Origin of the sequence: Nocardia amamiensis (assembly GCF_015477605.1) — a bacterium.
Lineage (GTDB): Bacteria > Actinomycetota > Actinomycetes > Mycobacteriales > Mycobacteriaceae > Nocardia > Nocardia amamiensis_A.
In genome coordinates, this window is the sequence record NZ_JADLQX010000032.1 from 1 (window position 1) to 55,747 (window position 55,747).

Below are 55,747 nucleotides of genomic sequence, written 5' to 3' on the forward strand. Positions count from 1 at the left end.
GAAGGCAAAGGCATCCCCTTCACCACCTGGGCCGGTTGGTACCGCCTCGACGCCCACGAACGCTCCCTCGGCGAACCCGAAGGCCGCGAGCGCGTCAAGGTCGTCGAACGCGAAGACATGCTGCGCGTGAGCCTGCACTGACGCGACTCCGGCCCGGCTACGAAAGTTGGTCTACCCATGACGAATACGTCCGCGACAATGGAACGGATCCGTACCGCACTCGCCCGAGTCGAAGACCCGGAGATCCACCGTCCGATCACCGAACTGAACATGGTCTCCGGCATCGCCATCGACGAGGCGCGGCAGGTGACCGTCGAGATACTGCTCACGGTGTCCACCTGCCCCATGCGGGACAGAATTCTGCAAGACGTCCGCGCGGCCGTGCTCGCCCTGCCGGACATCGCCTCGGTCACCGTGGAGTTCGGGGTCATGTCCGGCGAGCAGCGCGCGGCGTTGGGCAAGCAGATCCGCGGCGACGACGAGATCCCCTTCGCCGAACCCGGCTCGCGTACCAGGGTGCTCTGCGTCGCCTCCGGCAAGGGGGGAGTCGGGAAGTCCAGTGTGACAGTCAATCTGGCGGTCGCGATGGCCCAGCGCGGTCTGCGGATCGGCATTCTCGACGCGGACATCCACGGCCATTCGATCCCCGCCATGCTGGGCTGCACCTCCGGCCCGACGCAGGTGGACCGCATGATGATGCCGCCAACCGCGTTGGGCGTGCGGCTGATGTCGGTCGGCATGTTCCTGGCCGGGAACGAACCCGTCGTCTGGCGTGGACCGATGCTGCATCGGGCGTTGCGGCAGTTTCTCGCGGACGTCTACTGGGGCGAGCTCGACGTGCTACTGGTCGACCTGCCGCCCGGCACCGGTGACATCGCGATCTCCCTGGCCCAGTTGTTGCCGACCGCGGAACTGCTCGTCGTCACCACGCCGCAGCAGACCGCGGCGCGCATCGCCGAGCGGGCGGGCGCGGTCGCCGCCAAGACCGGACAGCGCGTGATCGGCGTTATCGAGAACATGTCCTGGTACCAGGCTCCCAGCGGGGCGCGCATCTCCCTGTTCGGCTCCGGCGGTGGGGCCATGGTCAGCCGTGGACTCACCGAGATCCTCGGAACCGACTGCCCAGTGCTCGGCAGAATCCCGTTCGACCCCGATGTGTGCGCTACGGGTGATCGCGGGACTCCGATGGTGCTGGCCGAGCCCGGCTCGGCAGCGGCGAAGGCCTTCTTCGCTCTCGCGGACCTGCTCACCGCGCCTCGCGAGAGCATCATCGGGAAGCGGCTGATGGTGTCTCCAGTCGAGGAACCAGCGTGAGCGCCGAACTCTGCGCGCCACCACCTACCCGGCGGCACAACATCCGAGACCGCACCGACGAGCTCGGGGCGATCGCCGGTGTGCACGGTGTCGGGAAGCGCCCAGAATGGGTGTCATGACGGCGTGGCACACGGACATCGCCGCACCCGCGGCAGCAGATGCGGCCGGGCACGCCGATCGGCGCGCCCGGTATCCGGATCTGGTCTGGTACGCCGCCTACGGCTCGAACATGAGCCTGATCAGGCTGCGCACCTATCTGCGCGGCGGCAGTCCCGATGGCGGAGCACTCACCCTGCCCGGCTGCCGCGACCACGCCGATCCGCTGCGCTCGATTCCCCTGCTGCTCCCCGGCCTGCTGTATTTCGCCACCGAATCGCTGACCTGGACCGGCGGCCGCGCTTTCTACGACCCGGGCTGCCCCGGCGAGATCGCCGTGCACGCCCACCTGCTGACCGCCACCCAGTTCTCCGACATCGTGGCTCAGGAGATGTACCGCGCTCCCGGCATGGACCTCGACTTCAGCGACGTGATCGCTCGGGGCACCACCACTCTCGGTCCCGGCCGGTACGAGACGCTGGTCTGCGCGGGCACCTACGACCGTCACCCCGTGCTGACTTTTACCGCCCCCTGGCGCTATCGCGATGTTCCCGGCAACCCGCCCGCAGCCGCCTACTTGCGGTACCTGGCGGCGGGCCTGCGCGCCTCCCACGGCTGGTCCATTCGGACAACCGCGGGTTACCTCGCGACCCGGCCAGGTGCCGATCGCCGCTGGACACCGGATTCCGTCCACGCACTGCTCCAGGCGGACCATCGGTAGAGAAACCGCGACGTAGGTCTACGACGAGACGCCCGCCTGTCCAGGGCGGGCACCGACGGCAGGCGGCTCGGCTTCGGAATCGCGATAGCTGCGCGCGACGAGCGCCGCGCGCAGATACCACACCCCGGAGGCTTGGGCGGGGTCGAAACCGGTGAGCTGGCCGATGCGTTTGAGCCGGTAGTCGACGGTGTTGGTGTGGATGTGCAACGACCGTGCGGTGCGCTGGCGGTTCAGGTTGGTGCCGATATGGCGCTTCAGCGTCTCGAGGAGTTCGGGGTGCTCGTCGAGCGGATCGAGAAGTGTCCGCAGCGTTTCCAGTCCGGGGCCGGGACGGGTGAGCTGGTACTCCAGCGCCAGATCGTCGAAGCGGAACAGCCCGCGCGTCCAGCGCAGCCGCTGCACCATGTCGAGCAGTTCGTGCGCGCGATCGGCGGCCGTGGGCACCTCGACCGGCGTCGCGGCGATCACCGTCGCGACAACCGGGACCTGCGCGGCACCGCCGAGGCACTCCACCAGCTCGTCGAGGGCTTTGTCCTCCGGTGACGCGGACGGCAGGAGGATCGTGCCGCCGTCGACGCTCAGCAGCGACAGCACCGTGTCGCCGCAGCGGGTGGCGAGCTCCGATTGCACGCGGCGCAGCTTCCGCCGCGCCACCACCGCGCCGTCGAGTCGCGGATTTCTCTCCTCGGGATGTGCCGGGATGGCAACGGCGAGAACGGCATACGAATCGGCGATCGGAATGCCGCATTCGCGTGCCATGGTGAAGGTTGGGTGCCCGCCGAGCAACGCGGAGGCGAGCGTATGAGCGGCAGTGTGGTGTTCGCCGACCACGGCACGCAGCTCGGTGACGTAGGCGCGCGAGACGGTCGAGGTGATGGTGTCCAGGATTTCCAGCAGGCGACGGCTGATGTCCTTGAGGCTGTCGAAATCCGCGGCGGTCGCGTTGGCGACGATCAGGTCGAAGCCGAGCTTGAATCCCTCGTGCACCGCGTGATGGATGGTGTCGATCGGGATGCCCTCGCGCGCCCAGCCGGCCGCAGCGGTCCGCAGCAGCAGCGTCTTCTCGGGGATGTCGCCGCCGTCGAGCATGCTGACCGCCAGTTCCAGGCACAGGCGGGTGATGTTGGTGATGTCGCCGTTGAGCGCCTCGCCGGGTAGCGTCCGGCAGTGCGCGACGGTCTCGATGAAGTGGCCGACCATTTTGCGCGACAGATTCCGCACATCCCGCAGCGAAGAACTGGCCGGGCGGCCCGAGAGCGTCAAATCCGGACCTGCCGAATCGGTGATGGACATTGTGACTCCTTCCCTCCCCGATCGCGGAAAGTACCCCACGGTAACTTGACCGGTTCGGCCTTCCGAGAGGCGCGCCCCGGGTTGGGGATACCGCCCGAAATCGAGCCGCCCGCGCTTGTGAAGGCTCACAACACACATTCGCGCGGTCGAAATCTCCCGATCCCCGCCGTAACGTCGGTGCCGGCAGGGTCGTCGCGCGGAGGGAGGGCCATGACCACCGGCCCGCACAGAGAAGATCGGCATACCGCCGGGGCGCCTGCGCGCTTCGATCGCGGTCCCGACGCGCTGATCAAGATGGGTTTGGAACTGGCCCTCGTCCTGGTCGACGCCGCCGAGGCCGCGGGCAGCCTCGCACTCGGCAGGTTCGAGCACGCCGCCAGCCGATGCGCTCAGGCCGGTATCCCGATCGAAGCGGTGCACGCCGTCCTGCGCGACGGTGTCGACGCGGGCCTCGCCGTGCCCGCGACCGAGTCGCCGGAACGGCGAGCCCGGCGTGACCGGCTGGAGCCCAGCATGATCAGCGAATTCCTGGAAGCGCTGAATTCGGTGGTGGCGCGCAGCTACGCCAACTGACTTTCTCTCGTCTCGACTCGGCCCGAGTCGGAACTGCTGAGCAACACCGATCACAGTGCGGCGACCAGAGCCGCGCTCTCCAGTGCGCAGCCGTATCCGATGGTGATGCCGGAGCCGCCGTGGCCGTAGTTGTGGACAACGGGTATGCCCGGCAGCGCGACGGTGTCGAGTTCGAGGCGGACTTCGGCGCGGCCAGGCCGAAGTCCGACCAGGGTTTCCAACACCTGGCTCTCGGCGAGCGCGGGGGCCAGGTCGCGGCAACGCCGCAGGATCGATCGGGTGAGCTCGGGGTCGGGCGCGGTCTCCCACTCCCCTGGTTCCAGCGAACCGCCGAGAACGCAGTCGGCCGCCCGGGGATGGACGTAGGCGCGTCCGAGTGGATGGGCCTCGTCCCGGATCGACACCGAAAGCCCCGGGTTCGTCACCCGCACGATCTGGCCGCGGATAGGGTACGCATCCGGGTCGCCGACGAGTTCGGCGGCGCGCAGACCCGCGCAGTTGACCACGACGTCAGGCGACAGGTCGGCGAGGTCGGCGAGCCGGTGGACGGTGCGCCGCACGCGTCGTGCGCCTGCCGCGTCCACCTGAGCGCTCAGAAACGGCAGGTAGGTCGGCATCTCCACCAAGGGGACCGCGAAACGGAAGCCGAAGCCGTATCCGGGTGGCAGTTCGCCCGGGCCGGCGGCCCGGAACGAGCGCACCGACCGCGACCAGGCCGGAACCGCGGGTTCGTCCCGATAGAGCGCCGTCGACTCGCACATCCGCACGCCGGGCGCGCCCGCGGCGGCCAGCGCGGCCAAGTGTTCGAAAGTGGTGTCGCTCCATGCCCGGACCCGGTCGGCCGGGCCAGCCGCGGTGGGAAACCACACCGCGGCGGCCAGAAAGGAAGTGGTCGCGGTGATCGGCGTGGCGCTGACGATGATCACCTCATGCCGGCCTCGGAGCAGTTCCGCCGCGGTGGAAAGACCCGAAATGCCCGAGCCGAGGACGACGATCCGCATGCGAACGAGACTATCGAGCCCCGCCGCGGCGAGAGGTTTCCGCAGCACCGGCCGTGGGAGGCGGGCGCGATACGCGGCCGGAGATGTCAGTCCTCGTCATCGAGCGAGGTGACTCCGGTGGTCAGCGCAACCATCGGCCACTGCGGTCCGACGCAGGCGGCGGTGACAGTACTGCCCGCCGCGAAACCGCCGCGGCTCTCCCCGTTGCGCGCGACATCGGCCCGCAAACCGGCCTGTTCGCCCGAGCCGACCAGCGCGCAGGTCCAGCTCTCCGACGCCGGTTGGCTGTTCACGGCGATGGTGCCTTCTTCCTGGGTGTCCGCCGACAGCGTTGGTCCCGCGGCGGCGAGCCCGGCACCGGTCCCGGCGACCGCCACGGCGGAGCCGGCCGTCACGACGAGACGTAGAGCGATCCGAAACATGCGATATCTCCCTGATATTGGTGCAGCCCCCTGCCATCGGCAGTTTCCGGCTGGACGCCGTTCAAACCGATGTCGAGCCGGTCGCGGCGAGCGATCGCGGGGCAACTTCGCGCCGATCCACCGACTAGGCGGCCTGACCCGGGGTATGCCATCTACATGGACGATGGCCGCGCGACCGTCGGTGTGGAAGAGGAGTTCTTGCTGGTCGATCCGCGTACCGGTGCGCCGCTGGCACGCAACGTCGAGGTGGCGCGCACGGCCGAGGACATCGGCATCGACCTGCAACTCGAGCTGACTCGTTGCCAGGTGGAGGCCAGCACCGCGGTCCACACCGATATCGCCGAGCTGCACCGGCAGCTCCGGGAGCTACGGCGCGGTATCTCCTCGTGCGCCGAGCAGAACGACGCGCGCTTGCTGGCGGTGGGCATTCCGCCGACCGTGCCGCACGAATTCCCGGTCACGCAGACACCGCGCTATCAGCGCATCGAGGAGAACTTCGGCCTGCTCGCGCACGAGCAGGGACTGTCGGGGTGCCACGTGCACATCGGCATCCCCGATTGCGAGACCGCGATCCAGGTGAGCAATTATCTGCGGCCGTGGTTGCCGCAACTGCTGGCGATGACGGCGAACTCGGCGATCTACCGCGGCACCGAGACCGGATTCGCCAGCTGGCGCAGCATCCTGTGGCGACGCTGGCCCAGCGCCGGACCGCCGCCGTACTTCGAGTCCGCGCGCGACTACGAGGCCATGGTCGCGATGATGCTCAACAGCGGCAGCATCCTGGACAAGCAGATGGTCTACTGGGATGTCCGCCCGTCGGTCTCCTTCCCCACCGTCGAGATCCGGGTGAGCGACATACCCGCCACCGTCGAGGAGTCCGCGCTGTTGGCCGCGCTGGTGCGCGCGATCGTCGTCATGGCGCGCAAGTCCCTGGCCGACGGTCATGCCGCGCCCGCGGTGCCCGCCGAGATGCTGCGAGCGGCGTACTGGAAGGCGGCGCGTTCGGGACTGGTCGGAGACGGTGTCGACCCGCACGACGGCGAGGTGGCACCCGTCCGCACGCTGCTGCGCCGCCTGATCGACTACGCGGCCCCCGCGCTCGAGGAGGCGGGCGACCGCGAGTTCGTCGACGAGGCATTCGCCCGCCTGCTCGTCCGCGGCAACGGTGCGCTCCGGCAACTGACAGCGTTGCGGGAGCGCGGTGACGTCGACGACGTCGTCGAAGAGGTGGCTCGCGCGACCCTCGAAGGGTGTTACCAGCCATGAGTGCGGGTCGTGCGCGGGAATGCGACCCGGTACGGATCGGTGTGCTGCTCAGCTGAGAGCGACCGCCGCGAGGTGCGGTGACGTGGGGCGCGGCGACCCGCTCGCGGGTTCGATCGTGACAATGCAGACGTCTGCCGGATCGAACCGGGCCGAGACCCCCACCTGCGGCACCGTGGTCAGCACACCCACCGAGCGCACCGCACCCGCGGACGACATCACCCACAGCTGATAGGCCCGTCCGGGAGGCGGCGCGGGCACCGCGTCGAATGTCACCGCGACGGCATGGAGCCGGTCCGACGTGCTCACCGTGAGGCTGCCCCCGACCGTGAGCCCGACCACGCGAGACCGCGAATCCGGTTGCCGCAGAACCTGTTCGGCCGTGACCGGCGCGGGACGATGTCCGGCCATCCGCTCGGCGACCACCACGGCTCCCGCACCGGCACCGATGATCACGGCGACGGCGACGGCCAGCCGAGCCGCCCGAGGCAGGCCGCTGGACACCGATCGGGCACCGTGCCGCCCGGATCGCGTGTTCCGGCGCGAATCGTCGATCGCTCGGAGGATCTTCGACTCCAGCGTCGGCGGCGGATTCACCGCGTCGGCGGCACTCAGTGCCGCCAATGTCTCGCGCACCCGGTGCACTGTGGCGGCGAATGCCGCAGCGGTCTCGGACTCGGTCTTCGCCACCCGGTTTTCGATATGCCGGCGCTCGATCTCGGCTACCGCGTCCATCGCGTACGGGTAGGCCAGGTCGAGCAGGTCAGTGTGAGACTGCGCGGTCTCGGTCATGACCAGCCACCTACGGACAGATCGACCCGGCGTTGTTCGACCGCGGACCGGATACGCGCCCGGGCGTGCGACGCGACGGCAACCGTACCGACGGCGCGAACCGGATGCCGGCCGAGCATCCGGCCCCGGAGAAGAACATCCGCGGCCGCCGGTCGAACCTGCGTCGGCCGCGAAGCCGATTCGGCGGTCCAATGACCGATGCTCCGCACGGACCGGGCGGGCGCACCGTAGTCCTTCGCGCCGACCGAACTTGCCGGTCGCACCTTTGCGGCTACCTCGCGAACCCGGTGCGCCGGTGACGACGAACCGCGGGCGCGGCGTCTCCCGCCATGGCGTCGGCTCTCCTGCTGTATGCCAACCCGCATGCCTTCACTTCGCGGCGCACCGCCTTGTGGATTGGATTCCTCCCGATATTCGCGCTATTTCAGGTAGGCTGCTGCGCCGATCATGCGTCACTGTCCGGCGTGCAGGTGAGCGTCGCGGGCTTCAGCGGCCCGTACGTCCGCTCCTACGCCGGCTCACGAAGATCCCTGCGACCCGGTCGCCGATGCAGAGGGGAACACTGATGTCCACGAGGCCGCGCGACGAGCGCGACACCCGGCTCGACCACGTCACCATGGCGCTCGGCTGGGACCCGGCCACGCCCTCGCGCTGGTTCAACCGACGGAAGGACATCGATCTCAACGCCGCCGCGCTGCTGTTCGCCGCGGACCGGCTCGTCGACGTCGTCTATCACGAGCGAATCAGCTCCACCGACGGCTCGGTACGGCTGCACGGCGACAGCATCACCGGTGAGGGCGACGGCGACGACGAGGTCATCACCGTCGACCTCACCCGGATTCCCTCCGAGATCACGACAGTGCTTTTCCTCGTCACCTGCTACACCGGACAGACCTTCGAGCAGATCGACAATGCCTACTGCCGGGTGATCGACAGCGTGGCCGGTACGCAGATCGCCCGCTACGACCTGACCGGCGGCGGCGACCACACCGGCTTGGTGCTGGGCAGAGTCCGGCGCACCGACGGTGTCTGGCACTTCGACACCGTCGGCAAGGGTGTGCGGGCGCGGCATCCGGTCGAGGCGGTGCCGCTGCTCGGCGATTACGTCGGCTAGCGCGAGCACGGCTGCGGCCCAACGCTTTCGCCGGGCGGTACTGCGTCATCGTGGACCCGCGGGTCGTCCGGCTCCGCATCTCGTGTCGCAGGGAAGCTTCGGGCCGCCACCGCCACAGCGTCGGAAACGCAGGCGCCGATACGTCCGATTGGAATACCTGCACCCGGGTAGTCGCCATGCAGGAGGTGTGACATGCCCAAAGAATGGACGGCGAAGGAAGAGCGACAGTACGAGCACGTCAAGGACTCGGCGAAGGGCCGGGGCGCGGGCACGAAGCGCGCGAAGGAGATCGCCGCACGCACGGTGAACAAGAACCGGGCGCAGGAAGGGAAGACCAAGACCGCGAGCCGGACTTCGACCCGCGACAAGTCCCCGCAGCAGCGCGGCGGTCAGCGTTCCGGGCGCAGCGGGCCCAAGGGCCCGACCAGGGACCAGCTGTACAACGAGGCGAAGAAACGCAATATCAAGGGCCGCTCCACGATGACCAAGGGTCAGCTGGAGAAGGCGCTCGGCCGCGATTGAGACCGCCCGTGCGGCAGAGGGGTCGCATGCGACGAACTCCGGCTCGCCCGAATGGAGATGCGACAGAAAGACAACCAGTTCAGCCGGGGGCGGGACCGCCGTCGGCTGGCTACTGCAGTGTTGCCGGTAGTTGCCGCTGCGGCGCTCGGGGCACTGGTGATCAGGGATAGGAGATGAGAGAGGATGAGCGGCAGCCGATCGCCCACCGGGGCGCACGGCGATGGCGCCGCGGCGCTGCGACATGCCCGCGACACCGCCCGGAAGGAACTCGACAAGGCGGTCGAAGAACTCGGTCACAAGCTCGACGACGCCCCGTGGAGCAAGGGAAAGGCGCGCGAGGCCGTCGAGTCGACACAGCACGCGGTGTCCGAAGCTGCGCACGCGGTCTCGGACAAAGCCGAGCAAGCCAAGACAAGCGCCGCGGATCTCGCCCACCGGATTGCGGCAGCGACGCCCGCACCGCGGCTCGCGCGCGGCAGGCACGCTGCCGGAAAGTTGCGCCCGCCGCCGGTATCAGCCGTCCTTATCGCGGCAGGCGTCGCGATACTCGTGTGGCGGATCCTGCGGTCGCGGCGATGAAGGCGGTCTACAGCCACTCGGCCTGCTGATCGTCGGACTCGTGGCGAACGAGAATCACTTGCCAATGCTCGGGCTTCCGCCGCGAATTCATGTGTAAAACGGCCCCCGCGCCCGTTCCCGGCCGCGGGAAGGGCGCGTGTGGTCGTTGTCGCCGTTTTCGGTCGACCATTACCGTGGACCGCGATGTAATCGGGGGAGCCGCCATTCGGTGGCGGCGCCGGTCACCGGTGCGGATGGATCGAGGAGAGTGCGATGGGATGGGCTGGCGCGTCGGCGATCGAGATAGCTTCCGCGGTCCGGATCGGCGGCGTGTCCCCGCTCGAGGTGGTCGACGCGCATCTGTCCCGGATCGCGGCAATCGACCACCGGATCAACGCTTTCCGTATCGTCCGGGTCGATGAGGTCCGCGCGGAAGCCCGCGCCTTGGCCACCCGCGACGACTTCCGGGATCTCCCATTGGCCGGGGTTCCGGTCGCGGTCAAGGATAATCTCGACCTCGCCGGATGCGTGACCGGCAACGGATCCCGCGCGACGCGCCAGACCCCGGCCGAAGCCGACAGTGAACTGGTTCGCCGGCTACGCGCGGCCGGGGCCCTCCTGATCGGCAAGACCAACGTGCCGGAACTGTGCCAGTGGCCGGTCACCGAAAGCGCCGCGCACGGCAGCACCCGCAACCCGTGGCAGCTCGAGCACACTCCAGGTGGGTCGACCGGCGGCGGCGCCGCAGCCGTCAGTAGCGGAATGGCCGCGCTCGCAATCGGTTCCGATGGCGGAGGGTCGATCCGGATACCGTCGTCCTGCTGTGGACTGATCGGCCTGAAACCCGGCGACGACGTAGTCCCACGTCCCCCGGAACTGGGCACGAACTGGCTTGGGATCTCCACCTTCGGACCACTCGCCACCACCGTCGCCGACGCCGCGCTGCTACTCGACGTACTCGCCGCCGTCGACGAATACCGGGACCCCGCACCACCAACGTATCCGCTGCGAATCGGCATGACCGTGCAGCCACCGGTCCTCGGAGCGTCCGTGGCGCCCCCGGTCCGCACCGTGCTGCACGCCGCGGCGGAAGCGCTGCGCGCAGCGGGCCACACCGTCACCGAAGCACCGCCGCCCTGGCGTCCGCAGGACACCCTCGGATTCCTCGCACGCTACTTCGCCGGTGTCGCCGAAGACACCACCGATCTGAGCTGGGAGCTACTCGAACCGCTCACCCGCAAGGTGGCGCGCACCGGACGGCTGATCACCCGACTGCGCCGTGTCCCCGACGCTCCTCCGCCCCGGCAGTCCGCACGATTCGCGGCCTGGTTCACCGAATACGATCTCCTGCTGACCCCCACCCTGGCGACTCCTCCGGTCCCGATCGGCGCCTTCGCCGGACAAGGGCTTGTGCAAACCGTGCTCCACGTGCCGCGATTCATTCCCTTCACACCGCCGTTCAATACCGTCCGCTATCCGGCGATGTCCATCCCCGCCGGCCACTCGGACGATGGACTACCCATCGGCATCCAGCTCGCCGCGGCACCGGGCGGCGAATCCACGCTTCTCGGCGTCGCCGCGCAACTGGAAGAGATACGTCCCTGGCCACGCCACGCCTCCCTCGACCATGCGGCACCCCAATAGCCGCGAACGCCGCACGGCCGTGAACAAGTGACCCCTATCCGGCTCGACGTCACCGAAGGGGTGTGAGCGTCGCCTGCAGGGTGTCCGCCAAAGGCACGGGCGGCCTGCCGAGCAAGCGCGCGAGAGTGGCGTCGGTCGACGCGAAATGACCAAGCCGGCTCGCGGCGAACAGGCCGAGGAAAAGGTCGGCCGCCGACTCCGGCAGGCCGCGGGCGAGCAGGCTCGCGCGATACTCGGCCTCGGTGACGACGACCCGGCGGATCGGACGCCCCGTGAGCCGCGCGCCGATCGCCGCGACGCCCGTCATGTCGATTGCCTCGGAGCCGGTGAGCGCGGGAGTCATGCCGTCGAGCTCGTCCTCGGTGAGCGCAAGCGCCGCCACTTCGGCGAGGTCCGCGTGCGCGGTCCACGCGACCGGCCCGTCCTCCGGCGCGATCAGCTCCCCGGTACGCACGGCCGCTTCCAGCAGCATGGCCGCCGACGCGGCGTAGAAGCCGTTGCGCAGCGCGGTGAAGGCAACGCCGCAGTCCCGCAACGCAGCCTCGGTGACGGCATGGTCCGGCATCGGCGGGAATGGAGAAGACCGATTCGCGCCCATGTGGCTGGTGTAGACGACGCGCTCGGCCCCGACGGCTACCGCTGCCTCGATGGCCGCGCGGTGATGGCGCACCGCTGCTGCGCCCGTGCTGTCGGTCGACACCACGAGGATTTTCGACGCGCCCTCGAAGGCGTGCGCGAGGCCGGTGGGGTCGGCGAAATCGCCACGGCGGACCCGCACACCCCGTTCTTCCAGATGGCGCGCCCTTTCCGGGTCGCGCACGCTGACGCCGATCTGCGCTGCGGGGACGCGCTCGAGCAGGTGCTCGGTGACTGCCCTGCCGAGCTTCCCGTTGGCTCCGGTGACGATGATCATGGCGACCTCCTGGCGTTTCCAGTGATAACAATTGGACAGTATCACTGCAAACAATCGTCGATAACAGTTTTCGTTATCATTGGAATCATGGACGGCAGTGAGGGTGCATCCGCCGAGGCACACCGCGAGCGCATCGTCGAGGCGGCGGCCCGGCTGCTGAGCGAAGGCGGACCGGACGCGGTCTCGACGCGCGCCGTGAGCGCTGCGGCGGGAGTCCAGCCGCCCACCATCTATCGGCTGTTCGGCGACAAACAGGGCCTGCTCGACGCCGTTGTCACCCACGGCTTCACCGCCTACTTGGCCAGCAAGTCCACCCTCGAACCCGCCGTGGATCCGGTGGATGATCTCCGCGCCGGATGGGATCTGCACGTCGGACTCGGCCTGGCCAACCCGGCGCTGTACGCGCTGATGTACAGCAGGCCCCGCCCGGAAGGAGCCGCACCGGCCGCGCGCGCCGCCTTCGAGGTGCTCGCCGAGCGCATCCGGCGCATCGCCGCCGCCGGCCGGCTACGTGTGCCCGAGGATCGCGCCGCTGCCTTGATCCACGCGGCCGGGTCCGGGACGACACTCACCTTGATCGCCACCCCCGAGGCCGCCCGTGATCCGGAACTGTCCCGAACCGCCCGCGAGGCGATCATCGCCGCGATCACCACGGACGCCCCCGCCGCCGCGACCCGCGGACCCGTCGCCGCCGCCGTCACGCTCCGCGCGGTGTTGCCGCAGACCGACGCCTTGACCGACCCCGAACGTGGCCTCATGCGGGAATGGCTCGACCGAATCGCCAACGCGGGCAGCTGATCGCGGCGATCCGGTGACCGTGCAACGGGACTACCGGACGACACGATGCGGTAAGTTGACCGGCGGAATGCTCGCTCGGCACCGTGCCGGTGTGTGCTGGAGGCACGAGCCCAGCGAAGGTCGACGTGGCGTACTGCCGAGGACACGCCGCCGACACGGGAGGTAGATGGTGAATTCCGAAGGCGCGCCCCGGGCGCTGGAGGTCCAGGTGCGATCCGCGGACGACGTGGTGATCGTCACCGTGCACGGCGAAATCGACATGGCGTCGGCTCCGCTCCTGCAAGCGGCGCTGGACGAAGTGCTGCGTGGTACGCCACCCGCCGTCGTGGTCGATATGTCGAACGTCGGATTCCTGGGCTCCGCGGGCCTGAGCGTGCTGGTGGCCGCCTCGGAAGCCGCCGGTTCCGGGGGGTTGCGCGTGGTCCCCAGCGACGCGGCGCGCAGGCCGATCGAGCTGACCGCGTTGGACCAGTTGCTCAGGGTGTTCGGCACCGTCGAGGAGGCACTGGCGGTCGACGACACCCCGCCCCCGCGCTGAGCTTCACGGCGCCGCATCGGCGCCGCACACGCACGCCTGCGGTTTCAGCCACGCGTTCTCGGGTACCTGACCGGACGTCGGCATCGTGTCGACTCGAGCACGCCGGGAGGAGGCCGGATGGCAGACAACCGCGAACACCGACTGGTGGGGGTGCCCGCGGTGGCGGCATTGGCGGATCTCGGATTCGCCTCGGTGGCGTCCGGAGTGATCGCCCGACGACGGCCGGTGCTGGGCTTACTGGAACGCACCGGCGCCGATGCCAGGGCGATCGAGCGCGTGCGGCAGCTACGCCGCGAATTCGGCGCAGGCCCGGTCGAACTGGTGGTGCCGGGACGGCGGATCGTGGTGATTCTCGACCCGGCCGACGTCGGCCGGGTGCTCGCCGACGCACCGACCCCCTTTCACCCCGCCAATCGGGAGAAGCGTGCCGCACTGCGGCAGTTCCAGCCGCACGGCGTCCTGCTGTCCGACGGTCCGATCCGCGCCCAGCGACGAGGGTTGAACGAGGCCGCACTCGACAGCGGGGAGCCGCTGCATCGTCTCGCGGGGCCCTTCGCGGCGGCGATCGCGGAGGAGGCGCAGGAGATGATCGTGTCGGCACTGCATCGTGGACACATGGACGCGCGGCACTTCACCATCCAGTGGTGGCGGCTCGTCCGGCGAATCGTGCTCGGCGAACGGGGACGCGACGACACCGTGCTCACCGACGAACTCTCCCGATTGCGCTCGGCGGGCAATTGGTCGTTCCTGGCTCCGGCCCATCGCAGGCAGCGTGACCAGTTCACCAATCGCCTCTACCGGCATGTGGAGTCCGCTTCACCCGACAGTCTCGCCGGCGCGCTGGCCGCGGTCCCCGCGGGCGGCGCCGTCGACCCCGTCGGGCAGATTCCGCACTGGCTGTTCGCCTTCGACGCCGCGGGTATCGCGCTCAGCCGTGCGCTGGCGGTGCTCAGCACCCATCCGGAACACAATGCTCGCGCGCTCGACGATGCCATCGATCCCGAACGCGTCGACGTGCGCGCCTATCTACGTGCCTGCGTACTCGAGTCGGTGCGGTTGTGGCCGACCACGCCCATGTTGCTGCGCGACATCACCGCCGACACGCAATGGCGGGACGGCGACGAACGTTTCACCATCGCGGCGGGCGCCGCGCTGATGATCGCGGTCGCTGCCTTCCACCGGGACGCCGAGCTGCTGCCCTTCGCCGACGCCTTCGTCCCGGACATCTGGCTCGACGGCCGCGCCGAACAGTACCCGCAACTCGTGCCGTTCAGCGCGGGCCCGGCCGACTGCCCTGGCCGCAACCTGGTCCTCTTCGTCACCAGCACGCTGCTCGCACACCTGTTGACGGCGGCGGACTTCCGGCTGCGCTCCACGCCGCGGCCGCACCCGGACGCGCCGCTGCCGGTGACCTTGAACAACTTCGGCCTCGACTTCGCCGTCGAGCCGTGCATGACACAGACCGGCTAGCTCGCGCCCTGTCGCGGAACGGATGCTGCCGCGATAGCTGTCATGATCGAGGGATGCTGGAAACCTCCGCGCGGCTGTTGCGGCTGCTGTCGCTCTTGCAGATGCGCCGCGACTGGACCGGGCCCGCGCTGGCCGAGCGGCTCGGCGTCTCCACCAGAACGGTGCGCACCGACATCGAGCGGTTGCGTACCCTCGGGTACCCGGTGCACGCCACGCCCGGCGTTGCGGGCGGGTACCGGCTCGGAGCCGGGTCGGCGCTGCCGCCGCTGCTGCTCGATGACGAGGAAGCGGTCGCGGTGGCGGTCGGGCTGGTCACCGCCGCCAATGGCGCGGTCACCGGCATCGAGGAGACATCGGTCCGGGCGCTGGCGAAGCTGCAGCAGGTGCTGCCCGCACGATTGCGGCAACGGGTCGAGACGCTGACATCGGCCACCGTGCATGTGCCCGGTCGCGGAGAGCCGACTGTGGACGCGGCGGTACTCACGGCGGTCGCAGGCGCGATCCGGGCGAGCGAACGACTGCGCTTCGACTACGAAACCCATTCGGGGGCCTCGTCCCGGCGGGATGTGGAACCGCACCGGATGGTGCACTTGCGAGGCCGCTGGTACCTGGTCGCCTGGGACGTCGCGCGCGACGACTGGCGCACCTTCCGCGTCGACCGGATCACGCCGAAGATTCCGAACGGTCCCCGGTTCACCCCGCGCGCCGTACCCGAGCAGGAGATCGCCGAGCGGGTAGAGCGCGGGGTCGACGCGGCTACGTGGCGCTATCGCGCCCGTGTGCGCATGGCCGCGCCTGCGCAGGCGATCCGGGCGCGCCTACCCGCGGCGGTGGAGGTCGAGCCGGACGGTCCACAGCACTGTGTTGTGCATGTGGGTTCGGATTCGCCGCAGCTGCTGACGTTGTACCTGGGCCTCGCCGACGTCGACTTCGAAGTCTTGGACGCGCCGGCGCTCGCCGAGCATCTCGTCGCAACCGCGGCACGATTTCAGCGCGCGGCGGGACAGGGATAGCGCCGGGACCAACGCGATTCGCGTGACAGGCCATCGGCCGCGCTCGGCAAACGGAATACCGAGCGCGGCCGATGCGGAAACTCTTGCTCAGAGCGGCCGGCTTGCGCCGGCGGCGGCACCGATGAGGCCACCGACCACGCAACCCGGGAAGACCCCGACGATGAAGAAGATGAGACCGACCGCCGCACCGATGGCGCAGCCGATCGCCAAGCCCCCCAGCGTGCTCTGCGGGTCACCGATGAACCGCGGCGCGCCCGGCGCCGGCATAGCGGCTCCGACCGGTGTCAACGTCAGCGTCGTCGCGGACGCGTCGATTTCCGGCGACACCCGGACGTGCTGGCCCATCACGGTCTGCAGGGTCGTCGGCACCGACGCGACCACCTCGCCGTCCGGTGCCAGCACCGTAATACCGTCCGGCGTCAAGGCGAACGCGCCGGAAGCGAGCGTGACCGTCGCACTCGACCGATCCGGCGCGACCGTCGCGGTGTAGGCGACACCGTGGTCCACGCCGCTGATCGCGGGGTCGGATACTTCGGCCTGGCCGTACGCGGTCGCCGCCGTGACGCCGGTGGCGGCAATGGTCAGCAGCGTGGTCGCAACCACTTTTCTGAGCTTCATGAGCCATCCCATCCTCAGCAGATTCGATCTGTCGTTACCTGGGTACAGCCGTGAAATGCTACCAATTATAGACATTCTGCATGACCATTTCCGGAACGCGTTCGATGCCCGAAATGTCATGCTAGGCGGAGTATTTCGCGGCACACCCGACCGATCGGAGGATGGCGATGCCCGCTACTCCAGTTCTCCTTCGGTCTCCAGGTAGACCTGGCGCAGCCGGTCGAGCGTGTCCGGTTCCGGATGCTCCCAGAGTTTCCGTTCGGCGGCCTCCAGCAGCCGCTCGGCTATGCCGTGCAGCGCCCATGGGTTGGACTGCTCCATGAACTTGCGGTTCACGTCGTCGAATACGTAACTCTCCGTGAGCTTCTCGTACATCCAGTCCGCCACGACGTTGGTCGTGGCGTCGTAGCCGAACAAATAGTCGACGGTCGCCGCCATTTCGAACGCGCCCTTGTACCCGTGCCTGCGCATGGCCTCCAACCACCGCGGATTCACCACGCGGGCACGGAACACCCGCGAGGTCTCCTCCGACAGCGTCCGGGTGCGCACCGCGTCGGGCCTGGTGCTGTCGCCGATGTAGGCCTCCGGATTCTTGCCGGTCAGCGCGCGAACCGTGGCGACCATACCGCCGTGGAACTGGAAATAGTCGTCGGAGTCGGCGATGTCGTGTTCGCGCGTGTCGGTGTTCTTCGCCGCCACCGCGATTCGGCGGTACGCCCCGCGCATGTCCGCCGCGGCGGGCGCGCCGTCCAGATCCCGGCCGTAGGCGTAGCCGCCCCAGGTGGTGTACACCTCGGCGAGGTCGTCGTCGGTGCGCCAGCTCTTCGAGTCGATCAGCTGCAGCAGACCCGCGCCGTAGGTGCCCGGCTTGGAGCCGAAGATGCGGGTGGTGGCGCGCCGCTGGTCGCCGTGCTCGGCCAGGTCCGCTTCGGCGTGCGCGCGCACGTAGTTCGCTTCGCCCGGTTCGTCCAAGCCCGCGACGAGGCGGACCGCGTCATCCAGCAAGGCCAGTACGTGGGGGAAGGCGTCGCGGAAGAAGCCGCTGATGCGCACGGTGACATCGATGCGGGGACGGCCGAGTTCCTCGAGCGAGATCACCTCGAGCGTGCTGACCCGGCGACTGGCCTCGTCCCAGACCGGCCGGACACCCAGCAGCGCAAGGACTTCGGCGATGTCGTCGCCAGAGGTGCGCATGGCGGAGGTGCCCCAGACCGAGAGGCCGACCGACCGCGGGTATTCGCCGTGGTCGGCCCGGTACCGGTCCAGCAGCGACTCCGCCATGGCCTGGCCGGTCTCCCAGGCCAGCCGCGACGGCACGGCCTTGGGGTCGACCGAGTAGAAGTTGCGTCCGGTCGGCAAGACGTTGATCAGGCCGCGCAACGGCGAGCCGCTCGGGCCCGCCGGGATGAAGCCGCCGTCGAGCGCGTGCAGCACCCGGTCGAGCTCCACGCCGGTCTGCCGTAGACGCGGCGCAACCTCGGTGGCCGCGAACCGCAGCACCCGCCGGACCTCGGGATTGTCGGTGATGCCGTCGACCGCGTCCGGCGACCAGTTCGCTGCCTGCAATGCCGCGACGAGTGCGCGGGCGCTGCCCTCCACCGCGTCGACGCGCTCGCGCGCCTCGCTGCCCGACTCGTCGAGCCCGAGCGCTTCGCGCAGGCCGGGCACGGTGCGCTCACCGCCCCACAGCTGGCGCGCGCGGAGCATGGCCAGCACCAGGTCGAGCTCCCCCTCTCCCACGGGCGCCTGGCCGAGCACGTGCAGACCGTCGCGGATCTGGACGTCCTTGATCTCGCACAGCCAGCCGTCGACGTGCAGCAGCATGTCGTCGAAGGAGTCCTCGTCCGGGCGCTCGGTGAGGCCGAGGTCGTGGTCCATCTTGGCGGCGCGCATCAGCGTCCAGATCTGCTGGCGGATGGCGGGCAGCTTGGCCGGGTCGAGTGCGGAGATGTTGGCGTGCTCATCGAGCAGCTGCTCCAGCCGCGAGATGTCCCCGTAGCTTTCGGCGCGGGCCATCGGGGGGATCAGGTGATCGACCAGGGTGGCGTGCGCACGTCGCTTGGCCTGGGTGCCCTCACCCGGATCGTTCACCAGGAACGGATAGATCAGCGGCAGGTCGCCGAGCGCCGCATCGGTGCCGCAGGAGGCCGACATGCCGAGCGTCTTGCCCGGCAGCCACTCCAGGTTTCCGTGCTTGCCCAAGTGCACCATCGCGTCGGCGCCGAACCCGTCGGGGGCGCTGAGCCACCGGTACGCGGCCAGGTAGTGATGGCTGGGTGGCAGGTCGGGATCGTGGTAGATCGCGACGGGGTTGTCGCCGAAGCCGCGCGGCGGCTGCACCATCAGCACGACATTGCCGAAACGCAGTGCGGCGATGACGATCTCGCCGTCCGGATCGGACGAGCGGTCGACGTAGAGTTCGCCGGGCGGCGGGCCCCATGCCTCGACGACGGCGTCACGCAGGTCGGCGGGCAGGGTGTCGAACCAGGCGGCGTAGGCCGCGGCGCTGATGCGGATCGGGTTGCCCGCCAGCTGCTCGGAGGTCAGCCAGTCCGGATCCTGGCCGCCCGCCGCGATCAGGGCGTGAATGAGGGCGTCGCCATCGTGCTCGTCCAGCCCGGGGACCTCGCCCGGCGCGCCGAGGTCATAACCGGCGGCGCGCATCTCGGTGAGCAGGCGGATCGCGCTGGCCGGGGTGTCCAGACCGACGGCGTTGCCGATGCGGGCATGCTTGGTCGGGTAGGCCGACAGCATGATCGCGACGCGTTTGCGCGCGGCGGGGATGTGGCGCAGCCGGGCGTAGCGGGTCGCGATGCCCGCGACGCGGGCCGCGCGCTCGGCGTCGGGGACGTAGGTCGACAGCCCGTCGGCGTCGAATTCCTTGAACGAGAACGGCACCGTGATGATCCGGCCGTCGAACTCCGGCACCGCGACCTGGGTCGCGACGTCCAGCGGGGACAGGCCGTCGTCGTTGGCCTCCCATTGGGCGCGGCCGGTGGTCAGGCAGAGGCCTTGCAGGATGGGTATGTCCAGGTCGGCGAGCGCACCGACGTCCCACGCCTCGTCCTCGCCGCCCGCGGAGGCGGTGGCCGGTTTGGTGCCCCCCGCGGCCAGCACTGTCACCACCAGCGCGTCGGCCCGGCGCAGGGTCGCGAGCAGCTCGGGTTCGGCGGTGCGCAGCGACGCGCAGAACAGCGGCAGCGGACGCGCGCCCGCCTGTTCGATCGCGGTGCACAGTGCGTCGACGTAGACGGTATTGCCCGCGAGATGCTGGGCACGGTAGTAGATCACCGCGACGGTCGGGCCGTCGACCGGCGCCGCCGCGACCCGGTCCAGTTCGCCCCAGCCCGGCAACTGGATCGGCGGCTCGAAGCCGTGCCCGGTGAGCAGCACGGTGTCGGACAGGAAGTTGTGCAGCTGGCGCAGGTTCTCCGGGCCGCCGGCGGCGAGGTAGTTGTGGGCGTCGGCCGCGACGCCGCCCGGCACGGTGGAGCATTCCATCAGCTCGGCATCCGGCGCGAGCTCGCCACCGAGCGCGACCAGCGGCACGCCGCTCGCGCGCAGCACCTCCAGCCCGTCCTCCCACGCCCGCTTGCCGCCGAGGATCCGCACGATCACCAGATCGGCGCCGTCGAGCAGACCGGGTAGGTCGTCGACCAGAAGTCGGGCCGGATTGCCCCACCGGTAGTCGGCGCCGCTGGCGCGCGCGCTCAGCAGATCGGTGTCGGACGTGGACAACAGCACAATCACGGTGGCAGCCTTCCTCGGGTGACGCGCCCATCGGGGGTTCGCTGCTCGCCGGAGAGGGTCTGGCTTTCTACAGTGGCGCGACCGCACCGGATTTCCACCGGTTTCCTCGTCGTCCGCCGAGCATGCCGATGCTACCTGCCGCCGGGGCCGGGTTCGTCGGCATGTGGTCGTGCCGTACCGGGAGCCGCCAGGAAGCCGTCGACGAATGACGCGCTGAGGCGAGGTGGTGGATTCGGTCGGGGTCGCCCGCGGACGACGATCGGGGCCGACGAGAGCGCCGGGCCGACCCCTCTTGCCCAGGGAGCTAGGTCAGGTCGGCGTTTCCGTCGATCACCTTGAGGCGGTAATGGAACCGGTTGACCCGCCATCCTTCCGCGGTGCGCTCGGTGCCGATCGAGTAGCTGCCGACGAACGTGCGCGTCTTGCCGTTGACGGCGGCGTTCTTCACGTGCACGGCGATCGCGTCGGCGTGCACGGTCGCCGTGTCGCCGTGCAGGTCGATCAGGTGGTTGCCGGACTGATGGTGGACGCCGTCCAGGTCGGCGAGTCCGGTGCGCCAGTCCTCGATGATGTCGGCCGCGGCCCGCTCTCCGACCGGCCCGCCGAACCCGCCGTCGAAATCGACCTTCGGCGTGAACACCTCCGCCGACAACGCTTCCCACCGCCGCTGATCGGTGTAGACGAACATCTTGGTGATCACGTCGACGACGGCAAGCCGGTCAGCGAGAGAAGAGATTTCGGACATACGCCGACCTTAGCCGTCGCGCGCGCGTCACGCTTTGCGGACTACTCCGCCCAGGAGCACCAGCCGCGTGGCGGGCAGGTCGTCGTCGAGCCACCGCTGCAAGGGAACCACGCCGGGATCGAGCATGTCGAAGCCGTCGAAGAACGAGGCGACCCGCGCCGCGGATCGATACCTCACCTGCGCCGAGGACTTGGCGGTGTCCGCCGACGACTGACTGATGAATTCCGGATCGCTGCTGTCCGAGCCGTGCGTGAAGGCCAGATAGCTTCCCGGGGCCATCGCGTCGCGGAATCGGGCGACGATCTCGGCGGGGTGTTCGTCGTCCATCACGAAGTGCAGAACGCCGACCAGCGTGATCGCGACCGGCTCGTCGAAGTCGATCAGCTTCCCGGATGCCAACCGGTCCAGGATGTCGTCCGGCCTGCGGACATCGCCCAGCATTGCCGCCACGCCGTCCGAAGCGGCCAGCAGAGCATTGCAGTGCGCGTACACGACCGGGTCGAAGTCGACGTACACCACCCGCGCCGACGGATCGGTCTTGCGCGCAACCTCGTGGACATTGGGCGAGGTCGGGATACCCGCACCGAGATCGATGAACTGCCGAACGCCCGCCTCGGCCGCCAATTGGACTGCGTTTACCAGGAATTGGCGGCTGAACCAGGCCAAGGTCCTGGTGTCGGGCGCGATCGAGAGCATGCGACGGGCGACTGCCCGGTCCACCTCATAGTTGTCTTTGCCGCCGAGCAGATAGTCGTACACCCGAGCGGAGTTCGGCGTGGTGGGATCGACGCCACGCGGTGCTCGCTCCATGCTCGACACCGTACCTCTCCGTGTCCTTGACCAAATCGTAACAAACTGTCACCTGCAGGTGACGCGCCCTGTCGTGAGGAAGCCGATGTCGGCGCCGAGCCACTGTAGTGTGCGCGCACTGAACCTGTGACTCGAAAGATCTTGCGGTGCCAGTCTTCTGGCCGTTCGTCGCGCCAACACGATGCTCGGCGTCACGCCGGTAGATCACGCGCTCCGGACCAACGCACAGCACTGCCGCGCTGGACAATCAGCGGTATCGACAGCAGAACTGCACACAATCAGCTGTCAGAGCCCTCCCAGGACACATGGATCCGTTGGCTCGATAGCCTTCCGGGAGCGGCCATCCGACACCGACGCGGAAGGAACGGACTCAGTTGTCCGGTGCCCCCGCCAGCGCATCAGCCCGCGCCATGAGCACATCAGCGACCGGACGGGGGCGACGGCCGAGTCCGCAAGCGCTGGCGACCCCGTCGACTGGGCGTCCGAGTGCGTGCTCGATAACCGCCAATGTCTCCAATTGCTGTTCCTCGCTGGGAATGTCGTGCACCAATCCGGCATAGAAATCGGTGCCTTCGCAGAGGGACAGGTCAGCCAGCGGCGCATAGAATTCGGTCTTCGCCGAGGGTGGTCTGTCGCCCGCCGCGAAGGGTCCGTGCAGGTATTCCAGGACCCGCCCGTGCGGCCAATGCCGGACGACGGAATTGGCCAGATCCACGAACGGCCGCGCGTCGCGCAGCTTCCCGCGGGCTTTGTTGCGCAGACTGCCCAGGCAGAGGTGTACCCCGAATCGAGTTCCCGCAGGAGCCGCCGCGGCCAGCGCGGCGATACCGCGGCCCAATCCCAGCAGCCGGTCCACCTGGCGATGGAACGGCTGCGCCTTGGCCAACAACACCAGTTCCGCGGTGGCCTCGAGTTGCACGACGACGTCCTCACCGGCCAGCTCGCGAATCGCGGTGATGTCGCGCACGGTGGCGTCGATGAACGCTTGCCGGTGGGGCCGGATCCCGGACGCCCCCAAGGCGATGAACGTGAGCGTGAAATCGGTCGGCATGCCGATCTGCAAGGCGAGATCGGGCAACTGCCGGTCCTCGCGCAACTTCCGGAATGTCGGCCATGCCTCCTCGGCCTCCCTGAGGTACCCGAGATCCAGGGCGTCACCGCTCAATTCGGTCCCGCGCGCGACGCGATGAATCGTGCGGTCCCTGCTCGACTGCCACGCGCCGGGTTTCCGCACCTCCAAGACTCCTTGGGACACCAAATCTTCGATGATCGGCTGGATGTAGAACTCGTAACGCCGAGCCTCTCCCGTCGGCAGGGTACGCAACCGCGGACCCGCGCCATCGAGCATCGCCCGCATCGCGACATCCGTACTCTCGGCCGGAAAACTTCCGACGAAGTGCACCGCCCGCGTGCCCGCCCCTTGCTCCATCGACCCCATGTTCCCGCGCTCCTCAGTTCACCGGGTCGCCCCGGGCGTCCAGATGTTGCTGGCGGCCGGGACATCATGCGGCTCTACTCCGCGATAGCCACGGATCATTATGCGCGGTAGCGGCGTTCGCCGGATACCTCGACACACGACCGGCCGTCGACTCGTCGGCTGCGGTGGGATACGGCCGAACCGTTCTCTGCGGGCGACGGCTCGGTGCGCGGTTTCGGCAGCTGTCGCACCTGTCCGCATGAGAATTGAAAGGCATTGGCGCAGTGAGCGTTACGAAACGATGCCAACCCGAGGTCCGGTATTGCGCGTAGAGTGGTCCGCGCATAGCCTGCGTCGCGTGCGAATCTCGGTACGGTCGATCCTCGCTGCCGCTGCGGCAGTGGTGCTCTGTCTCACGCCAGGCGTGGCCGACGCGGAGGATACGCCGCCGGATCGCTGTGAATCGGTCTCCATTCCGGTGCCGCTCGGGGTGATGGCGGGTACGTTATGCGTTCCCACAGCGCAGCCGACCGACACCGTCATGGTTCTGATCGCGGGTTCCAACTACAACCACACGTACTGGGATTTCCCCTACGCCCCGGAGACTTACAACTTCCGGCGCGCGATGAATGCCGCGGGTTACGCGACACTCGTGGTCGATCGGCTCGGTAACGGCGCGAGCACCAGGCCGCCCAGCACGCAGGTGACGGCATCGGTGTCCGCGCGCGCCTTGCACGACATCGTCCAGGCCCTGCGCCGGGGACTGGCGGGCGCGCCGCCGTTCGGCAAGGTCATCACCGGTGGCCATTCGCTCAGCTCCGGTATCGACGTCATGGAGGCGAGCACCTACCAGGACGTCGACGGCGTCTTGCTCACCGGGTTCTCCCACGCCCTCAACGTTTCCGAAGTTCTCGGCGTGATCGCGACCTACCATCGAGCCGCCGAGGATCCCCAGTTCGCCGGGCGCGGATACGATCCCGGCTACCTCGCCACGCGGCCCGGAACCCGCGCACGCAGTTTCTTCGCGCCCGAGACCGCCGACCCCGAGGTCCTCGCGGTCGACGAAGCGACCAAGGAGGTCTTCTCGCCGACGGAATATCCCGACGGGCTGACCTCCACCCTGCCGCCGATGAACAACTTCATCAGCGCCCCGGTCCTGATCGTCAACGGCAGCTCGGACCGGTTGTCCTGCGGACCTGGTTACGCGGTCTGCGCGAATGCCGAGACGCTGCTCGCCGCCGAAGCGCCGTTCTTCGGTCCGGCCGCACGGTTGCGGACCTTCGTGCTCCCCGGTAGCGGCCACTCGGTCAATATCGCACGCAACACCGCCGACTATCGGTCCGCCGTGATCGACTGGATGGACTCCATCACCAAGTGACCCGTCTCCCGGCCGCCTCCGGCAGCGAGTGCGCCGGCGCTCCTCGGGTGGATGCGCCAGAGGTGCCGTGGTGACGGGTCCGTAGGCTGGACCAGCTATGACACGACGTGGTCCGGATTCCTGCCCAGGTGTGCTGCGGCTGCACCAGGCAGCCGACGGTCCCCTGGCGCGGATCCGGGTGCCCGGTGGCCTGCTGAACCCCGCTCAGTTGCAGGCGCTGGCGGAGTCAGCCCGTGACCTGGCGGACGGGAACATCGAACTCACCTCTCGCGGCAACATCCAATTGCGGCAGGTACGCGACGCGGCGGCGTTGACAGACCGGCTCGCCGCCGTTGGGCTCCTGCCCAGCCACACGCACGAGCGGGTGCGCAACATCATCGCCTCGCCGCTGTCCGGACGCGTCGGCGGCCTGGCGGACCTGCGCGCGCTGGGCCCCGCGCTGGACGCCGGTCTGCTCGCCGCGCCACGGCTGGCCGAATTGCCCGGCCGGGTGCTGTTCACCCTCGACGACGGTCGCGGCGACGTCAGCGGGCTCGGCGCCGACATCGGGGTGCATGCGATCGGCGCGGAGGAGTTCGCGCTCCTCCTGGCGGGCCGCGACAGCGGCGTCCGTCTCCGAGCCGCCGACACGATCGAGGTCATGCTGGCCGCGGCGCACGGATTCCTGGATCTGCGCGGCGAGGACGCGGGACGGTGGCGGTTGCACGACATCGAACAGGGCGCTGATCGGGTGGTCGATCTCCTCGGGCTCTCCCCGGTCGCAGATCGGCTCGAATTACCCGTGCGCCGAAGCCTTCCGATCGGCTGGCTGGAGCAGGAAGACGGGTTGGTCGGCCTCGGCGCCGGTGTGCGCCTCGGCTGCCTGCCCGCCCGCACCGCCGAATTCCTCGCCGCGGTCGAGCGACCGATCGTCGTCACGCCGTGGCGCGGCCTGGTGGTGGCCGACCTCGAGGCGTGGGCTGCCGAGCAGGTCGTGCGCGTGCTGGCCCCGATGGGTTTGATCTTCGACGCCGACTCGCCATGGCTTCTGGTCAGCGCCTGCGCCGGGCAACCCGGTTGCGCGAAGTCGCATACCGACGTCCGGGCCGATGTATCCGAGGCGGTCGACACGGGTCGTGTGCTGCCCGCGGCCTACCCCCTCGAGCATGGAGCGAATGACCGGGATGCCGACCCCGAAAAGGCTGCGCCGCGGCAAGTCTCGGAGCCTCCCCGGATCGCCGCTACGGATATTTCGGTGGCCGGGCGTCAACATTGGTCCGGCTGCGACCGCCGCTGCGGCCGCCCCCGGGATCAGGTCACCGATATCGTCGCGACAGACGAGGGTTACCGCATCGGCTGATCGTCGCCAGGCCTGCGTCACCTTCCATGGATCTCGAGGGTGCAGCACTTGACGGATCCGCCCGCCTTGAGCAGCTCGGACATCTCGATCCCGACCGGGTGGTAGCCGCGCTCGCGCAGGGATTCGCTCAGATCGGTGGCGCGGCTGCTGAGGAATACGTTGACACCGTCGCAGACACCGTTCAATCCGAGCACCGCCGCGTCCTCGTCGGTCGCCACGATAGCGTCGGGGTAAAGCTCGGCGAGAATCGCGCGGGCCGCCGGGCTGAAGGCGGGCGGGTAATAGGCGACGGTGCGATCGTCCAGCGGAAGCAGCACCGTATCCAGGTGGTAGAAGCGCGGGTCGACCAATTCCAGGGACACCACCGGCAGACCGAAGTGCCGCGACACCTCCTCGTGCGCCGCAAGCGAACTGCGGAATCCCATACCTGCCAAGAGCCGATCACCGACCAGAAGGAAATCACCTTCCCCTTCGTTCAATTCCTTGGCGGCCACAAGATTCGGCAGCCCGGCCGCGGCGAACCATTCGTGGTAGGCGGGACCTTCGGCAGCGCGTTCCCGGTGCGTGAAGCGGGCCGACATCGCCCGGTCGCCGACGATCAGACCACCGTTGGCTGCGAACACCATGTCGGGCAGGCCCGGGATGCCGGACACCACCTCGACCGTGTGCCCGTATGCCGCATAGGTGGCGCGCAGCGTCTCCCACTGTTGGATCGCCAGGTCGCGGTCGACGGGTTCGGCGGGATTCATCCAGGGGTTGATCGAATAGGTGACGTCGAAGTAATCGGGTCGGCACATGACGAATCGGCGCGGCGACGAACCACGGGCGGCGGCCTCGACTTGGAGGGTGGCTACAGACGTCAACGGAACTCCCGGAGGTCAGCGGGGACTTTCAGCTGAGACGAAGGTAAGTCGACTACTATTGCGTCAGAAACAACGATTTATTGCGTATTTCGGCCGTAGAACTACTGATCATTGCGCAAACCACTGAGGATGTGATGTGGACGACCTCGATCGGCGGATTCTCGAACAGCTGCTGAAGCACGCGCGCGCCTCGTTCCAGGAGATCGGCAGCGCGGTCGGGCTGTCCGCGCCGGCGGTCAAGCGGCGGGTCGATCGGTTGGTCGCGAACAAGCAGATCACCGGATTCACCGCGTTGGTCAACCCGGCCGCGCTGGGCTGGAAGACGGAGGCATACGTCGAGGTCTACTACCGCGACAACATCTCCCCCGCCGAATTGAAACGCAGCCTGGAACCGATCCCGCAGGTGGTCGGCGTGTGGACCATCGCGGGGGAGGCCGACGCGCTGGTGCACGTGATGGCCACCGACATGGCCGAGATCGAGGTGACCGTGGAGCGGATCCGGGAGAACGCGCGCGTCGGACGCACGCGGAGTTCGATCGTCATGTCCCGGATCCTCGAGCGTCCGCGAACCTGAGCGGGCAACGTCATCCGGGCGAAACATCGTGCGGCGGTGCACCCCGCAACCCGGACCGCCCGGTCCGGACCCGCACCCATAGGGTGGAGCGCATGTCCGACGTACGTGCCAGCTACCTGACCGACGGGGCCGAGATCTACCGTCGCTCGTTCGCGACCATCCGCGCCGAGGCCGATCTCAGCCGGTTTCCGCCGGACGTGGCGCAAGTGGCGGTGCGGATGATCCACGGCTGTGGCCAGGTAGATCTCGCCGAGGACATCGCCTTCTCGCCCGGGGTCGTCGCGGCGGCGCGGGCTGCGCTGCGTGCGGGCGCGCCGATTCTGTGTGACGCGACCATGGTCGCCTCCGGTGTGACCAGAAAACGACTGCCCGCCGACAACGAGGTGGTGTGCACCCTCGCCGATCCGCGCGTCCCCGAATTGGCGTCCGCTCTGGGCACCACCCGCTCCGCTGCCGCGCTCGAACTGTGGCGCGACCGCCTCGAGGGCGCCGTCGTCGCGATCGGCAACGCGCCGACGGCGCTGTTCCATCTGCTCGATCTGCTGGACGCGGGCGCAGCCCGGCCCGCCGCCGTGCTCGGCATTCCCGTCGGATTCGTCGGAGCCGCCGAATCCAAGGACGCGCTGATCGCGACCGGCGGCATCGAGTACCTCACGGTCCGCGGCAGGCGCGGCGGCAGCGCGATCACCGCATCCGCGCTGAACGCGATTGCGAGCGAACAGGAATGAGCGCACCGGGGAAACTGTGGGGCGTCGGACTCGGCCCCGGCGATCCGGAGCTGGTGACGGTCAAGGCGGCCAAGGTGATCGAGGCGGCGGACGTCATCGCGTTCCACAGTGCGCGCCACGGTCGCAGCATCTCCCGCCGCATCGCCGCGCCGTACATGCGCCAGGGTCAGCTCGAGGAGCACCTCGTCTACCCGGTGACCACCGAGACCACCGACCATCCCGGCGGCTACCAAGGCGCGATCGACGAGTTCTACGAACACGCCGCCGAGCGCCTGGCCGCGCACCTGGCAGCGGGCCGCTCGGTGGCGTTGCTCGCCGCGGGTGACCCGCTGTTCTACAGCTCCTACATGCACATGCACCGCCGGCTGGCCGACCGGTTCGAGACCGAGATCATCCCGGGTATCACCTCGGTGAGCGCGGCGTCGGCCGCGTTGGGCACGCCGCTGGTCGAAGGCGAACAGGTGCTCACGGTGCTGCCGGGCACCATGCCGGTGGACGAACTCACCCGGCGCCTCCGAGCGACCGACGCAGCCGCGATCATGAAGCTCGGCCGCACCTATCCCGGTGTGCGCCAGGCTCTTGCCGATTCGGGCCGGCTCTCCGGCGCCTATTACGTCGAGCGCGCGAGCACCACCGAGCAGCGCGTCCTGCACGCCGACGCGGTGGACGACACAGAGGTCCCCTACTTCTCCATCACCCTTGTTCCGGGCCCGGAACCGACTACGCCGCTGCCCAGCGCCGAGCCGAATCCAGCTGCCTGTCAGCCGATGACCCATGCGGCAGCGACCGGGCGAGTCGGCGAGGTCGTCGTCGTTGGACTGGGTCCCGGCGCGCCGGAATGGACCACCGACGAGGTGCGCGCGGCATTGGCGGACGCCACCGATCTGGTCGGCTACACCACCTACTTGAACCGGGTGCCACCACGACCTGGCCAGCGCCGCCACGCCAGCGACAACCGGGTGGAGTCCGAGCGCGCGGCCATGGCCTTGGATCTGGCCACGCGGGGCGCGCGGGTAGCGGTCGTTTCCTCGGGTGACCCAGGGGTTTTCGCGATGGCGGCGGCCGTGCTGGAAGAAGCAGCGGACCCGCGGTGGCGCGAGGTGCCGGTACGGGTGCTTCCCGGACTCACCGCGGCCAACGCGGTGGCGAGCCGGGTCGGTGCGCCGCTCGGACACGACTATGCGATGATCTCGCTCTCCGATCGGCTCAAGCCATGGGATGTCGTGGCAGAACGTCTTTCCGCCGTCGCGGCGGCCGACATGGCCATCGCGGTCTACAACCCGGCGTCATCGCAGCGCACCTGGCAGGTCGGCGCGATGCGGGACCTGCTGCTGGAGCACCGCAAGCCCGATACGCCCGTCGTCGTCGGGCGTGACGTCGGCGGGCCGGCCGAGTCGGTGCGCGTGGTGACGCTCGGCGATCTCGACCCCGCCGAGGTGGACATGCGCACGCTGCTGATCATCGGCGCGTCGACCACGACCGCGTTCGCGACCGGCCACGGTACCCGCGTCTACACCTCCCGGCGCTACGGGACGATCCGCGACGCGGCGGCCGACAACGCGTAGGATCGCCTGACGCACCGGAGATGGGAGGGAACTTGGCCGCGACACTGGCGGAGTTGACGCTGCGCACGCGAGCCTTGGAGGCACGGGCCACCGCGACCGAGCAATCGCTCGACGAGCAGGGCGTCGTCTTGGGCGAACTCGCGGGACTCACCCGGAAAGCACTGGACGGCATCGATCGGCTCGACCGGCGGGTGGAGAAGATCGAGAATGCTGTCACAGAGCTTCGTGAGGACGTCGGCGAGCTGCGCGAGAACGTCGGCGGACTGCAGGAGAGCGTCGGTGAGTTGCGCGAGGACGTCAGCGGGCTGCACGACCGTGTCGGCGAGCTCAACCGGCGGGTCACGGTGCTGGAAAAAGGGCAGATCCGGTTGGAACAGGGTCAGGCCAGGCTGGAACAGGCGCAGACACGATTGGAACAGGGCCAGTCGCGACTGGAGGAGGGCATGACCGAGGTGCTCGCCCGGCTCGACCGGTTGGCCGGAAGCGCGTAGTCCACCCGTTCCGGTAACATTCCACTATGGAATGTTCAGCAGAAGGGAGCAGTCGTTGACCAACGCTACGACCACGCGCAAGTCGCTGAACTCCACGGCGGCGTCGTTGCTCGGATTTCTGCACGAAGGTCCCATGTCGGGGTGGGACCTGGTGGCCACGGCGCAAGACCGCATCGGCGACTTCTGGACGATCACGCAGAGTCAGGTCTATCGGGAGCTCGCCGCCATGGACGCGGCTGGACTGGTCGAGAAGGGCGAGACCGGCGCGCGAGAACGCACGCCGTATCACATCACCGACGCCGGGCGAGAGGCGTTCCTGGAATGGGTGGCCCGCGATCCCGGCGGCGAGACCATCCGGGTGCCGCTGCTGCTCACACTGTCGTTCGGCGAACATCTGGACCGTGATCGGCTCGACGGCATCATCGCGGCCAACCGGGATATCCACCAGGAGCGGCTGGCGCGGTACCTCGCCGAGGATCCGGAGACGATGTCGGCTTTCGCCCGCGCCACATTGGATTTCGGGATCCGCTACGAGCGGGCGGTGCTGGACTGGTTCGATCACCTGCCCGAGCTTCTCGGCCGTTGATCGTCACAGGTCGCGACGGCTCTTTCCGAGATACGAGCACGCCAGGGATCAACCGCGCCCGAGCTCGATTCGTTTCTCGCGCAGCCAATCCATCGCCTGGGCAACGGTTTCCACGACCTGCACGCCCTCCGGCAGCGGCGGGCGGTCGATCACGACGACCGGAATTCCGGCCTCGCCGGCGGCGGCCAGCTTCGCTTCGGTCTGATCGCCGCCGCTGTCTTTGGTGACGAGCACATCGATCCGGTGCTGTGCGATCAGCCGCGATTCGTTCTCGAGCTTGAAAGGTCCTCGGGCGAGCAGGATTTCGCGTCGAGGCGGCAACGGTCCCGCTGGCGGATCGATGGCTCGGATCAGGAACCACTGCCGCTGCTGTCCCGCGAAGGCGTCCACGCCTTGACGGCCGATGGTCAGGAACACACGCTCGCCGAGCGTCGCGGTCACCTGCGCCGCCGCGGCGAGATCGGGCACCCGCACCCATCGATCCCCCGGCCGGTCCGGCCAGTTCGGCCGCCGCAGGCACAGCAGCGGCACACCCGAATCACCTGCGGCCGCAGCGACGTTGGCACTGATGGCCGCCGCGAATGGATGGGTGGCGTCCACGACAGCGGTCACGTCGTTGTCCGCGATCCAGGAACGCAGTCCCTCCGCGCCACCGAAGCCACCGACCCGCACCGCGCCCTCGGGCAACCGGGGCGCACGCACACGACCGGCGAGCGAGGACACGATCTCGAATCCTCGCTCGCCGGAAGCGATGTGGGCGAGGTCCCGGGCTTCCCGGGTGCCGCCCAGAATCAGAATTCTCAGGGCTGGCCGCTGAAGTAGGCGATACCCGCGTTCAGCAGCGACGGGCCGCCCGCGACGGCCAGGCCGATCAGCGCGCCGAGCACGGCGCCGGGCAGGATGCCGACGCCGAAGAAGACGATGCCGACGGCGGCGCCGATCAGGCCGCCGACCAGGGCACCGAGCGAGGCGCGCTGCAACTCGGCGAAGAACCACTCCTGTGCGCCGATGAATTCGGCAGCGACCGGCGCGTTCGCGGTCGGAGCGACCTGCGGCGTCAGCGTGAGCTGCCTGCCCTCGTCGGCGACGTTCGCGGCGATCTGGACCTCTTGGCCCTTGGCCGTCGCGGTGAGCGGAATCGTGGTGACGGTCTCGCCCGCGGAATTCTTCAGGGTGACCGAGTGATTGTCGGCATCGACGTCGAACGCGCCGCCGGTCACGCTGGTGACCACCGACTTACCCGCCTCGGCCAGCCGCAGCGTGTAGCCGACGCCCTGGTCGGTGCCGGTGACCGTGGGCTCCGCGGCCGGCTGGTCCTGCACCGCGGGCGGCGTGGGCGCGGCGTAGGCGGTACCGGCGGTGACTCCGGTGGCGGCGACGGCCAACAATGCGGTAGCGGCGAACTTCTTGTATTTCATCTATCTCCCCAACAGGAACCGGATTTCCGATCATGACCGGAACTCGGCCCCGACCCTACCCCGTGACCGATAACGCGTTCACCCATCGGTGGGGAATACCGGCCCGATGTCGCGCTTTTTCGTCACCGACCACTGTGCGACCGGGAGCTGGGGCCGCCACGCGGTGAAGGCCCCCAGCGGTTCGCCGCGGTAGATCTGGAACTTCCGCAACGCGCCGCCCTGGGCGGATGCCCAGTTGAGCAGCAGCGATTCCGATTCGGCGGTGACCGCGTTCACGACGAGCCTGCCGCCTTGTCGCAGCTGCGCCCAACATGTCTCGAGCAGGTCATCCTGAGTCAGGCCGCCGCCGACGAAAATCGCGTCAGGCGAGGCGATTTCAGCGTCGCCAGCGAGTTCGGCGCGCAGCTCGCCGCGGATCACGATGTGCGGGACGCCCAGAGCGGCCGCGTTGTCGGAGATCTGCAGCCGTCGGCGCTCGAGCCGCTCGAACGTGACGGCACGGTTCGCCGGATGCGCGCGGCACCATTCGATCGCGATGCTGCCGGACCCGCCGCCGACGTCCCACAGCAGTTCGCCCGGGGCGGGTGCCAGCGCCGCGAGCGTCAGCGCGCGGATCTCGTGCTTGGTCAGCTGGCCGTCGCCGCCGAACAACTCGTCCGGCAGGCCGGGCAGCCGTGTGGCCCGAGGCTGGTCGGGGTCGGCAACGCAGTTGATCGCGACGATGTTCAGCGGGTCGCCGGGTGGGCGATCCCACTTGTTCGCCAGACCGGTGTGCAGACGTTCGGCCGGGCCGCCCAATTGCTCGAGGACGGTCAGCTCGGAGGCGCCGAAACCGTGCCGCCCTAGCAACCGCGCAAGCACCGGCGGCGTGTGCTCGTCGGCGCTGAGCACCAGCAGCCGCCTGCGGTCGGCCAGTTCGGGCAGCACCGTCACCAACGGCCGCCCCACCACGCTCACCACCGGCGTTTCCGCGAGTGACCAGCCCAGGCGGGCGCAGGCCAGTGACGCGGACGACGGCTGCGGCAAGACCCGCAGCGCACCCGCTCCGAACAGCCGGGCCAGGGTCACGCCGATTCCGTGGAACATCGGATCGCCGCTGGCCAGGACGCACAGCCGCGCCCCGCTGTGCCGCTCGAGCAGTTCGGGTAGCGCGGGCAGCAACGGCGAAGGCCAGTTCACCCGCGTCGCCGTCACCGCCTCGGGCACGAGCGCGAGCTGTCGCGTGGAACCGAACAAGATCTCGGCGTCGCCGACGGCTTCGCGGGCGGCGCGACCGAGACCGTCCCAGCCATCGGCGCCGATCCCGACTACCGCGATCGGCGGCCCGGTCCACGGCAGGGGCGCTGCGGCACTCACCGTGGCATCCGGCGCCAGATCGGCCGGGGCAGCAGGCGCATCGCGAAGAACACCGGCTGCAGGATCCGGGGCACCCAGACCCGGCCCGCGCCGCGGCGCAAGCCCTTGACCACGGCGTCGGCGACCTGGCCGGGGGTGCTCGAGAACGGGGCCGGGGACATGCCCTCGGTCATCCGCCCGATGACGAAGCCGGGACGGACCAGCAGCAGCCGAACACCGCTGCCGTGCAACGCGTCCGCGAGGCCGCTGACGAATCCGTCGAGTCCGGCCTTGGCAGATCCGTAGACGTAGTTGGCACGCCGGACCCGGACGCCCGCCACCGAGCTGAATACCACGAGCTGCCCTTCGCCTTGCGTGCGCAGCAAATTCGCCAGGACGGTGAGGACACTGGCCTGCGCGACGAAGTCGGTGTGCAGGATCGCCGTCGCGTGGGCGGGGTCCTTCTCGGCACGCCGCTGATCGCCGAGCACGCCGAACGCCAGCACCGCGATACCGATCCGTCCGTGCTCGGCGGCGACCTTCTCCAGCAGCGCCGGATGACTCGCGCTGTCGTCGGCGTCGAACTCGATCGTGTGCACAGCGCTCGCACCGGCAGCCGCGATCTCCGCGCACTGTTCGGCCAGCTCGTCGCTGCGCCGCGCCCCGAGAATCACCACCCGTCCCGGCGCCAAGCGCCGCGCCACTTCCAGCCCGATCTCGCTACGCCCGCCCAGGAGCAGCACGGCCCCGTCCACCAACCCACGCGTTCCCATGCGCCACAGTCTGTCATTGCCCCGCCGCGGCGTCGCATACCCCGGTGACCCGGTGTCACCGCCTGCTCGACGATCCGGCGCTGCACGACCTCCGGGTGCGCTCATCAGACGGCGGAGGCTACGGTCGGAGAATGCCGACCACTACTGCTGAATTGTCGACCGCCGCCCTCGAGTTCGTCGCCGAGCGGCATCTCGCCACGCTGACGACGTTGCGGGCGGACGGGACGCCGCACGTGGTGGCGGTCGGGTTCACCTGGGACCGAGACGCCGGGATCGCGCGCGTGATCACCAACGACGGCTCGGTGAAGGTGCGCAACGTGCGCCGTTCGGGATACGCGGCGGTCAGCCAGGTCGACGGCATCCGGTGGATCACGCTGGAAGGCCCGGCGACCGTGCTCGACGACCCCGACAGTGTCGCCGACGCGGTGCAGCGGTACGCGGGCCGCTACCGGGTCCCCAGAGAGAACCCGACCCGGGTGGTGATCGCCATCCAGGTCCGGCGCGTGCTGTCCAGCAGTACCCTCGTCGCACCGGCTACCGAAGGCAACGGCGCCACCGCCTAGTCGCACTGCGGCGACCGCATCCGTGCGTCACAACACCGTGAGGCCGTGCGGCTGGTTGTTCAGCGACTCGCTGCCGTCTTCCGTGACGACGACGATGTCCTCGATCCGCGCGCCCCACTCGCCGCGGAAGTAGATGCCGGGCTCGACGCTGAAGGCCATGCCCGGCTGCAGGACGAGGTCGTTGCCCGCCACGATGTAGGGCTCCTCGTGCACCGAGAGGCCGATGCCGTGGCCGGTGCGGTGGACGAAGGCGGCGCCGAAACCTGCCTCGATCAACGGGTTTCGAGCTGCCGCGTCCACGGCGGCGGCCGTGACACCGGGCCGGACGGCCGCGACCGCCGCCGCTTGGGCGCGCTCGAGGGCGGCGTACCGGGTGGCCACCTCTGGATCGGGATCCCCCAGCACGTAGGTGCGCGTCGAGTCCGAGTAATAGCCGGGTTCGACCGGGCCGCCGATGTCGATCACCACCACATCCCCGGACTCGATGCGCCGCTCCGAGACCCCGTGGTGCGGGTCGGCGCCATGGGGGCCACTGCCGACGATCACAAATGCGGCATCGGTGTGCCCCTCCGCCACGATCGCCTCCGCGATACTGCGTCCGACCTCCACCTCGGTGCGGCCGACCTGCAGGAACTCCCCCATCCTGGCGTGCACCCGATCGATCGCCGCGCCGGCCCGGCGCAGCGCGTCCACCTCGGCCGTGTCTTTGATCATGCGCAGTTCGCGCAGCACCGGAGTAGCGGAGACCGGGAGGCCGGTGAAGGATTCGGCCAGTGGCAGCAGGTGCAGCGCCGGCATGGCATCGGCGACGGCCACCCGGGAACCCACGTGCAGCGCCGACTTCACCAGGGCATAGGGGTCGGTACCGTCGACCCAGTCCAGCACCTGCAAATCCAATTCGCCGGCCGCCGAGGCGTCCAGCGAAGCCAGCTCCAGTTTCGGGATCACCACCGACGGGGTCGCCCCGTCCGCGGGGATCACCAGGCAGGTCAGCCGCTCGAACGACTCGGCCGCCGACCCCATGAGGTAGCGCAGGTCCGGCCCGGGTGTGATCAGCAGGGCATCCAGATGGGCGGCCCGGATCAGCTCCACCGCCCGCTCCAGCCGAGCACCGTAGACGTCCGCCGCGAACCTGGAATCCGTATGCGAGCTCATTCGTCCGACGTTACCCGCCACACCTGCCGGAGGAACGCCGAACTTCGCCGAGCGGTGTCGGTGCGGGCGAGTAGCCTCAGCGCGTGACCTCTGTTCCCGGTGCGCCCCTGCTGCTGTTGGACGGTGCCAGTCTCTGGTTCCGCGCCTTTCACGCGATCCCGGAGAAGATCACCGCGCCCGATGGCCGGTCGGTGAACGCGCTGCGCGGTTTCACCGACATGGTGGCGTCGCTGATCACCAAGTACGCGCCGGTCAGGCTGGTGGTGTGCCTCGATCTGGACTGGCGGCCCGCGTACCGGGTGGAGCTGGTGCCGTCGTACAAGGCACACCGGCTGGACACGTCCCCGGATGCCGCACCCGGGGCGGAAACGGTGCCCGACACCCTCACACCGCAGGTCGAGATGATCCTCGAGGTGCTCGACGCGGCGGGCATCGCGACCGGCGGGGCGGAAGGCCTCGAGGCCGACGACGTCCTCGGCACCCTGGCCACCCGGGAGCGTACCGACGCGGTGATCGTGGTCAGCGGCGACCGCGATCTCCTGCAGCTCGTGCGGGACGAGCCGGCTCCCCCGGTGCGAGTGCTCTATGCCGGACGCGGGCTGGCCAAGGCGGAGCTGTTCGGCCCGGCCGAAGTCGCGGCGAAATACGGTGTGCCGGTGCGGAATGCGGGCCCGGCCTACGCCGATCTGGCCACACTGCGCGGTGACGCCTCCGACGGCCTGCCCGGTGTGGCCGGCATCGGCGAGAAGTCCGCGGCCACGCTGATCTCTCGTTTCGGCTCGCTCGACGCGCTGCGCGCGGCAGTCGAGGATCCCGATGCCGAGCTGGCCAACGGCACGCGCGCCCGGCTCCGGGCCGCCGAGGACTACCTGAAGGCCGCCGCGCCGGTGGTCCGTGTGGTCCGGGACGCCGACGTCGCGCTCTCCCGCTCCGACGTCTTGCCGGCCGAGCCCGCCGACCCGGAGCGGCTGCGGGCCCTTGCCACCGCCTACAACGCCGAAAGCCCCGTCAGTCGGTTGATCACCGCGCTCGGGTCACGCACCGGCTGAGCCCGATACGAAGGACCCCACTGCGCACGTTGGCGATGGGGCCGCGAACATTCCGCAAGTGAAGGCGAGGCACGACAAACCGAGTCGGCGTCCAAGCGGCAACCGGTCGACGACGAAGTTGCCAGCGGCGCCCGCCCGATCGCCCGCTTGCATCGCGGTGCGCATCCAGGTCGGGCCACTACCACCTCACGCAACCACACGGCCCAACCCCGCTTTCGAGCGGAGCGAGACCGAGCATTGCTCGTTCGCGGCCCGGCTCGCGTCCGAGTGGCCGCCGCGTCCGCGACGAAGTCGCCAGCGGCGGTCGCTCGGAAGCGAGCCACAGATGGATCGCGAACACGACCGCGAAGTCGCGGCCGAACCAGCACAGCCGCGAACACGCAGCGCCGCAGGCGCTGCCGATCGAACAGAGCTAGCTCGGGCGACCGACCTCGTAGGTGCCGTCGTCCTTGGTGATCTTGATGGTGACCTTCTTGGCCTCGCCACTGACCTTCACGTCGCACACGAACGTGGCGTCGACCTTGACTTCCTGGCCGGACGGGCAGGTGACGTCGCTGACGTCCTGGATGCCGTAGGAGTCCGACAGCACCTTCTTCACGCCGTCCTGCACCGCGGCCTGGTCGAGTTGATCCTTGGCGGTCAGCAGGAGAACGAGCGCGACGATCGCACCGACAACGACGACGCCGAGCAGAGACAGGCCGATGATCAAACCCTTGCCTTTGCCGCCCTGCTGCGGCGGCTGCTGTGCGGGGGCGCCCCACTGCTGCTGCGGCTGACCCCACTGCTGCTGACCCTGCTGACCCCAGTCCTGCTGCTGCGGCTGACCCCATTGCGGCTGCCCCTGGGCGGGCTGCTGACCCCATTGCGGTTGCTGGGGTTGCTGCGGCTGCTGCCCCCACTGCTGTTGCTGCGGCTGCCCCCACTGTTGCTGCGGCTGCTGCTCACCCCAGTGCTGGGTCGGCTGGGCCGAGGCCGGGGTCTGCGGCTGACCGGCCCACTGCTGCGTGGGACCCGCGCCGCCGGGCGCTTGCTGTCCACCCCACTGCTGGGTGGGATCGTTGCGTCCCTCCCCGGGTTCGTTCGGTCCGTAAGGGCCGCTCATCTGCTTGCCTCCACTCGCATCGTTGTACACACGGTAGCCCCCCGCATGGGCCTCGTCGCATGACACGACTCTTCCGCCACGGTCGGTACGCGAAAGAAATCAAATCACAATCGAATCCGCCGTGTTGACATTGGCGGCGTTCGCGGTGTCCGCCACGCGCGCCACCGATACCACTCAGGCGGCGTCGACGGCGACGACACCGCGCCGGATCGCCCGCACCGCCTTCGCCGCCGTGGCGGCGACCTCGGGATCGTCCGCGGTGCTATGGATCTGATCGAGCAGATCGATCACCTGCCTGCACCAGCGCACGAAGTCGCCCGCCGCCAGCGGTGCGCCCTGATCACCACTGGCGAGCAGCGACTCGGCCAGCCCGTCGCCGCGCGCCCACTTGTAGACACCGGTGACGAAGCCCAGATCCGGTTCCCTGGTGGGCGGCAGCTTGTGCCGCGCCTCATCGGTCCGCAGCTCCGACCACACGCCGATGGTCGCGCCGACGGCTCGCCGGATCGGCGCCGTCGGTCCGCTCGCGCCGAGATATCCGCCTTCCTGGCGGGATTCGTACACCAGGATCGAGACGACGCCGGCCAGCTCGGCCGGACCGAGTCCGCGCCACAGTCCCTGCCGGAGGCATTCGGCGACCAGCAGGTCGCTCTCCGTGTAGATGCGGGCCAGCCTGCGCCCCTCGGCGGTCACCTCGCTGTCGTGCACGAATCCGCGTTCCTCCAGCAGACCGAGGATCCGATCGAAGGTGCGCGCCAACGAGTTCGTGGTCGCGGCGACCTTCTGGCGCATGGACTCGGTTTCGCGGAGCAACCGGTTGTAGCGCTCACCGATCCGGGCCAGCTGCTCGCGGTCGGGCCTGGTGTGCGCCGGATGCGCGCGCAGGCTGCGCCGCAGCGTGGCCAGTTCCCGGTCGTCGGCCGCGGCGGAGCGGTGGCCGCGCCGCGGCCTGCCCGGCACCGAGATTCCGGTGCTGCGCAGCGCCGAGGCCAGGTCGCGGCGTGTGCGCGCGGTGCGGTGGTCCACCCGGCGTGGCAGCCGCATGTGTCCGAGCGCCTCGGCGGGCACCGGGAAGTCGGCCACCGACACCCGGCCCGCCCACTTGTCCTCGGTGAGCACCAGCGGACGCGGATCCCCCGGCGTCGCGTCCGGCTCCAGGATCACCGCCAGCCCGGCGCGGCGCCCGGACGGAATGGCCACCACGTCGCCGCGGCGCAGGGCGCCGAGCGCGTCCACCGCCGCGCCCCGCCGGTCGGCGCGATTCTGCTGGGTCAGCTGCCGTTCCCGCTGCTTGATCCGCTCGCGCAGGGCCAGATAGTCCAGGAACCCGCCTTCGGCTCCGCCGAGCTGATCGCGCAGCTTGCGCAACGTGGCCTCGTTGCGCTCGATGCCGCGCACCAGCCCGACCACCGAGCGGTCCGCCTGGAACTGCGCGAACGACCGCTCCAGCAACGCACGCGACTCGTCCGCGCCCATCCGGTCGATGAGGTTGATCGACATGTTGTAGCCCGGCCGGAACGAGCTGCGCAGCGGATAGGTGCGGGTCGAGGCCAGGCCCGCGACCGCGCTGGTATCCACCTCGGGCTGCCACAACACCACCGCGTGGCCCTCCACGTCGATGCCCCGCCGGCCCGCGCGCCCGGTCAGCTGGGTGTACTCCCCCGGCGTGAGTTCCGCGTGCGACTCGCCGTTGAACTTGACCAGCCGCTCCAGCACGACCGTGCGCGCGGGCATGTTGATGCCCAGAGCCAGCGTCTCGGTGGCGAAGACGGCGCGAACGAGCCCGTTGACGAACAGTTCCTCGACGGTGTGCCGGAACGCGGGCAGCATCCCGGCGTGGTGCGCGGCCAGGCCCCGATGCAGCGCTTCGCGCCACTCCCAGTAGCCGAGTATCTCGAGATCGCTCTTGGGCAGGTCGCCGGTGTGCTTCTCGATGATCGCGTCGATCTTTTCGGCCTCGTCCGGGCGGCCCAGGTCCAGGCGCGACCGCAGGCATTGCGCGAGCGCACCGTCACATCCCGCACGGCTGAAGATGAACGTGATGGCGGGCAGCAGGCCCTCCTCGTCCAGCTTGCCCAGCACCTCGTGTCGCGGCAGCGGACGGAAATCACGTCGTGGACCACCGCGGCCGTTGCGCGGGGCGTTCCAGCCGTTCATCCGCTCGGCGGCTTCGCGATGACGGATGAACCGCACCAGGTCCTCGTCCACGAGCACTTTCTGTTCGGTGGACTTGGTGTCGAACAGGTCGAACATCCGCCGCCCCACCATGACGTGCTGCCACAGCGGCACCGGCCTCGTTTCGTCGACCACGACCGCGGTGTCGCCGCGCACGGTCTCCATCCAGGCGCCGAACTCCTCGGCGTTGCTGACCGTGGCCGAGAGGCTGACCAACCGGACGTCCGGCGGCAGATGCAGGATGACTTCCTCCCACACCGCGCCGCGGAATCGGTCGGCGAGGTAGTGCACCTCGTCCATCACCACGTACGACAAGCCGCGCAGCGCGTCCGAGGACGCGTACAGCATGTTGCGCAGCACCTCGGTGGTCATCACGACCACCGGCGCGTCCGGGTTGATCGTCTGGTCGCCGGTGAGCAGTCCGACGTTGTCGCGGCCGTGGCGCTCGGTGAGGTCGGCGAACTTCTGGTTCGACAGCGCTTTGATCGGCGTGGTGTAGAAGCACTTTCCGTCCGCGACCAGCGCGAGATGCACGGCGAATTCGCCGACGACGGTCTTGCCCGCGCCGGTCGGCGCGCAGACCAGAACGCTGTGGCCCTCCTCGAGCGCCACACACGCGTCGCGCTGAAATGGATCCAGCCGGAACTTCAGCTCGGCGGAGAATGCGGCCAATTCGCCCGTCTGCGACCGGTGATCTGTCACTCGTCAGAGCGTATCGGAGTAGTCCGACACTGGTCGTGTGGATTTCTCCTGCGGAGTCGTGATCGACTCCGCCGGGTCGATCGGCTCGGGCACGCCCAGCTCGGAGGCTTCCTCGTCCGAGAGCGCGCCCCAGCCTTCGCGCTCCTTGCGGGCCCGGCGCAGATCGTTGATCCGGGAGAACTGGATGGCGACCTCGAACAGGACGGTCAGCGCCAGTGCCAGCGCGAGCATGGAGAACGGGTCCTGCGGGGTCACGATGGCGGCGAAGACGAACAGCCCGAACGTGATTCCGCGCCGCCAGGCCTTGAGCTTCTGATAGGTCAGCACCCCGACCAGGTTCAGACCGATGATCAGCAGCGGGGTCTCGAAGCTGACCCCGAAGATGATCAGCAACTGGATGATGAAGCTGAAGTACTGCGAGCCGCTCAGCGCGGTGATCTGCACGTTGTCGCCGATGGTGAGCAGGAAGCTCAACGCGTGCGCGATGATGACGTAGGCCAGCACCGCACCAGCGGTGAACAGCACGGTGCCCGAGGACACGAACCCGATCGCGTATTTGCGTTCCTTGGCGTACAGGCCCGGGGTGATGAACGCCCACAGCTGATACAGCCAGATCGGCGCCGCGAGCACGACACCGGCGGTCATGCCGACTTTCAGGCGCAAGGTGAACTGTTCGAACGGCGCGGTGGCCAGCAGTCGGCATTCGCCGTCCGGGCTCAGCGCCGCGCGCGCCGAGGGAGGCAGCGAACAGTACGGTCCGCGCAGGATCTCACCCAGGCTCTCGATGCCCAGGAACGAATGCCCGTACCAGAGGAAACCGAGCACGGTGGTGGCGATCACCGCGGCGATCGAGACCAGCAGGCGGTAGCGCAACTCCTGCAGATGCTCGACCAACGACATAGTGCCGTCGGGATTGGTCCTGCGCTTGCTGCGCCGCGGATCGAACGGGATTCGCATGGTTGGTGATCGCCCCTGGGTTGGTGTGCCTCGCTCGGCAACAGCACTACGACCGGAGTGAGTTCTTCCTCACCCCGGCACGAGCGGACCCGCTCAGACCGACTTCTGCTCGGTGCGGGCCTCGGTCGCCGACGGCGTCGCCTGCTGCCCGGCGGGCAGCTGCGGTGCAGGCTGCGCAGCGGCGGCGCCGGTGTTCGGCGCGTTGCTCTCGCTCTGCATCTGGCTGACCTCGCTCTTGAAGATGCGCAGCGAGCGGCCCAGGCTGCGGGCCGCGTCGGGCATCCGCTTCGCGCCGAAGAACATCACGAAAACGACCGCAATGATCAGCCAGTGCCAGATGCTCAGACTGCCCATGATCTACCTCCCAAGACTGTGATGCCTCGATGCTACCGGACCGTGACGTGCGCGAACGCCGCCGTCACCGCTCGTTCGCCCGGCGTTCGGCCGAGCCGCCCGCCGCGGCGTCCCGCAGCTGGCCGAGCAGTTCCGGACCGGTCCATGTGCGCCGGTCGCCCTGTTCGGCGGCGACCACCAATTCGATCAGCCGCTGATTCACCGGCGTCGGCATGCCCACCATCGCGCCGAGCCCGACGATTTCGCCACACAGCCAGGAGATTTCGGTCTTGCGGCCCAATGCCAGATCGTCTGCCATGGACGAGCGTGCCACCGGATCGATCGCGAGGACCTGCCCGGCCACCCGCTGGAACAGGGCGTTCGGGGCGGTCAGCAGCGCGGCCATCACCCGGGGTGGCAGCGGGGTCAACCGCGCCGGGCGAATCCGCGCCCGGTTCATCACCGCGAGCGCTTCGCGCTGGGCCAGCGCGAGACAGCGGCGATAGTCTCGGTCGGCGAGTTCCTCGCGCAGCGGACGCCCGGACAGCGCGTTGATCGGGTTGTTCAGGTTGAGCAGCAGCTTCGCCCACTGCACCGGGCGCAGATCCGGATACCGGCGCAACTCGAGTCCCGCGCGCTCGAACACGCCCAGGAACGGCGCCAGAGCCGGGTCGTCCTGCACCGCGAGGCCGCCTTCGGTGCCGCGGTGGAAGTGTCCGCCGGGATGGTGCACGACGTTGAACATCACCATGCCCGCCAGCACCACGCACTGCGGGAGGACCTCCCGGATCACCGAGTCGTTGCCGATGCCGTTCTGCAGGCTGAGCACCACGGTGCCCGGCCGGATCTTCCCGCTCAGTTCGCGCACCGCTTCGGCCGTTGCCGCCGATTTCACGGTGACTAGCACCAGATCGGCCGACCCGGCGTCATCCGGCTCTGTGGCGACGCGGAACCGGTCCGCCGCCAGCGCGTCGTCGGCGCCGTCGAGGTCGGTGAGCCGCAGCCCGGACGCGGTGATCTCGTCGAGCATCCCCCTGCGGCCGACCAGGGTGACCTCCGCACCGGCCACGCCCAGCTTGCCGCCGACGAAATTGCCGATGCTGCCCGCTCCGATCACCAGCACGCGACTGTTCACGCCGTTGCCGCCTCTCGTACCCGGCGGAAAACCGGCATGCGACCGGTGCGTAAAGCGCCGGGCGAACTACCGCACATCGAGCCTCCGGTGCGCCGCCGCTCGGCGGCACGCTGTTCGGTTGTCCGTCATCGGGCCTCCAGGTATCCGGCTTCCTCGTAGGCGGCCAGGGCGGCGTTCGACCGCTCGCGCACGGCGGCGACCAGTTCCGGCGGGCCGAGAACGGTGACGCCGGCGCCGAAGCCCAGCAGCAGCCGCGCCATCCAGTCCAGCGTGGCGAACCGCATGGTCGCCTCCAGGCTGCCGTCCGGGTGCACCGCGAGCCGGTGCATCGGGTATTGATCGAGTACCCAAGCGTAGTCGGCGTGGATGCGCAACCGCGCCAGGGGAACCGCCGGATCGTCCTGGAACAGGTCGAGGCCCGCCGTCGCGTCGGTGGCGTGTTTCGGCGGCCGGGCGGGCTCGTCCAGCTCGGTCGCGGCCTCGATCCGGTCGAAGCGGAACAGCCGCACGCCTTCGGCCTGTCTGCACCAGGCTTGCAGATAGCTGTAGTCGTCCACGAGGACGATGCGGATCGGGTCGACGATGCGTTCGGAGACCACATCGCGGCTGGCGGAGTAGTACACCAGGCGGGCCGCACGACCCAGCGCCAGCGCCGCCCGCACGGCGGACACGGCGGGCGCCTCCCGCGGCGGCATGCGTGATTGCTCGTCCTCGGCGGGCGCCGACCCGCCTGCGATGGCGGATTCGATCTTGGCGATGGCCGCGTGCGCCGCGGTGGGGTCGACCATGCCCGGCATGTCCACGATCGAGCGCAGCGCGACGAGCAGGGCGGTCGCTTCGGTGGAGGTCAGCCGCAACGGCCTATCGATGCCGGCGGAGAAGGTGACCTCGATGCTCTCCTCGGAGAACGACAGGTCGATCAGGTCGCCAGGACCGTACCCGGGCAGTCCGCACATCCACAGCTGGTTGAGGTCGCTCATCAACTGCTTGGTGGTCACACCCAGATCCGCGGCGGCCTCGGCGGCGCTGATGCCGGGATGGGCGATGAAGTACGGGATCATGTTGAGCAGCCGCGACAACCGGACCGAGAGCCGGGAACTCATGCCCGCACCTCCGTATGGTCGAACACCGAGCGCAGCCGGGCGATGACATCGGTCCGGAGATCCTCGGGGGCGAGCACCACCGCGTCCGGTCCGAGACCGGTGATCAGCCGCGCCAGCCAGTCGCGGGAACGCACCGGCAGTTGCACCACGGAGCCCGGGCGGCCGCCGATGGGGCGCTCGCCGGTCACCTCGCCGAGCCTGCGGATCTCGCGTCCGCGCCCCTCGGCGACCCACACCGTGGCCGTGCCGCTGACCGGCGCCGTGCTGGTGACCTGATCGACGATCGCGCGCAGGTCGACGCCCTCGGGCTTGCGGACCGCGTTGCGCGGACCATACGGGGTCACCTCGTCGCCGATCCGGGACAACCGGAAGCTGCGCACCGCGTTGCGGGCCCGGTCGTGCCCGACCAGGTACCACCGGCCGTGGTGGGTGACCACACCCCACGGCTCGACGTCGCGCATCAGGTACGGAGCGTTGATCGCGCCGCGGTGCTCGAATCGCACCGCCTGCCCCGCGTCGATCGCGGCCAGCAGCTTGCCCAGCACCGGTTCCGACCCACGGGTGCGGGCCGGTACGGCGGGCACCGACGCCACAGCCGCATCGGTCTCCACGTGGATGCCCGCCGCGCGCAGTTTGAGCAGCGCGCCCTCCGCCGCCGCGGCGAGCTCGGGCGACTCCCACATCTGCACGGCCACCGCGACGGCGGCGGCCTCCTCGTCGGTCAGGTCGATATCGGGCAGTTCATAGGCGTCCCGGTTGATCCGGTACCCCTCGATCGTCGAGTACCGGCTCACCGGTCCGACTTCCAGCGGAATGCCCAGATCGCGCAGCTCGTTCTTGTCCCGCTCGAACATCCGGCTGAACGCCTCGTCGCTGGCGGAGTCCTCGTATCCGGCAACACTGTCCCGGATCCGCTCCGCGGTCAGGAACTGCCGGGTCGACAGCAGCGCGATAACCAGATTCATCAGCCGCTCGACCTTGGATATCGCCACGCGATAGAGGGTAATCGGCATGGTGGCGTCACCGCGCGGCGGCGCGCGATTCGGTCGATCACAGCCCGCGAGCGGGCATCATCGAACCATGATCATCGCCTTTTCCGTCACTCCGCTCGGTACCGGCGTCGACGTCGGGCGGGCCGTCGCCGAAGCGGTCCGCGTGGTGCGCGCCAGCGGACTGCCCAACCGCACCGACGCCATGTTCACCACCGTCGAGGGCGAATGGGACGAGGTTATGGCCCTGGTGAAGCAGGCGACCGAGGCCATCCTCGCCGTCGCGCCACGGTGCAGCCTGGTGCTGAAGGCCGACATCCGCCCCGGCGTCACGGATGCGATGACGACCAAGGTGGAGAAGGTCGAACGCTACCTGGCCGAAGACCAGGAACGCTGACCGGCAGCGGCGGCACGGCCGCGCCGCCGCTGCAGCGAAGCGGATTGCAAGCTCACATGGACGCGATCAGGCGATCGACGCGTTCGTCGACCGACCGGAACGGGTCCTTGCACAGCACGGTGCGCTGCGCTTGGTCGTTCAGCTTCAGGTGCACCCAATCGACGGTGAAGTCGCGTCCTGCCTCCTGGGCTGCGGTGATGAAATCGCCACGCAGCTTGGCCCTGGTGGTCTGCGGCGGGGTGTCGACCGCGGCGTCCACGGCCTCGTCCTCGGTGACGCGCTTGGCCAGGCCCTTACGCTGCAGCAGGTCGAAGACGCCGCGTCCGCGCTTGATGTCGTGGTAGGCCAGATCCAGCTGGGCGATCTTCGGATCGGACAGTTCCATGCCGTACCGGTCCTGATAGCGCTGGAACAGTTTGCGCTTGATCACCCAGTCGATCTCGGTGTCGACCTTGGCGAAGTCCTGCGCCTCGACCGCGTCCAGGGTCCGTCCCCACAGGTCCACGACCTGGTCGATCTGGGGATCACGGTCCCGGTTGCGCAAGTGTTCCACCGCGCGGGCGTAGTACTCCCGCTGGATGTCCAGCGCGCTGGCCTGCCTGCCGCCCGCCAAGCGCACCGGTCGACGGCCGGTCAGGTCGTGGCTGACCTCGCGGATCGCGCGGATCGGGTTGTCCAGGGCGAAGTCGCGGAACGACACCCCCGCCTCGATCATCTCCAGCACCAGGGCGGCCGTGCCGACCTTGAGCATGGTGGTGGTCTCGGACATGTTGGAGTCGCCGACGATCACATGCAGGCGGCGGTACTTCTCCGCGTCGGCGTGCGGCTCGTCGCGGGTATTGATGATCGGCCGCGAGCGGGTGGTCGCCGAGGAGACACCCTCCCAGATGTGCTCGGCGCGCTGCGACAGGCAGAAGGTGGCAGCCTTCGGCGTCTGCAGCACTTTCCCCGCGCCGCAGATCAGCTGGCGGGTCACCAGGAACGGCAGCAGCACATCAGAGATCCGGGAGAACTCGCCCGCGCGGACCACGAGGAAGTTCTCGTGGCAGCCGTAGGAGTTGCCCGCGGAGTCGGTGTTGTTCTTGAACAGATAGATGTCGCCGCCGATGCCTTCTTCAGCGAGACGCTGCTCGGCGTCGATCAGCAACTCTTCCAGGACCCGCTCGCCCGCACGGTCGTGGGTCACCAGTTGCGCCAGGTTGTCGCACTCCGCGGTCGCGTACTCCGGGTGCGACCCGACATCGAGGTAGAGCCGGGCACCGTTGCGGAGGAACACGTTCGAGCTACGGCCCCAGGACACCACCCGGCGGAACAGATACCGGGCCACCTCGTCGGGGGACAGTCGACGGTGACCGTGGAAGGTGCATGTCACACCGAACTCGGTCTCGATCCCCATAATTCGTCGCTGCACACTATCGACATTACAGCCATGTCAGGGGGTTGCGTGGGGCACCGAACAACCCGTATGCATACGTCTTCACAACGATTTGGCCCGCTTTGTCGGAATTTGCGCGGGTGAAACGGCGGATGCACCGGAAGGATGCACACCTCCGGCCGTACCTGGACATGACGGCACGGCCCGCGAACGAGTCCTCGTTCGCGGGCCGTCGCGCCTCCTCGGCCGGGTGGGGGTCACTCCGTGGAGGGAGTGTCCTCCCCCGCCGTTTTCTCGTCCTTCGACTCGGGCTTGCCGTTCTCGGACGCGGATTTGTCGGCCTGCGCCGGACTCAGCAAGCGCTCCAGCGCGGCGTTGGTGACCCGGCGGAACGCCCGGCGTGGACGCGCCTGCTCCAGGGTCGCGACCTCGAGCGAGCTCACGCCGAGCACACGCTTCTCCTTCTCCGCGCCCTCCGGCACGCCTGCCTGCAGCGCGCGCACCGCGACGCCGACCGCCGAGGCCAGCTCGAGACCGGGCTGGTAGGACGCCTTCAACGCGGTGACGATCGGCTCGGTCGTGCCGCCCATCACCACGAACTCCCGCTCGTCCACGATCGACCCGTCGAAGGTGATCCGGTACAGCACCGACTGCGCGGCCTGCTCCGGATAGCCCACCTCGGCCACGCAGATCTCCACCTCGTACGGCTTGAGCTGGTCGGTGAAGATCGTGCCGAGGGTCTGCGCGTAGGCGTTGGCCAGCGCCCGGCCGGTGACATCGCGGCGGTCGTACTGATAGCCGCGGATATCGGCCTGCAGGATGCCGCCCCTGCGCAGGTTCTCGAATTCGTTGTACTTGCCGACCGCGGCGAACCCGACCCGGTCGTAGAGCTCACTCACCTTGTGCAGCGTCGCGGACGGGTTCTCCGCGACGAACAGCACACCCTTGTCATACGTCAGCACCACGACGCTGCGCCCCCGAGCGATGCCTTTGCGCGCCAGCTCGGTCTTGTCGCGCATGATCTGCTCGGCCGACGCGTAGTACGGCAGGGTCATGATCAGGCGCTCCCTTCTTCGACAGCCTCGCGGTCGGCGACGATCCCGCGGGTGATCTCCGCGAGCCGCGATTCGGTCACCTCGACCGCACCCTCCTCATCGATCATGATCGCCGTCGGGAAGATGCCGCGCACCAGATCCGGGCCACCCGTCGCGGTGTCGTCGTCGGCCGCGTCGTAGAGCGACTCGACGGCGATGCGCAGCGCACGGTCCTGATCGATTCCCTTGGCGTACAACTTCTTCAGCGCGGACTTCGCGAACACCGAGCCGGAACCGACCGCGGCGTACCCGAAACGTTCCTCGCTGCGTCCACCCACCACATCGAACGACACGATGCGGCCCGCCTTGTCCGGATCGGTGGCGTCGAGGTCGTAGCCGACCAGCATCGGAACCACCGCCAGACCCTGCAGGGCCGCAGGCAGATTCTCCCGCACCATCTTCGACAGCTTGTTCGCCTTGCCGTCGAAGGTCAGGGGCACGCCCTCGAGCTTCTCGTAGTGCTCCAGCTCCACCGCGAAGATCCGCACCATCTCCACCGCCATGCCCGCGGTGCCGGCGATGCCCGCCGCGGAATAGCTGTCGGTGATGTAGACCTTCTCGATGTCCCGGCTTGCCAACAGGTTTCCCTGGGTGGCGCGCCGGTCACCGGCGATCAGCACACCGCCGCGGTAGCTGACCGCGACGATGGTGGTGCCGTGCGGAGCGATGTCCTTCGCGGAAGTGCCGCCGGAGATTCCGGCGGCACCCTGTCCGAACCTCATGGCCGGCAAGAGGTCCGGAGCATGCATGCGCAAGTAGTCGGAGAAGGAGGAGAGGGCGTACCCCAGGTGGAGACGCGAGGGGTCACCGACTGTCACTGGCCACCTTTCTGCACGTACGCGCGGACGAAGTCCTCGGCGTTCTCCTCGAGCACGTCATCGATCTCGTCGAGCAGGTCGTCGGTTTCCTCCGCCAGCTTCTCGCGGCGCTCCTGACCGGCGGCGTCTACGCCGTCCGGGCCCTCGTCCTCGTCGCCGCCCCCGGCGCGCTTGGTCTGCTCTTGTGCCATGGCAGCCGACCTCCTCTGTCCTCATCATGACCGGGACCCATCGTGAGCACGATCCCGATCATGAGCATTGTCCGTGCTCGTCCCTCAACACTACCTACCAGCGCCGACAGTGTGCCGATTTTGTCGCCGTGCTGTGTCAGGTGGTCAGTTGCTCGACCAGGTCGGCAGCGGTGTCCACACCGTCGAGAAGCTTGCCGACATGCGCCTTCGTGCCGCGGCGCGGTTCCAGGGTGGGGATGCGCACCAGGGAATCGCCGCCCAGGTCGAAGATCACCGAGTCCCAGCTCGCCGCCGCGATGTCGGCGCCGAAGCGGCGCAGGCATTCGCCGCGGAAGTAGGCGCGGGTGTCGGTGGGCGGGTTGGTCATGGCGTCCAGCACCTGCTGTTCGGTGACCAGCCGCTTCATCGAGCCGCGGGCGACCAGGCGGTTGTAGAGACCCTTGTCCAGCCGCACGTCGGAGTACTGCAGGTCCATCAGATGCAGCTTCGGGGCCGCCCAGCCGAGACCCTCCCGGTGGCGCATGCCCTCGAGCAGGCGCAGCTTGGCGGGCCAGTCGAGCAGGTTCGCGCACTCCATCGGGTCACGTTCGAGCAGGTCGAGCACCATGGCCCAGTTCTCGATGATGTCCTGGACGCGCTTGTCGTCGTTGCCCGTGCGATCGACGAACTTGATCACCCGGTCCAGGTAGACGCGCTGCAGTGCGAGACCGGTGAGCTCGCGCCCGTCGGCGAGCGCGACGGTCGCGCGCAGCGTCGGGTCGTGGCTGATCGTGTGCACCGCGGTGACCGGGCGGGCCAGCTGCAGATCCGACAGGTCCTCGCCGGCCTCGATCAGGTCGAGCACCAGGGCGGTGGTGCCGACCTTCAGGTAGGTCGACATCTCGGCCAGGTTCGCGTCGCCGATGATGACGTGCAGCCTGCGGTACTTGTCGGCGTCGGCGTGCGGTTCGTCGCGGGTGTTGATGATGCCGCGCTTGAGCGTGGTCTCCAGGCCGACCTCGACCTCGATGTAGTCCGAGCGCTGGGACAGCTGGAACCCCGCCTGGTCGCCGGACTGGCCGATGCCGACCCGGCCGGACCCGCAGACCACTTGGCGGGACACGAAGAACGGCGTGAGCCCCACGATGATCTGGTTGAACGGCGTCTCGCGGCTCATGAGGTAGTTCTCATGCGTGCCGTAGGAGGCGCCCTTGCCGTCGACGTTGTTCTTGTACAGCTGCAGCCGCGGTGCCCCCGGCACGCTCGAGGCGTGCCGTGCAGCGGCCTCCATCACCCGCTCGCCGGCCTTGTCCCAGACCACCGCGTCCAGCGGGTCGGTGACCTCCGGCGCGGAGTATTCCGGGTGGGCGTGGTCCACGTAGAGCCGCGCGCCGTTGGTGAGGATCATGTTGGCCGCACCGACCTCGTCGGCATCGATCACCGGCGCCGGTCCGTTCATCCGGCTCAGGTCGAATCCCCGCGCGTCACGCAGCGGCGACTCCACCTCGTAGTCCCAGCGGGTGCGCTTCGCACGCGGTACGCCCTCGGCCGCGGCGTAGGCCAGAACCGCCTGCGTGGAGGTGAGGATCGGGTTGGCCGACGGCTCGGTTGGGGTCGAGATGCCGTATTCGACCTCGATTCCGATGATGCGCTGCATGCTGTCGAGCCTAGGCGACGCACCCCGCAGGCCCCGTCGCGACCGGCGGAGTTGAATGTCATACCGCAGGTGGTACTTACGGAGGACCCGGTGTGGCGCAGGTCGGCGCGATAGTCTGGGCATGACCGAATCGATCGCCGATCCGCGCGGCGACACGCCGGGTCGCCCCGGTACGGCGGTTCCGCGGAACTCACTCCCGCCTGCCCGGCTCGTCGCCTTGGACGTGCTGCGGGGCATCGCCATTCTCGGCACGCTGGGCACCAATATCTGGATCCTGACCAACCCGCAGGGGCTGATCGGCTACCTCCAAGAGCTGGGCGCGTCCTCCGGCGGATGGATGTGGACCGAACGGGTGCTCCAGCAACTCGCCCAGGGCAAGTTCCTCGGGCTGCTCACCATCATGTTCGGCATAGGCCTGGCCATCCAGCAACGCTCGGCGACCAGAGCAGGGCGGCGCTGGCCGGGGAAGTACCCGTGGCGCGCGGGACTGCTGTTCCTGGACGGCCTGCTGAATTTCGTGTTCGTCGCCGAGTTCGACGTGCTGATGGGCTACGCGGTGACCGGCCTGGTCGTCGCGTTCGTGCTCGCCACCGGCGAACGGACGCAGCGACGCTGGCTGGTCGCGGCGGCCGGCGTGCACGTCGCCATGCTGACCTTTATCGCGATCGCCGTGGCCTTCGCGCCGCAAGAGAAGGCGGCGGATCGGCCACTGGACCCGAATCCCTACCCGAACGGATCCTTCTGGGATCTCGCGCTGTTCCGGCTGGAGAATGCGGGCCTGTTCCGGATCGAGGCGGTCTTCGTATTCGCGATGTCGGTCGCGCTGTTCCTGGTCGGCGCCCGGCTGTTCCGCGCGGGGGTGTTCCGCCCGGATGGCGCGCGGATCCGCAAGCGCCTCATGATCATCGGATTGGGCGTCGCCGCGCCGATCGACCTGATCACCGGTATCGCTGGTGGCGGCGATCTCATCCTGTTCACCCGCTACGGCAGTGCTCCGTTCGTCTCCCTCGGCATTCTCGCGGCGGCAGCCGAGTGGTACGTCCGGCGTCCCCGGGCCGGATTCGCCGGGCGCCGGCTCACCGAGATCGGCCGGACCGCGCTCAGCTGCTACATCCTGCAGAACCTCGTGGCGTCCGTCCTCTGCTACGGCTGGGGTTTCGGGCTCGCCGCCCGGATCTCGCCCGGCGACCGGGTTCCGTTCACCGTCGGGATTTATCTGCTGGTGTCGCTGATCATCGCCGTGGGCGCACACCTGTGGCTGCGCCGCTTCGAGCGGGGACCGGTGGAGTGGCTCTGGCACGTCGGCTACCGGGCACTGGCCCGCGAACCATGACGTGCAGCGGCACGGCGATTGCCGCCGGTGAAGTGCTCGCACGGACGAATCCCGCTGGGTCACTTCCCGTCTCGCGGTAGAGCTCGCAATCACGGGCCGGAAATCAGCGGACATCGCGGTCGGCGAACGCTACCGTCGAACTGTGACGCTCGCCGACCGCTACCCCTTGCTGCACGCGCCGACGCACTGGGCCTGGGGTGATCTGGACGTGCGTTTCTCCACCACGCTTCCGCCCGACGAACTGGTCACCAATATCCACGTCGTCTGCTTCGTCGGTGAGCAGGTCGTGCTGTGCCGCGACGATCGCGACGTCTGGCTGGTTCCCGGCGGCACCAGAGAGCGCGGCGAGTCCGTCGACGCGTGCGTTCGCCGGGAGTTGCGGGAGGAGGCGGGCGCGCGCCCGGTCGGGCCGATCCGATGGTTCGGCGCCCATCACGCGACGAGCAACCAACCCGCGCCGTACCGCGAGTGGCAGCCGCATCCGCATAAGGCGTGGCTGTGGTGCACGGCGGACGTGCTGCTCGACTCCGCGCCGACCAACCCGGCGGATGCCGAACAAATCCTCGAGGTCCGCGCCTTTCCCGTTGACGAGGCCGTACGACAAGCCCGGACCGACGGCGACCATATGAGCGAACTCATCGCATTGGCCGTCGAACTCCACCGCGGCGAAACTCGGCCCACTTCGCCTTCTCGGGACCTGCCTGCCTGACCATGGACGGCCGACCGCGGGGCCACGCACGGTCCGTGGAACTGGGGCAGAATCGAGGTATGGCAACGGCAACCTGGCACGGCCGCGTCCTCGCGACCAGCGACGACACCATCCTCGTCGAGGGCAACCACTACTTCCCGCCGGATTCGGTGCGCTCGGAGTTCTTCCAGCCCTCCGACACCAACACGATCTGCCCATGGAAGGGCACCGCCAGCTACTACACCGTGGTGGTCGACGGCGAGACCAACCCCGACGCCGCGTGGTACTACCCCGCCCCCAAGCCCAAAGCCGCGCAGATCAAGGATTACGTCGCCTTCTGGCGCGGCGTGGACGTGACCGACAACTGACCTGAACTCCCTCGGCGCCCGCACGCCGGACGTGCCGAGTGCGCTCCCGGCCGAAGGGCCGCCGACCGCCGCGGAGAGATCGGTGGCCGGGCTTCGTACCCGAGTCCGCGTGGCGAGTCGGCGGGTGCCATGTCTCGGCCGGTGAGCGAAAATGGCTCGCGTTCGGCCTACCTGGTTCTCTATCGTCGTTCTCGGTTGCGTAAGGGGCGCACCGGATTCTCCGGATCGCGTTCCCCGTGTCGGCGCAGCCACGTCCTTCAGGTGGGCGCAGACTCGAAGTCTGTTGGGGTTCGATTCCTCTCCCGATGTCCTCCGCCATGGCCACATGCGCCAGACGCGGCCTTGCGGGCCGACCGGCTCCGTCCGGCAACGCCTCCGCCGCGTCGCCGCGGCCGTGGCGGAGGGCATCCGAAGGACGATGCGGACAACGACTTACGTCGGGGAAGGAGTGAGACCATGTACACCACGGTGATGGAGTGGCAGCGAACGCTGCTGTACCGGGACGGCACGCTGGAGCGGGTTCTGGAGCCGGGACGGCACCGGTACGACGCGAAGCGCTGCACGCTGATCGAGGTCGACATTCGCCCCCGGCTGCTGTATGTCACCGGGCAGGAGTTGCTCACCCGCGACGGGCTCGCGCTGCGCGCCAGCTACACCGCGCAGTGGCAGGTCACCGATCCGGCCGCGTTCACAACGGGCGCGCAGAACGCGGAGACGGTGCTCTACGCCGCGGTCCAGGACGCCGCCCGCGGCGCGGTCGCCGCGCACACGCTCGACGAGCTCATCGCCGATCGCGGCTTGCTCACCGGTGATCCCGGCGAGATCGGCTCGGCCGTGGCGAGCCTGGGCATCCAGGTCGTCGGGGTCCGCGCTCGCGATCTGATGCTGCCAGGCGAACTGCGCAAGGCGGCGCTGGAGACGGTGCTGGCCAAGGAACGCGGCCGCGCCGAGCTGGAAAAACGCGTGCGGAGGCGGCGGCGTTGCGCTCGCTGGCCAATACCGCGCGGCTGCTCGAGCAGCACCCGGCCCTGCTGCGCCTGCGGACGCTCCAGGTCGCGACCGTGCCCGGCGCCCAAGTGGTGCTCGACCCGCGCGACAACACCTGACCCGCCACGCGACAGCGTGGCACACCCGGACGCCGAGCCGGTGGACGAGTCCCGGCTCGGCGTTCACGTGTGGCTCAGCTCGCTCGATTCTGGGCGGGCCGGACACGAGCACCGCCTCCGGCTCAGTCGGCCGCGCGTGCCTCGACGTAGTACTCGGCCGAGATGGCCTGCAGGACCTGCCGGACACCCAGTGGCGCCCAGCTCGCCGACCGGTCGTGCCGAACCACCGGGTCGGCCAGCTGCACGACGTGTCCGCGGGTCTCCAGCGCGAAGCCACCCGCGGCGCGAATGTTCTTGACCCAGTCGACGTTTCGCCCGTACGTCAGCGCGATGCGGTAGGCGCCGTCCTGGTCGAAGACCATCACCGGCGTCCGGTAGGACCGCCCGGACTTCCGGCCTTTGTGTAGCACGATGCCGAAACCGGGCGCCCGGCCCGCGACCAGGCCCGTCGTGGGATTGGTGACATGCCGGTTGAAATTCGCCAGTGCGTGCGGAAGCACCATGGGCGGCGATCCTCTCTCAGGAGTGGCGTGCGGTGTTCACGTTACTCTCGATCAATGTCCGCTCCGCCGCATCGTGACTCGCCGTACACCGGGGACCCGCGCACCGAACCGATCGCGGTCTACGACCCGGCGGGCACCCCGATCGGCGCCGCCGAGCGCGCCACCGTCTACCGCGACGGATTGTGGCACGCCAGTGCCGGTGTGCTGCTGCGTTCGCGCGACGGCACGCGGATCTACGTGCACCGCCGCACCGACACCAAACTGGTGTTCGCGGGTATGCACGACTGTCTGGCGGGCGGGGTGGTCGGGCCGGGCGAATCACCGCTCGATACCGCCCGGCGCGAACTGGCCGAGGAATTGGGCGTCACGCCCGATCTCCGAGAGCTCACCCCCGTGGCAACCGCCACGTGGGACGGCGAATGGGACGACCGGCCGATGCGCTGCCATCTATTCGCGTACGAACTGCGCTACGACGGACCTTTCCGGCACCAACCCGACGAGATCGCCGACGGTTGGTGGTGGTCCGACGCCGAGCTGCGC

Annotated in this window: 56 protein-coding genes and 1 pseudogene (1 of these 57 cut by a window edge); 28 read left to right on the forward strand and 29 right to left on the reverse strand. The window is 69.1% G+C overall.

Translation table 11 applies throughout. The features are described from left to right. Positions 1 to 177 precede the first annotated feature (177 nt). Both IU459_RS30185 and IU459_RS30190 read left to right on the forward strand, forming a co-directional pair. Complete coding sequence (locus IU459_RS30185; protein ID WP_195132998.1) at positions 178 to 1,314, forward strand: Mrp/NBP35 family ATP-binding protein; 1,137 nt, start codon at positions 178 to 180, stop codon at positions 1,312 to 1,314. 115 nt (positions 1,315 to 1,429) lie between these two features. Continuing rightward, a complete protein-coding gene (locus tag IU459_RS30190) occupies positions 1,430 to 2,131 on the forward strand; it encodes a histone deacetylase (RefSeq protein WP_228838737.1) in 702 nt (233 codons plus the stop codon). An 18-nt stretch (positions 2,132 to 2,149) separates the two neighbouring features. On the opposite strand, the gene IU459_RS30195 is transcribed toward IU459_RS30190, so the two are convergent. Continuing rightward, a complete protein-coding gene (locus IU459_RS30195) occupies positions 2,150 to 3,424 on the reverse strand; it encodes a PucR family transcriptional regulator (RefSeq protein WP_195132999.1) in 1,275 nt (424 codons plus the stop codon). Between the two features lie 210 nt (positions 3,425 to 3,634). On the opposite strand from IU459_RS30195, the gene IU459_RS30200 reads away from it, so the two are divergent. After that, the gene (locus tag IU459_RS30200) at positions 3,635 to 3,997 is read left to right on the forward strand and encodes a hypothetical protein (RefSeq protein WP_195133000.1); all 363 of its coding nucleotides are present in this window, start codon (positions 3,635 to 3,637) and stop codon (positions 3,995 to 3,997) included. 50 nt (positions 3,998 to 4,047) lie between these two features. Here the strand turns inward: IU459_RS30200 and IU459_RS30205 are convergent, their stop codons facing one another. Together IU459_RS30205 and IU459_RS30210 are read right to left on the reverse strand one after the other, a co-directional pair. Then, positions 4,048 to 4,998 carry an FAD-dependent oxidoreductase gene (locus IU459_RS30205; RefSeq protein ID WP_195133001.1) on the reverse strand — a complete coding sequence of 317 codons (951 nt, stop codon included), beginning with the start codon at positions 4,996 to 4,998 and terminating at the stop codon, positions 4,048 to 4,050. Between the two features lie 86 nt (positions 4,999 to 5,084). Continuing rightward, complete coding sequence (locus IU459_RS30210; protein ID WP_195133002.1) at positions 5,085 to 5,420, reverse strand: hypothetical protein; 336 nt, start codon at positions 5,418 to 5,420, stop codon at positions 5,085 to 5,087. Between the two features lie 156 nt (positions 5,421 to 5,576). Here IU459_RS30210 and IU459_RS30215 point away from each other — a divergent pair, with 156 nt between their 5' ends. After that, positions 5,577 to 6,686, forward strand: coding sequence for a carboxylate-amine ligase (locus IU459_RS30215; RefSeq protein WP_195133003.1), 1,110 nt, complete (start codon positions 5,577 to 5,579; stop codon positions 6,684 to 6,686). Positions 6,687 to 6,734: 48 nt separating this feature from the next. Here IU459_RS30215 and IU459_RS30220 read toward each other — a convergent pair whose 3' ends face one another. After that, positions 6,735 to 7,475 (reverse strand): anti-sigma factor, encoded by a 741-nt coding sequence (locus IU459_RS30220; RefSeq protein WP_195133004.1) that lies wholly within the window; start codon positions 7,473 to 7,475, stop codon positions 6,735 to 6,737. A gap of 565 nt (positions 7,476 to 8,040) precedes the next feature. Between IU459_RS30220 and IU459_RS30225 the strand changes: the two genes are divergently transcribed. The 4 genes from IU459_RS30225 to IU459_RS30240 all read left to right on the forward strand — a co-directional run bounded on the left by IU459_RS30225 (position 8,041) and on the right by IU459_RS30240 (position 11,313). Then, positions 8,041 to 8,589: a TerD family protein gene (locus tag IU459_RS30225; protein WP_195133005.1), complete on the forward strand. Its 549-nt coding sequence runs from the start codon at positions 8,041 to 8,043 to the stop codon at positions 8,587 to 8,589. A 192-nt stretch (positions 8,590 to 8,781) separates the two neighbouring features. Beyond that, positions 8,782 to 9,111, forward strand: coding sequence for a plasmid stabilization protein (locus IU459_RS30230; RefSeq protein ID WP_195133006.1), 330 nt, complete (start codon positions 8,782 to 8,784; stop codon positions 9,109 to 9,111). 183 nt (positions 9,112 to 9,294) lie between these two features. Continuing rightward, positions 9,295 to 9,690 carry a hypothetical protein gene (locus tag IU459_RS30235; RefSeq protein ID WP_195133007.1) on the forward strand — a complete coding sequence of 132 codons (396 nt, stop codon included), beginning with the start codon at positions 9,295 to 9,297 and terminating at the stop codon, positions 9,688 to 9,690. 252 nt (positions 9,691 to 9,942) lie between these two features. Continuing rightward, entirely contained in the window at positions 9,943 to 11,313 is a 1,371-nt protein-coding gene (locus tag IU459_RS30240) for an amidase (RefSeq protein ID WP_195133008.1), read from the forward strand. Positions 11,314 to 11,362: 49 nt separating this feature from the next. Here IU459_RS30240 and IU459_RS30245 read toward each other — a convergent pair whose 3' ends face one another. After that, positions 11,363 to 12,226, reverse strand: coding sequence for an NAD(P)H-binding protein (locus tag IU459_RS30245; protein WP_195133009.1), 864 nt, complete (start codon positions 12,224 to 12,226; stop codon positions 11,363 to 11,365). Positions 12,227 to 12,313: 87 nt separating this feature from the next. Here IU459_RS30245 and IU459_RS30250 point away from each other — a divergent pair, with 87 nt between their 5' ends. From IU459_RS30250 to IU459_RS30265, 4 genes are all read left to right on the forward strand, one after another. Then, positions 12,314 to 13,024 (forward strand): TetR/AcrR family transcriptional regulator, encoded by a 711-nt coding sequence (locus IU459_RS30250; RefSeq protein WP_195133010.1) that lies wholly within the window; start codon positions 12,314 to 12,316, stop codon positions 13,022 to 13,024. A gap of 166 nt (positions 13,025 to 13,190) precedes the next feature. Next, the gene (locus tag IU459_RS30255) at positions 13,191 to 13,562 is read left to right on the forward strand and encodes an STAS domain-containing protein (protein WP_228838738.1); all 372 of its coding nucleotides are present in this window, start codon (positions 13,191 to 13,193) and stop codon (positions 13,560 to 13,562) included. A 117-nt stretch (positions 13,563 to 13,679) separates the two neighbouring features. Then, the gene (locus IU459_RS30260) at positions 13,680 to 15,032 is read left to right on the forward strand and encodes a cytochrome P450 (protein ID WP_195133011.1); all 1,353 of its coding nucleotides are present in this window, start codon (positions 13,680 to 13,682) and stop codon (positions 15,030 to 15,032) included. Positions 15,033 to 15,085: 53 nt separating this feature from the next. Beyond that, the gene (locus IU459_RS30265) at positions 15,086 to 16,045 is read left to right on the forward strand and encodes a helix-turn-helix transcriptional regulator (protein WP_195133012.1); all 960 of its coding nucleotides are present in this window, start codon (positions 15,086 to 15,088) and stop codon (positions 16,043 to 16,045) included. Positions 16,046 to 16,132: 87 nt separating this feature from the next. Here the strand turns inward: IU459_RS30265 and IU459_RS30270 are convergent, their stop codons facing one another. The 5 genes from IU459_RS30270 to IU459_RS30290 all read right to left on the reverse strand — a co-directional run bounded on the left by IU459_RS30270 (position 16,133) and on the right by IU459_RS30290 (position 23,406). After that, positions 16,133 to 16,663 (reverse strand): hypothetical protein, encoded by a 531-nt coding sequence (locus tag IU459_RS30270; protein ID WP_195133013.1) that lies wholly within the window; start codon positions 16,661 to 16,663, stop codon positions 16,133 to 16,135. Between the two features lie 174 nt (positions 16,664 to 16,837). Further along, positions 16,838 to 20,413, reverse strand: coding sequence for a cobaltochelatase subunit CobN (cobN, locus tag IU459_RS30275; protein WP_195133014.1), 3,576 nt, complete (start codon positions 20,411 to 20,413; stop codon positions 16,838 to 16,840). A 304-nt stretch (positions 20,414 to 20,717) separates the two neighbouring features. Next, positions 20,718 to 21,158 carry a nuclear transport factor 2 family protein gene (locus IU459_RS30280; protein ID WP_195133015.1) on the reverse strand — a complete coding sequence of 147 codons (441 nt, stop codon included), beginning with the start codon at positions 21,156 to 21,158 and terminating at the stop codon, positions 20,718 to 20,720. A gap of 27 nt (positions 21,159 to 21,185) precedes the next feature. After that, complete coding sequence (locus IU459_RS30285; RefSeq protein WP_195133016.1) at positions 21,186 to 21,968, reverse strand: SAM-dependent methyltransferase; 783 nt, start codon at positions 21,966 to 21,968, stop codon at positions 21,186 to 21,188. A 370-nt stretch (positions 21,969 to 22,338) separates the two neighbouring features. Next, on the reverse strand, positions 22,339 to 23,406 hold the full coding sequence (locus IU459_RS30290) for a hypothetical protein (protein WP_228838739.1): 1,068 nt from the start codon (positions 23,404 to 23,406) through the stop codon (positions 22,339 to 22,341). A gap of 337 nt (positions 23,407 to 23,743) precedes the next feature. On the opposite strand from IU459_RS30290, the gene IU459_RS30295 reads away from it, so the two are divergent. Both IU459_RS30295 and IU459_RS30300 read left to right on the forward strand, forming a co-directional pair. Continuing rightward, the gene (locus tag IU459_RS30295) at positions 23,744 to 24,763 is read left to right on the forward strand and encodes an alpha/beta hydrolase (RefSeq protein ID WP_324199086.1); all 1,020 of its coding nucleotides are present in this window, start codon (positions 23,744 to 23,746) and stop codon (positions 24,761 to 24,763) included. Between the two features lie 97 nt (positions 24,764 to 24,860). Beyond that, positions 24,861 to 26,102 (forward strand): nitrite/sulfite reductase, encoded by a 1,242-nt coding sequence (locus IU459_RS30300; protein ID WP_195133017.1) that lies wholly within the window; start codon positions 24,861 to 24,863, stop codon positions 26,100 to 26,102. 17 nt (positions 26,103 to 26,119) lie between these two features. On the opposite strand, the gene ddaH is transcribed toward IU459_RS30300, so the two are convergent. Then, positions 26,120 to 26,965, reverse strand: a complete 846-nt coding sequence (gene ddaH / locus IU459_RS30305; RefSeq protein ID WP_228838740.1) for a dimethylargininase — start codon at positions 26,963 to 26,965, stop codon at positions 26,120 to 26,122. 136 nt (positions 26,966 to 27,101) lie between these two features. On the opposite strand from ddaH, the gene IU459_RS30310 reads away from it, so the two are divergent. From IU459_RS30310 to IU459_RS30330, 5 genes are all read left to right on the forward strand, one after another. Next, positions 27,102 to 27,539: an Lrp/AsnC family transcriptional regulator gene (locus tag IU459_RS30310; RefSeq protein WP_067470668.1), complete on the forward strand. Its 438-nt coding sequence runs from the start codon at positions 27,102 to 27,104 to the stop codon at positions 27,537 to 27,539. Positions 27,540 to 27,631: 92 nt separating this feature from the next. Continuing rightward, a complete protein-coding gene (locus tag IU459_RS30315) occupies positions 27,632 to 28,267 on the forward strand; it encodes a precorrin-8X methylmutase (protein WP_195133018.1) in 636 nt (211 codons plus the stop codon). Then, the gene (gene cobJ / locus IU459_RS30320) at positions 28,264 to 29,832 is read left to right on the forward strand and encodes a precorrin-3B C(17)-methyltransferase (protein ID WP_195133019.1); all 1,569 of its coding nucleotides are present in this window, start codon (positions 28,264 to 28,266) and stop codon (positions 29,830 to 29,832) included. The genes IU459_RS30315 and cobJ overlap by 4 nt, the downstream gene beginning before the upstream one ends. A gap of 32 nt (positions 29,833 to 29,864) precedes the next feature. Next, positions 29,865 to 30,323: a hypothetical protein gene (locus IU459_RS30325; RefSeq protein WP_195133020.1), complete on the forward strand. Its 459-nt coding sequence runs from the start codon at positions 29,865 to 29,867 to the stop codon at positions 30,321 to 30,323. A 31-nt stretch (positions 30,324 to 30,354) separates the two neighbouring features. Further along, the gene (locus IU459_RS30330) at positions 30,355 to 30,909 is read left to right on the forward strand and encodes a PadR family transcriptional regulator (RefSeq protein WP_195133021.1); all 555 of its coding nucleotides are present in this window, start codon (positions 30,355 to 30,357) and stop codon (positions 30,907 to 30,909) included. A 48-nt stretch (positions 30,910 to 30,957) separates the two neighbouring features. Here IU459_RS30330 and IU459_RS30335 read toward each other — a convergent pair whose 3' ends face one another. The 4 genes from IU459_RS30335 to IU459_RS30350 form a co-directional block, all read right to left on the reverse strand. After that, positions 30,958 to 31,707: a cobalt-precorrin-6A reductase gene (locus tag IU459_RS30335; RefSeq protein WP_324199090.1), complete on the reverse strand. Its 750-nt coding sequence runs from the start codon at positions 31,705 to 31,707 to the stop codon at positions 30,958 to 30,960. A 2-nt stretch (positions 31,708 to 31,709) separates the two neighbouring features. Further along, entirely contained in the window at positions 31,710 to 32,327 is a 618-nt protein-coding gene (locus IU459_RS30340) for a hypothetical protein (protein WP_195133022.1), read from the reverse strand. 78 nt (positions 32,328 to 32,405) lie between these two features. Continuing rightward, complete coding sequence (gene cbiE / locus IU459_RS30345) at positions 32,406 to 33,701, reverse strand: precorrin-6y C5,15-methyltransferase (decarboxylating) subunit CbiE (protein WP_195133065.1); 1,296 nt, start codon at positions 33,699 to 33,701, stop codon at positions 32,406 to 32,408. After that, positions 33,680 to 34,435 carry an SDR family NAD(P)-dependent oxidoreductase gene (locus IU459_RS30350; protein ID WP_195133064.1) on the reverse strand — a complete coding sequence of 252 codons (756 nt, stop codon included), beginning with the start codon at positions 34,433 to 34,435 and terminating at the stop codon, positions 33,680 to 33,682. The genes cbiE and IU459_RS30350 overlap by 22 nt, the downstream gene beginning before the upstream one ends. 131 nt (positions 34,436 to 34,566) lie before the next feature. Between IU459_RS30350 and IU459_RS30355 the strand changes: the two genes are divergently transcribed. After that, on the forward strand, positions 34,567 to 34,998 hold the full coding sequence (locus IU459_RS30355; protein WP_195133023.1) for a PPOX class F420-dependent oxidoreductase: 432 nt from the start codon (positions 34,567 to 34,569) through the stop codon (positions 34,996 to 34,998). Between the two features lie 27 nt (positions 34,999 to 35,025). Here the strand turns inward: IU459_RS30355 and IU459_RS30360 are convergent, their stop codons facing one another. Beyond that, positions 35,026 to 36,153, reverse strand: coding sequence for a M24 family metallopeptidase (locus IU459_RS30360; RefSeq protein WP_195133024.1), 1,128 nt, complete (start codon positions 36,151 to 36,153; stop codon positions 35,026 to 35,028). Between the two features lie 83 nt (positions 36,154 to 36,236). On the opposite strand from IU459_RS30360, the gene IU459_RS30365 reads away from it, so the two are divergent. Beyond that, complete coding sequence (locus IU459_RS30365) at positions 36,237 to 37,202, forward strand: 5'-3' exonuclease (protein WP_195133025.1); 966 nt, start codon at positions 36,237 to 36,239, stop codon at positions 37,200 to 37,202. Positions 37,203 to 37,614: 412 nt separating this feature from the next. Here IU459_RS30365 and IU459_RS30370 read toward each other — a convergent pair whose 3' ends face one another. The 7 genes from IU459_RS30370 to IU459_RS30400 all read right to left on the reverse strand — a co-directional run bounded on the left by IU459_RS30370 (position 37,615) and on the right by IU459_RS30400 (position 45,701). Continuing rightward, complete coding sequence (locus tag IU459_RS30370; protein WP_195133026.1) at positions 37,615 to 38,304, reverse strand: DUF4333 domain-containing protein; 690 nt, start codon at positions 38,302 to 38,304, stop codon at positions 37,615 to 37,617. Positions 38,305 to 38,478: 174 nt separating this feature from the next. Beyond that, positions 38,479 to 41,181 carry a DEAD/DEAH box helicase gene (locus tag IU459_RS30375; RefSeq protein WP_195133027.1) on the reverse strand — a complete coding sequence of 901 codons (2,703 nt, stop codon included), beginning with the start codon at positions 41,179 to 41,181 and terminating at the stop codon, positions 38,479 to 38,481. Between the two features lie 3 nt (positions 41,182 to 41,184). Further along, complete coding sequence (gene tatC, locus IU459_RS30380) at positions 41,185 to 42,138, reverse strand: twin-arginine translocase subunit TatC (RefSeq protein ID WP_195133028.1); 954 nt, start codon at positions 42,136 to 42,138, stop codon at positions 41,185 to 41,187. Positions 42,139 to 42,231: 93 nt separating this feature from the next. Beyond that, complete coding sequence (gene tatA, locus IU459_RS30385) at positions 42,232 to 42,492, reverse strand: Sec-independent protein translocase subunit TatA (protein WP_195133029.1); 261 nt, start codon at positions 42,490 to 42,492, stop codon at positions 42,232 to 42,234. Positions 42,493 to 42,556: 64 nt separating this feature from the next. Further along, positions 42,557 to 43,606 (reverse strand): 2-dehydropantoate 2-reductase, encoded by a 1,050-nt coding sequence (locus IU459_RS30390; RefSeq protein WP_195133030.1) that lies wholly within the window; start codon positions 43,604 to 43,606, stop codon positions 42,557 to 42,559. 125 nt (positions 43,607 to 43,731) lie between these two features. Further along, entirely contained in the window at positions 43,732 to 44,709 is a 978-nt protein-coding gene (locus tag IU459_RS30395) for a helix-turn-helix transcriptional regulator (RefSeq protein ID WP_195133031.1), read from the reverse strand. After that, positions 44,706 to 45,701, reverse strand: a complete 996-nt coding sequence (locus IU459_RS30400) for a helix-turn-helix transcriptional regulator (RefSeq protein ID WP_195133032.1) — start codon at positions 45,699 to 45,701, stop codon at positions 44,706 to 44,708. Before IU459_RS30400 ends, IU459_RS30395 begins: the two co-directional genes overlap by 4 nt. 88 nt (positions 45,702 to 45,789) lie before the next feature. Between IU459_RS30400 and IU459_RS30405 the strand changes: the two genes are divergently transcribed. Further along, on the forward strand, positions 45,790 to 46,095 hold the full coding sequence (locus tag IU459_RS30405) for an MTH1187 family thiamine-binding protein (RefSeq protein WP_195133033.1): 306 nt from the start codon (positions 45,790 to 45,792) through the stop codon (positions 46,093 to 46,095). Between the two features lie 52 nt (positions 46,096 to 46,147). On the opposite strand, the gene pafA is transcribed toward IU459_RS30405, so the two are convergent. The 5 genes from pafA to dop form a co-directional block, all read right to left on the reverse strand. Then, positions 46,148 to 47,506: a Pup--protein ligase gene (gene pafA / locus IU459_RS30410; RefSeq protein ID WP_174186519.1), complete on the reverse strand. Its 1,359-nt coding sequence runs from the start codon at positions 47,504 to 47,506 to the stop codon at positions 46,148 to 46,150. 221 nt (positions 47,507 to 47,727) lie between these two features. Continuing rightward, positions 47,728 to 48,525 carry a proteasome subunit alpha gene (gene prcA / locus IU459_RS30415; protein WP_195133034.1) on the reverse strand — a complete coding sequence of 266 codons (798 nt, stop codon included), beginning with the start codon at positions 48,523 to 48,525 and terminating at the stop codon, positions 47,728 to 47,730. A 2-nt stretch (positions 48,526 to 48,527) separates the two neighbouring features. Then, positions 48,528 to 49,382, reverse strand: a complete 855-nt coding sequence (gene prcB / locus IU459_RS30420) for a proteasome subunit beta (RefSeq protein ID WP_195133035.1) — start codon at positions 49,380 to 49,382, stop codon at positions 48,528 to 48,530. Beyond that, a complete protein-coding gene (locus tag IU459_RS30425) occupies positions 49,379 to 49,573 on the reverse strand; it encodes a ubiquitin-like protein Pup (protein WP_014986166.1) in 195 nt (64 codons plus the stop codon). The genes prcB and IU459_RS30425 overlap by 4 nt, the downstream gene beginning before the upstream one ends. A 136-nt stretch (positions 49,574 to 49,709) precedes the next feature. Then, positions 49,710 to 51,209 (reverse strand): depupylase/deamidase Dop, encoded by a 1,500-nt coding sequence (gene dop, locus IU459_RS30430; RefSeq protein WP_195133036.1) that lies wholly within the window; start codon positions 51,207 to 51,209, stop codon positions 49,710 to 49,712. Positions 51,210 to 51,330: 121 nt separating this feature from the next. On the opposite strand from dop, the gene IU459_RS30435 reads away from it, so the two are divergent. From IU459_RS30435 to IU459_RS39455, 5 genes and pseudogenes are all read left to right on the forward strand, one after another. Then, the gene (locus IU459_RS30435) at positions 51,331 to 52,542 is read left to right on the forward strand and encodes a DUF418 domain-containing protein (RefSeq protein WP_195133037.1); all 1,212 of its coding nucleotides are present in this window, start codon (positions 51,331 to 51,333) and stop codon (positions 52,540 to 52,542) included. A 142-nt stretch (positions 52,543 to 52,684) separates the two neighbouring features. Continuing rightward, the gene (locus IU459_RS30440; RefSeq protein WP_324199088.1) at positions 52,685 to 53,251 is read left to right on the forward strand and encodes an NUDIX hydrolase; all 567 of its coding nucleotides are present in this window, start codon (positions 52,685 to 52,687) and stop codon (positions 53,249 to 53,251) included. Positions 53,252 to 53,310: 59 nt separating this feature from the next. Then, a complete protein-coding gene (locus IU459_RS30445) occupies positions 53,311 to 53,598 on the forward strand; it encodes a DUF427 domain-containing protein (RefSeq protein ID WP_195133038.1) in 288 nt (95 codons plus the stop codon). Between the two features lie 471 nt (positions 53,599 to 54,069). Then, positions 54,070 to 54,546 (forward strand): annotated as a pseudogene (locus IU459_RS40190) (SPFH domain-containing protein); the annotation flags it as partial. A 32-nt stretch (positions 54,547 to 54,578) separates the two neighbouring features. Further along, entirely contained in the window at positions 54,579 to 54,704 is a 126-nt protein-coding gene (locus IU459_RS39455) for a hypothetical protein (protein WP_267469915.1), read from the forward strand. Positions 54,705 to 54,826: 122 nt separating this feature from the next. Here the strand turns inward: IU459_RS39455 and IU459_RS30450 are convergent, their stop codons facing one another. Continuing rightward, positions 54,827 to 55,207: a nitroreductase family deazaflavin-dependent oxidoreductase gene (locus tag IU459_RS30450; RefSeq protein WP_195133039.1), complete on the reverse strand. Its 381-nt coding sequence runs from the start codon at positions 55,205 to 55,207 to the stop codon at positions 54,827 to 54,829. 54 nt (positions 55,208 to 55,261) lie between these two features. Between IU459_RS30450 and IU459_RS30455 the strand changes: the two genes are divergently transcribed. Then, positions 55,262 to 55,747: the 5' portion of an NUDIX hydrolase gene (locus IU459_RS30455; protein WP_195133040.1), read on the forward strand. Its footprint extends 108 nt past the window's final position; 486 of the gene's 594 nt are visible here — the first part of the coding sequence; the start codon lies at positions 55,262 to 55,264; its stop codon lies beyond the right edge, outside the window.

Bases quoted from the DNA above. Each gene is read 5' to 3' on its own strand.
- IU459_RS30185 (WP_195132998.1), top strand. From the start codon at position 178: ATGACGAATACGTCCGCGACAATGGAACGGATCCGTACCGCACTCGCC.
- IU459_RS30190 (WP_228838737.1), top strand. From the start codon at position 1,430: ATGACGGCGTGGCACACGGACATCGCCGCACCCGCGGCAGCAGATGCG.
- IU459_RS30195 (WP_195132999.1), bottom strand. From the start codon at position 3,424: ATGTCCATCACCGATTCGGCAGGTCCGGATTTGACGCTCTCGGGCCGC.
- IU459_RS30200 (WP_195133000.1), top strand. From the start codon at position 3,635: ATGACCACCGGCCCGCACAGAGAAGATCGGCATACCGCCGGGGCGCCT.
- IU459_RS30205 (WP_195133001.1), bottom strand. From the start codon at position 4,998: ATGCGGATCGTCGTCCTCGGCTCGGGCATTTCGGGTCTTTCCACCGCG.
- IU459_RS30210 (WP_195133002.1), bottom strand. From the start codon at position 5,420: ATGTTTCGGATCGCTCTACGTCTCGTCGTGACGGCCGGCTCCGCCGTG.
- IU459_RS30215 (WP_195133003.1), top strand. From the start codon at position 5,577: ATGGACGATGGCCGCGCGACCGTCGGTGTGGAAGAGGAGTTCTTGCTG.
- IU459_RS30220 (WP_195133004.1), bottom strand. From the start codon at position 7,475: ATGACCGAGACCGCGCAGTCTCACACTGACCTGCTCGACCTGGCCTAC.
- IU459_RS30225 (WP_195133005.1), top strand. From the start codon at position 8,041: ATGTCCACGAGGCCGCGCGACGAGCGCGACACCCGGCTCGACCACGTC.
- IU459_RS30230 (WP_195133006.1), top strand. From the start codon at position 8,782: ATGCCCAAAGAATGGACGGCGAAGGAAGAGCGACAGTACGAGCACGTC.
- IU459_RS30235 (WP_195133007.1), top strand. From the start codon at position 9,295: ATGAGCGGCAGCCGATCGCCCACCGGGGCGCACGGCGATGGCGCCGCG.
- IU459_RS30240 (WP_195133008.1), top strand. From the start codon at position 9,943: ATGGGATGGGCTGGCGCGTCGGCGATCGAGATAGCTTCCGCGGTCCGG.
- IU459_RS30245 (WP_195133009.1), bottom strand. From the start codon at position 12,226: ATGATCATCGTCACCGGAGCCAACGGGAAGCTCGGCAGGGCAGTCACC.
- IU459_RS30250 (WP_195133010.1), top strand. From the start codon at position 12,314: ATGGACGGCAGTGAGGGTGCATCCGCCGAGGCACACCGCGAGCGCATC.
- IU459_RS30255 (WP_228838738.1), top strand. From the start codon at position 13,191: ATGGTGAATTCCGAAGGCGCGCCCCGGGCGCTGGAGGTCCAGGTGCGA.
- IU459_RS30260 (WP_195133011.1), top strand. From the start codon at position 13,680: ATGGCAGACAACCGCGAACACCGACTGGTGGGGGTGCCCGCGGTGGCG.
- IU459_RS30265 (WP_195133012.1), top strand. From the start codon at position 15,086: ATGCTGGAAACCTCCGCGCGGCTGTTGCGGCTGCTGTCGCTCTTGCAG.
- IU459_RS30270 (WP_195133013.1), bottom strand. From the start codon at position 16,663: ATGAAGCTCAGAAAAGTGGTTGCGACCACGCTGCTGACCATTGCCGCC.
- IU459_RS30280 (WP_195133015.1), bottom strand. From the start codon at position 21,158: ATGTCCGAAATCTCTTCTCTCGCTGACCGGCTTGCCGTCGTCGACGTG.
- IU459_RS30285 (WP_195133016.1), bottom strand. From the start codon at position 21,968: ATGGAGCGAGCACCGCGTGGCGTCGATCCCACCACGCCGAACTCCGCT.
- IU459_RS30290 (WP_228838739.1), bottom strand. From the start codon at position 23,406: ATGGGGTCGATGGAGCAAGGGGCGGGCACGCGGGCGGTGCACTTCGTC.
- IU459_RS30300 (WP_195133017.1), top strand. From the start codon at position 24,861: ATGACACGACGTGGTCCGGATTCCTGCCCAGGTGTGCTGCGGCTGCAC.
- IU459_RS30315 (WP_195133018.1), top strand. From the start codon at position 27,632: ATGTCCGACGTACGTGCCAGCTACCTGACCGACGGGGCCGAGATCTAC.
- cobJ (WP_195133019.1), top strand. From the start codon at position 28,264: ATGAGCGCACCGGGGAAACTGTGGGGCGTCGGACTCGGCCCCGGCGAT.
- IU459_RS30330 (WP_195133021.1), top strand. From the start codon at position 30,355: ATGTTCAGCAGAAGGGAGCAGTCGTTGACCAACGCTACGACCACGCGC.
- IU459_RS30340 (WP_195133022.1), bottom strand. From the start codon at position 32,327: ATGAAATACAAGAAGTTCGCCGCTACCGCATTGTTGGCCGTCGCCGCC.
- IU459_RS30350 (WP_195133064.1), bottom strand. From the start codon at position 34,435: ATGGGAACGCGTGGGTTGGTGGACGGGGCCGTGCTGCTCCTGGGCGGG.
- IU459_RS30355 (WP_195133023.1), top strand. From the start codon at position 34,567: ATGCCGACCACTACTGCTGAATTGTCGACCGCCGCCCTCGAGTTCGTC.
- IU459_RS30360 (WP_195133024.1), bottom strand. From the start codon at position 36,153: ATGAGCTCGCATACGGATTCCAGGTTCGCGGCGGACGTCTACGGTGCT.
- IU459_RS30370 (WP_195133026.1), bottom strand. From the start codon at position 38,304: ATGAGCGGCCCTTACGGACCGAACGAACCCGGGGAGGGACGCAACGAT.
- tatC (WP_195133028.1), bottom strand. From the start codon at position 42,138: ATGCGAATCCCGTTCGATCCGCGGCGCAGCAAGCGCAGGACCAATCCC.
- tatA (WP_195133029.1), bottom strand. From the start codon at position 42,492: ATGGGCAGTCTGAGCATCTGGCACTGGCTGATCATTGCGGTCGTTTTC.
- IU459_RS30395 (WP_195133031.1), bottom strand. From the start codon at position 44,709: ATGAGTTCCCGGCTCTCGGTCCGGTTGTCGCGGCTGCTCAACATGATC.
- IU459_RS30405 (WP_195133033.1), top strand. From the start codon at position 45,790: ATGATCATCGCCTTTTCCGTCACTCCGCTCGGTACCGGCGTCGACGTC.
- prcA (WP_195133034.1), bottom strand. From the start codon at position 48,525: ATGACCCTGCCGTACTACGCGTCGGCCGAGCAGATCATGCGCGACAAG.
- IU459_RS30425 (WP_014986166.1), bottom strand. From the start codon at position 49,573: ATGGCACAAGAGCAGACCAAGCGCGCCGGGGGCGGCGACGAGGACGAG.
- dop (WP_195133036.1), bottom strand. From the start codon at position 51,209: ATGCAGCGCATCATCGGAATCGAGGTCGAATACGGCATCTCGACCCCA.
- IU459_RS30435 (WP_195133037.1), top strand. From the start codon at position 51,331: ATGACCGAATCGATCGCCGATCCGCGCGGCGACACGCCGGGTCGCCCC.
- IU459_RS30445 (WP_195133038.1), top strand. From the start codon at position 53,311: ATGGCAACGGCAACCTGGCACGGCCGCGTCCTCGCGACCAGCGACGAC.
- IU459_RS30450 (WP_195133039.1), bottom strand. From the start codon at position 55,207: ATGGTGCTTCCGCACGCACTGGCGAATTTCAACCGGCATGTCACCAAT.